The sequence below is a fragment of the Clostridium sartagoforme AAU1 genome (assembly GCF_000401215.1).
Taxonomy (GTDB): Bacteria; Bacillota; Clostridia; order Clostridiales; family Clostridiaceae; genus Clostridium; species Clostridium sartagoforme.
On sequence record NZ_ASRV01000037.1, the window covers coordinates 1 to 42251 of the forward strand.

A 42251-nucleotide genomic window follows, 5' to 3' on the forward strand; every position below is an offset into this window, starting at 1 on the left:
TTTAATAGCTGTTTTTAATATTTCTTTATCAGTATCTATATTCATTTCTTTAAAGCTATTAAATAGTTCTAAAAACTTTCCCCATAAGCCTTCATCATATGGAACCTTAGATCCTAATTCTTCAATTTCTTTTACTATTAAATCTTTATTTTTTTGAACTGTTATCAATACCTTATCTAGAAGTTCTATAACTTTATAATCAACAGCTTTTTCTTTTAATTTTGCTATTTCATTTTCTCCCATTATAATTCCTTCTAATTCTTTATTAAGCACTTTTATATTTTCATCATGCATAATATCACTCTCCTTTATATTAGTTTAATAATATAAAGATTTATTATACATTAAAATCTATGCTACATTTCTATTCTTTGTTATTTTCTTCAGCTCTATTTTTAAGTTTATTATTTATAATCAAATGAATTTTATCTATTCTTCTATCATCTAATTTAACTAGCTTTAAAGTTATATTATCAAATTTTACTTCGCAATTTTTTGTGTTAGTTGGAATTTCTCCAAGTTTTTCAATAAAAAGTCCTGCTATTGTATCAGCTACCTCTGATTCTAATTCTATATCCAAATAATCACTTATATCTGATAATGTCATTAATCCACTAACTATATAATTTTCATCATCTATTTTTTCTATATCTAAATTATCATCATACTCATCTAGGATTTCACCCATTACTTCTTCTATAATGTCTTCCATTGTTACTATTCCTGAAAAACCACCATATTCATCTATTAAAATAGCTATATAAGCTTTCTTATCTTTTAATTCTTTAAATAAATCGTCTATGCTTTTTGTTTCTATAAAGAAACATGGATCTTTTATTAGCTCTCTTATTTTTACATTATCTATTCCCTTTTCAACTATATTTGCAAATAAATCTTTCATATGCAATATACCTATAATATTATCTACTTCATCTTCATAAACAGGTATTCTTGAAAAATTTTCATCTAAAATTTCTTTTATACAATCTCTAATATTTTCATTAACATCTAACAAAAATGTTTCTGTTCTTGGGGTCATTATTTTTTTAGCTGCTGTATCATCAAATTCTATTATTCCATCAATCATTTCTCTTTCTGCTTGATTTATTGCACCATTTTCCTCTCCTATTTCTATAAGACTTCTAATTTCTTCTCTTGATATTTGTTCTTCTATTCCTTCTGTTTTAAATCCAAATATCTTAAGTATTAGGTTTGTTGAAAATGATAAAAACCATACAAATGGTTTAGTTACTTTTGATATAAATAATATTATTTTTATAGAAAACATTGCAACCTTTTCTGAATTTTGAAGTGCTATTCTTTTAGGCACTAATTCTCCAAGAACTAGTGTTAAATATGAAATAGCTAAAGTGGTTAAAACTAATGCAATACTTTCACTATAAGGAATATTAATATTTTTTAATACATTTGCAAATCCACCTGAAATTGATGTTGCTGCTGATGCTGATGCAAAGAAACCTGCAAATGTAATTCCTACCTGTATTGTAGATAAGAAATTATTGGGTTCTTTAAGTATATCTCTTAATAATATCGCTTTTTTATTTCCTTCTTCTGCTAATATGTTTATTTTTGTTTTATTTAATGATACTATTGCCATTTCCGCTGATGCAAAAAACGCATTAACCATTACCAATATTAAAATTAAAATAAAACTACTCCCGGGACTTCCTTCCATTTATTCATTCTCCTTAAATTAAAATATAGTGAACTAATTTTACCATATATATGTTTGTTCTATCAAATACTTATTTATAACACAAAAGATTAAATAGTCTCAATTTTTCAAATTATTATGAAATACTTGTATATATTAAGCTATATCTTTTAAAAACTAATAATTATTATTTATATCTATATTAAAAAGTGGACATATGTAAATGTGCTTATTGCTCGCTTCGCTCCAAGTCAATATAAACTTACATACGTCCACTAAAAACTGAAGGAAGTAAATTATAAATAGTTATCAACATGATAAACTTTTTATAATTTCTTAAAGAGTTAAAAGAGGCGTATTAAAACGCCCCTTACTTAATAATCTAAAATTAATTTTCTTCACCTATAGCTTCTTTTAATGTATGCCATGCAAGAACAGCACATTTTACCCTAGCTGGCATATTTGATATATTTTTTAAAACTATAGCATCTTCTAATGCTTCAAGCTCTTCTTCATCACTTATTTCTCGCTTTATCATTCCAATAAATGTTTCTACAAGTTTTAAAGCTTCTTCTTTGTTCTTACCTTTAATAAGATCTATCATCATTGAAGTTGATGCTTGAGATATCGCACAGCCTTGACCAGTAAAAGCCAAGTCTTCTATTATATCTTTATTCATTTTTAATTCTAATGTTATTTCATCCCCACAACTTGGATTATGACCCTTTTCAGATAAATCTGGATTGTCTAGCTTTCTTCTATTATGTCTTGAAGTACTGTGCTCCATTATAAGCTCTGTATATATAGCATTTAAATCCATTAACATTACCTCCATTTTGAAAACATATCATATGTTTGTTTTACTGCTTCTATTAATCTGTCAACATCTTCTCTTGTATTATAGAAATATATACTTGCTCTAGATGTTGCATTTATTCCCATATATCTCATTAGAGGTTGTGCACAGTGATTACCTGCTCTTATACAAACTCCAAAAGTGTCAAATATTGAAGCTACATCATGTGGGTGAACCCCTTCTATTTCAAAAGATAAAACTCCACCTCTTTTTTCAATATCTTTAGGTCCATATATTTTCACATATTCAAGTTTACTCATTTCTTTATATGCATAAGTCATTAGTTCTTTTTCAATTTTTTCTATGTTCTCCATACCTATTCCATTTAAGTAATCTATTGCTTTTGATAACCCTACTGCAGCCTCGACATTTTGAGTTCCTGCTTCAAATTTATATGGTAATACATTAAAAGTAGTTTCTTGTTCATATACATACTCTACCATATCCCCACCAAACATTAAAGGTGGCATTTTTTCTAGTAATTCTTTCTTGCCATATAGTATCCCTATGCCCATAGGTGCTAATAGCTTATGTCCTGCAATTACTAAAAAGTCTGCATTTATATCTCTAACATCTACTTTTATATGTGGAACGCTTTGTGCTCCATCAACTATAACTACAGCTCCTTTTGAATGAGCATATTCCGCTATTTCTTTTACAGGGTTTATTGTTCCTAAAGCATTAGATACATGTGTTATACTTACAATCTTTGTTTTTTCAGTAATTTTACTTTTTACCTCTTCTTCTGTAAGTTCACCATTTTCATCAGTATACATATATTTAAGAATTGCACCTTTAGCCTTTGCTACTTGTTGCCATGGAATTAAATTTGAGTGATGTTCTGCAATTGAAATTACTATTTCATCACCTTCATTTATATAAGTCATTCCATATGACATTGCTAAAAGATTAAATGATTCAGTTGCATTTTTAGTGAAAATTATTTCCTCTCTATATTTTGCATTTATAAACTTTTTAACCTTTTCTCTTGCTTCATCATAAGCTTCCGTTGCGAGTACACTCAATTCATAAGCTCCTCTATGAGGATTTGCATTAGATTGTTCATAATAATCTTTTATAGAATTTATAACAGAATTAGGTTTTTGTGTTGTTGCAGCGCTATCTAAATAAACTATTCTTTTCCCATTTTTTTCTTTATTTAATGTAGGAAAATCCTTCAAAAAATCTATATTATTCATTATCTAAACATTCCTTTATGGAAGCTAAAATTGCTTCTCTTATATTTTCATTATCTATTTTATCTATTATTGGATTAAAAGCTCCTTCTATAATTATTCTTCTAGCATCATTATAGTTTAAGCCTCTGCTCATTAAATAGAATAGTTTTGCTTCATCTATTTTACCTGAAGCTGCTGCGTGTTCTCCAGATACATCATCTTCTTCACAAAGTAGTAATGGAAGTGCTTTTGCTCTTACTTTAGGAGATAGTATCATACAATATTCATCTTCTACTCCAACACTTCTTGTAGTTCCTCTTTTGAAATCAAGAGTTCCTCTAAATATTTTGCTTGCTTCTCCCTTTAGTGCTCCTTTAGTTGTTATCTCTGACTTACTTCTTCTTCCCTTATGAGTCATAACATAATTCATATCTATGACTTTTTTATCTCCACCTAAGTATATTGAACTAAGTGTTGACTGTGAATTATCTTCAAGTAAATCACCATGATAATTTGTTATACTGTTTTTCCCACCTAAATCTATTGAAACAAAATCAACCTTACCATTATATCCAACATCAGAAAGGTTTGAATCTAAATTCATGGTATTTTTATTTAATAAATTCACTTTAACAACTTGAATGTTACTATTGTCTTTACTAAATATCTTACAGACACCATTATGATATCCTTCACTATCATCTAATGAATTATATTTTATAATTACTTTTGCATTTGAATTTTCTCCTGCCACTATTAAAATATTATCTACTAAAGTGCTATTTTCCTTATCCATATTGAATTCTATAAGTATTGGCTCTTCTACATTAGCATTTTTATCTATATTTATTATATATCCCTTATTAAAATGAAGTTCTCCTTGCTTAACTATTTCATCTGAAACTCCATAAATAAATTTCTTATTTAATGGAAATACATTCCCCTTATTAAGTCTTTCTATTGTAACTCCTTGTAAATCATTACCAGTTATTTCATCATTATTAAAGTTTCCTATTTCAGGAGCTTTATAATCTTTCAATGTTACATCATTAACATTTAACCAGCTTTTAGTTCTTACAGGAGTCTTATTTAAATTATTGAAATTTAAATTACTATTCATTATCCAATGCTCCCTTCTAGTTCAAGCTTAATTAAATTATTCATTTCTACTGCATATTCTAGTGGTAATTCCTTTGATATAGGTTCAACGAATCCTCTTACTATCATTGATTTAGCTTCTTCTTCACTTATTCCTCTACTCATTAGATAGAATATAGCTTCATCACTAATTTTACCTATTTTAGCTTCATGTCCTATTTCAACATCATCATTCATTAAATCTATAACTGGTATAGTATCAGATTTAGATAAATTATCTAGCATCAATGATTCACAAGATACTACTGATTTAGAGTTATAAGCATTTGAGCTTACCTTTACAACACCTCTATAAGTAGCAGCCCCTCCATTTTTAGATATTGATTTTGAATTTATTGTTGAAGAAGTATTTGGTGCTGCATGTATTACTTTTGCTCCAGTATCTAAGTTTTGGCCTTTTCCAGCAAAAGATACTCCTGTAAATTCTGCTCTTGCACCTTCTCCTTTTAAAATACTCATAGGATAAAGCATTGATATATGTGATCCAAATGATCCTGATATCCACTCTATTCTTGCATTTTTTTCAACTATTGCTCTTTTTGTATTTAAGTTAAGCATATTCTTTGACCAGTTTTCTATTGTACTGTATCTAAGTGTTGCTCCCTCTTTTACAAATAATTCAACACAGCCTGCATGTAAATTTGTCATATTGTGCTTAGGGGCTGAACAGCCTTCTATAAAATGAAGCTTAGCTCCCTCTTCAACAATTATTAATGTATGTTCAAATTGTCCTGCACCTGGTGAGTTTAATCTAAAGTAAGATTGTAGTGGAATATCTACATTTACTCCTTTTGGTACATATACAAATGATCCGCCAGACCAAACAGCTCCATGTAATGCTGCAAATTTGTGGTCACTTGGTGTAACACATTTCATAAAGTATTCTCTAACTATATCTTCATGTTCCTTAATTGCTGTCTCCATATCTGTATAAATTACGCCTTGTTTAACAAGATCTTCTCTTATACTATGATAAACAACCTCTGAATCATATTGTGCTCCAACACCCGCTAATGATTTCTTTTCTGCTTCTGGTATTCCTAATAAATCAAAAGTTTTTTTAATATCTTCAGGAACTTCATCCCAACTTTCATGAAGTTTTGATTTTGGCTTAACATAAGTAACTATATTATCCATATCTAGTTCATCTAATGACGGTCCCCATGTTGGAAGTTTAATTTTATTATATACCTCAAGAGATTTTAATCTAAATTCTTTCATCCATTCTGGTTCATTTTTTTCTTTTGAAATGGTTTCTACGATTTCCTTTGTTAAACCCTTATCTGCTTTAAAATCAAATGTATCTTCATTTTTAACATCGTAGATTCCTCTATCCATATCTTCTACGTAGGTCTTATTCTTTATTTCCAAAGTGCTCACCTCCACACTATACTGATGCTTCTATCTTAAAAGCTTCATATCCATCTTTTTCAATTTCTTTAGCTAAAGATGCATCTCCAGTTTTAACTATTTTCCCATTAACTAAAACATGAACATAATCAGCTTCTAAATTTTCAAGTATCTTAGTATTGTGAGTTATTATTAAAACTCCGTTATTTTCATTTGCAAACATCTTTATACCTTGAGAAACTACTCTTATTGCATCTACATCTAGTCCTGAGTCAGTTTCATCTAATATTGCAAGCTTAGGGCTTAACATAAGCATTTGTAATATTTCGTTCTTTTTCTTTTCTCCACCAGAAAAACCCACATTTAAATATCTCTTTGAATATTCATTATCAATTTTTAATTCTTTCATATTATTCTTTAAATCTTTATCAAACTTTAAGAACTTAATTAATTGACCATCCTTAGCTATTTTTGCGCTTCTTATAAAATTTTCTACAGTTATACCTGGTACTTCTTCTGGATGTTGGAAGGATAAGAATAAGCCTTTTTTTGCTCTTTCATCAGTTTTTAATTCTGTTATATCTTCACCTTCAAATGTAATCTCACCTTCAACTTGTTTATATTTTGGATGAGCCATTAATGTATTAGCTAATGTTGACTTTCCTGCACCATTTGGTCCCATTATTACGTGAATTTCACCTTTATTTATTTTTAAGTTCAATCCCTTTAAAATTTCTTTGCCTTCTACTGCTGTTTTTAACCCATCTATATTTAATAAAACATCACTCATATTTACATCTCCTTAACGTGTTTTATGTGAATTTAAATCAATTCCTATTATTTCAGTCTGAATTAATTATATCATACTAAATAGCTCTGATTTAATCAAATTATATTTTTTTTAATTTTACCTATATGACATGATTATTTGCCAATAACTTTTATTAGCTTTACATTTCTACTTTTATTTTATTTTTATGCAAAAAATAAGGCTATTCAAAGGAATAAGCCTTTTTTTACATAATTTAACATATATTTTATAATTCTTTTGCTAATACATATCTTCTTAAGCCACCATATTTGATTTTTTCTTTTTCGATTTTATAGCCTAATTTTTCAAAAGTATTAACACTATATTTATTATATGGGGAAGCTGTTGAAGTTAATAGTTTAACTTTTTCATTTTTAGCTATATCCTCTATTTTTTCGCAAAGTATTCGTTGAAGTCCATTTCCTCTATAATCACTTCTAACTACCGTTGACTCAACTTGACCAACTTTAAGTAAGTTCTCACCTTCTAAATCTAAATCATACCCATAATTACCTTTATCATATCCCTTTTTTATATAAACGGCCATAGCAATTAATTCTTCTTCTTCATTTAAATAACCAATTATTTTTGCACCTTTTTGAAAATATTCTATAAATTCCTCTCTCTCTGTAGGGGCATATAATTGTTTGTCATCTAAATCTTGCATTATAATTTCTTGTAACTCTATTATTTGATCTATATAGCTTAAATCAAGCTCTTTGTATTTAGCATTAACTATATTTCCATTTTTATTTTTTAACCTTAGTATATCTATCATTTTACATCCCTCCTTATGTTTTATATAATATCATATTTCATTTACAATATTATTGTTAATAATAAAAGGAGATTAGTTTTATTTTTAACCTATTAATAAATACTATTTTTAATTCTTTAATTATTTTTTTAATTAATCACTTAAAAATTTAAATATTTTTTCTAAGTAAGGTATTAATATATCATCATTTTCTAAATAGAGTTCGTGCTTTCCATTTTCAAATCTAACAAGCTCACAACTTTTACACTTTCTTGAAAATTTATTTTCTCCTCTTGCACCTACTAAAGAATCTTTTCCTGCTTGAAAAATCAAAACTGGTATATCAATTTTTTCTAAATTTTCTCTTTTAAATATATATTTAAAAGATTTTAATGATTCATAAAGCCACCTAAATGAACCTCCACCTCTTTGTATCTTCTCATTGCTTATTATTTCTCTATAATATACGTTATATCTAAATTCATTTGATGTTGAAGCTAAAATAAAATCGTAAGTACTTTCAAATGGCATATTTCCAAATATAAATTCATCACCTTTACCTAATAATATGCTTACTTTAGCTATAATTCTCGCTATAAAATTAGGGATGTTTCCTATTGCTATTTCTAACATCGGACAAGATAAAATAGCTTTTTTGAAGCTTCCTGGATACTTTTCTAAAAACATCACCCCTATTGTACCTCCCATAGAGTGAGAATATAAATATATCTTATCAGTATTTTTAATTACTATCTTATCTATAAATACTTTAAAATCATTTACATAATAATTGAAATCTTCTATGTTTATTTGGCTTTCATGTTTTTTGCCTAATCTACCTGAACGTCCATGACCTCTATGTTCCATTATAAATACTGAATAACCTTCTTTTATAAAATAATATATTATCTCTCTATACTTTTCTATACACTCTGTAAAGCCGTGGGATATAACTATTTTTCCTATTTGATTTTTAGCTTTATACTTTTCATAATATATTTTTATATCATTTTCTCCCTTAAAATATCCTGACTCTTTTATATAAGAAAGTCTTTTTTTTACTTCATCTACTATATCTTCATCCATTCCAAAATTATAGAAATATTCTCTATTACTCTTTATACTTTTGTATTTCATATTAAGCACTCCTATACACAGTTAGTCCTTAATATTTTGTCTCTTTTATGAAATTTTATTTAAAAAGTAGAGATATGTATGTTTCCTTATTGAATAAATTCAATTCAGATCAACGTAACTTTACGCATATCAACTATAAATCTTAATAAAGTAATTAGGGAATGCCACAGACATCCCCTTAATTTAGATTATAAAAATTGTACGTCATCATCTATTAGTTAGCTTAATATAAAGCTTTGTATTGCCAGAAGTGCTTTAACATCTATATTTTCATTTGACTTTAAAAGTTCTTTTGCCTCTTCTTTAGAAATCAGTATAGCTTCTATATCCTCATCTGCTTCTAGATTTTCCTTGGAAATAATACCATCGCAAGTACATGAAACAAGTGCTACAGATTCATCCGTCATCCCTACTGAAACATATACTTTTTCTTTTGTTCTATTATAATCTATATTTACTAAATCTAGTCCTGTTTCTTCTTTTAATTCTCTTTTAGTTGCTTCTTCAAATCCCTCATTATTATCAACAAGTCCAGCTGGTAATTCTATTACATAATCATTTATAGGAACTCTAAATTGCCTTATTATTACTAATTTATCTTCTTTAATATGCTTAGCTATTATTACTACTGCATCAATTTTATCTTCTGTACCATGAAAAAACTTATTATTTATAGTATCTAAATCTTTTCTAGATGCTATAGTCCAATTTCTTAAAACTCCGTATTTGTTTGTATACTCTGCATTGTATAATTTTAAATATTTAGTATCTGCTAATAATTTTATATTCTCTAACTTTACTTTGCTCATTTTCTCAACTTCCTTACCTTTATATATATGTTTCAATTAATAATCTGAATTATTACAGTGTTATAATTCATTATATATATTTTTCTTTTATTTTACAAATAATTTAACCTTTATCACTAGTATTCTTATTCTTATTCATTTAAAATTATAATATAACTTTAAACAATGGAGGATTTTAAAATTTGAAAAATATAAGTAACAAGCTTAAACAGAATATTCTACTTGGAACATATTTAATAGCTCTTTATTTCATTCTTTTAAATATTAAATCTGTACTTAGTACTTTTGGGAGCATTATAGGTATACTTAAGCCATTTATTATTGCCTTTTGTATGGCTTTTATTTTAAACTTACCTATGACTTTCTTTGAAAATAAAGTGTTCAACTTATTAGATAATCAAAAATCAGGTTACGCAAGAAAATTAAAGAGACCATTATCTATTCTAGCAACCTTTATTACTGTTATAGGCCTTGTAATAGCACTAGCTTTATTTGTTATTCCTGAGCTTATATCAAGCATTTCTACACTTTTAAATGCTGTACCTGATTATGTAAGATCTTTTGAGAAACTAATAAATCAATATATATCATCAACAGAAATATTACAAAATGCATACGATACTTTAATGACAACTTGGAAGGAATTATTAAAAATAGTTGGTGGTTTATTAACAACTTCTCTAACAAGTATCTTAACTACAACTATCTCTATTACCAGTGGTGTTGTAAATTTTGTTCTTTCAATAGTTTTAACTATTTATATGCTTGCTAGTAAAGAAACCTTATTATATCACTCAAAAAAAATATTATATGCATTTGTATTTAAGCCATTAGCTGATAAGATAATTAGAGTTATTAGACTTTCTAATACTACTTTTTCTAAATTTATAACAGGCCAATGCATTGAAGCTGTTATACTTGGAATTCTATGCTTTATAGGTATGAATATTTTTTCTATGCCTTACTCCTTATTAGTTAGTGTTCTTATTGGAGTTACAGCATTAATTCCTGTTTTTGGTGCATTTATTGGCACAATTCCTTCTGTATTTCTAATTCTTCTAATAAATCCAATGCAAGCATTATGGTTTATCGTGTTCATATTATGTTTGCAACAATTTGAGGGAAATGTTATATATCCTAAAGTTGTGGGAAATTCTGTTGGACTTCCAGCAATTTGGGTTATGTTAGCCATGTTAGTTGGTGGTAGTACCCTTGGCTTAATTGGTATGCTAATTGGAATACCAGTATTTAGTGTGGCTTACCAACTTATAAGAGAGTACACAAATAAACGATTAGATTCAAAACAAATCAATTTATAATAAAAAAAATTAGACATATATAATGTTTCTTATAACTTACTTTCGATACAAGTAACTTAAACTTATATATGTCCAATTTAAAACTTAAGGAACAATAATAATAACTTATTTTACAAAATATTATATATTGTTCCTTGCCTTTTTTATATATTATCTATTTCATTTAATATTTCATCACATATTTTATGAGTCTTTATAGCATCTTCTATTGTTGGATTAGGCTGAATTCCTAGTCTCGCCGCATTAATAAATTCGTTTATTATACTTTCAAATCCTCTTCTATATAATATACTATCCCAATCTTTAAACGTTTTATTTTCTTCCATATTATTTATAAGTATCTTTGAATTCATTAAATTTCTAACTATTACCTTTTTTCCACATGAAGTGTACTCTAATTCTTCTTCATTTGCTCCACCATCTCTATTCATCATTGCTATACATGTAGTATTTTTATTTGTCATTGTAACAACAAGATTATAAATCAATTCATTTTTCTTTAATCCATTTACAATTATATTTTCTATATCGTCATCCATTAAAAATCTTAAAGTATCTATAACATGGATAAAATCATCTAAAACAAATACTTCAGGTGACTTGGGACTATTTACTCTATTTTTTTCTAATTTAATAACTGAAGGAGTTCCATAATTTTTAAGATCAGAATACATTGGTGCAAATCTTCTATTAAAACCTACCATTAATATCTTATTAACATCTTTAGCTAATTTACATATCCTTAAACTCTCTTCATAATTATAGCTTATTGGCTTATCAACATAAACATGAATATTATTATTTAATAACTTTTCTATTATCTCTACATGGCTTTCTGTAGCTGTATGAACGAAAGCTGCATCAATGTTCATATTAATTAAATCATCAACTGAAGATACAGATTCATTAATTCTATATTTTTTTGATAAACTATCTAATTTTTCTTTATTACGAGTACAAAATACTAGTTCTACTCCTTCTTTAGCTGTAATGACAGGTAAATATGCTTTTTCGCATATATTGCCTAAACCAATTATTCCTATTTTCATTGATTTCACCCCTCTATAAAATGCTTATTATGAATTATGAAGCAATTTTTTAGTGAAAAGTTAATAATGAAAGAGTGAAAAGTTAAGAGTGTTTTTCTCCATAAAACTTAAATTCAGCTTGTGCAAAGCACTCTTTATTCGAAAATCCCTTAAGGATTTTTTCCTTAACTTTTTTCACTCTTTCACTCTTTCCTTCTTCACTATTTTGCTTCCCAAAATTAAACAAGGCTATCTAATCTATCTTTATTTTCTTCTATTACTTCTATAAATTTTTCTGCAATAATAGGATCAAATTGAATTCCACTAAACTTTCTTAACTCTATAATAGCTTCTTCATAAGTTTTTCTTTTATTATAGGGTCTATTTGAAGTCATAGCATCAAAACTATCCACTACAGTTAAAACTCTTGCTAAATAAGGTATTTCTTCTCCTTTTAGACTTCCAGGATAACCTGTTCCATTATATTTTTCATGATGATGTAATATTATTGGAATCATATTTTGCAATGATTTTACAGGCTTTATTATTTCTACACCATTTTCCGGATGTTGTTTTAGCATATTCCATTCCTCAGGCAATAGTGGCATTTTTTTCATTAATACATCTTGAGCTATATTAATTTTACCAATATCATGCATATAAGCTCCATATATTAATGTATCTTCTTCTTCTTTGCTTAAATTTAACTTTTGAGCTAATAATCTACTATACAATACTACTCTTTCTGAATGTCCATATGTATATCTATCTTTAGCATTAATTACACTTATAAGTGTTTTGATTGATGTAACTAATTCCACATCTCTTTCATCAATATCATTTTTTAAATCATCTAATATAGATGTATATGTTTCAACTCGATTTTTATTAAAGAATTTTGCTCTATATAATGCATCATCTGCACTTTTTATAAGTTCTATATCACTTTTAGCTTTAACTGGAAAAACTGAAACCCCCATAGATGCTGTCAAAACTCCACTTGGCTGATTTTCCTCACCATAAAACTTAGTTTTCTCTATTACAGATCTTATTCTATCAGCTATTAATAATGCTTGCTCTTCTGTAGTATTTGGTAATATTAAAGCAAATTCCTCCCCACCATATCTGGCTGCGATATCTGTACTTCTTATATTTTTCTTTAATATATTTCCTATAGTTCTTAATACTTCATCTCCTCTTTGGTGTCCATATAAATCGTTATAATGTTTAAAATAATCTATATCAATAAATATCAAAGAAATATTTTCATTATATTTCCCTGATAATGAAACTTTCTCTTTTAATGTATCATGAAAATATCTATGGTTATATACTTCAGTTAAGCCATCTTTATTTACTAGTCCTTCTAATTGGTTAATATGCTCACCTTCAATTTTCACATAAAAACCTAATGGCCATGCTGTTAAAACAAAAATTCCTGATAGTATTATGTCATTTTGAAAAAACTTATTAACTCCTCCTGAATTAGTCAAACAAAAAATATCCATAGCCAGTATTAAAATTGAAGAAATTAATGAAACTGCTATCCCACTCTTTAAACCTAGTTGTATTGTTGAGCTAGTTATTATAAATAGAAATATGTATTTGTATTCACTTTCATTTCCTCCAGATATAATTACCGATATAAAGAAAATTGCAATAAAAACTAAATTTTCTATAAATATTACTTTTCTATATTTATCCTTATTTATTTTTTCTTCTAGCGAAAGTGCCCATAATAAGTACATAGCCAATAAAAATAGTAATATTCCTCCTACTGCTATAAGCATAAGCTGACGATATACCCAGTTATTTAAAACTTCCTCACCATTTAATAAATATTGAAAAAATATAATAGCTGTAAACAATAACGATGCTAATTTTACTATTGTTACTATATCATTAATCTCTTTTAATCTATTAGTTCTTATCCTCTTCATAGTCATCTTCTCTTTCTATATTAAATAAAGATCGGAAAATCCGACCTTTATTTAATTATTCATCTCTTAATGCCTTTGGCTCTTCTGGTTGGTACATTGACCATAAGCATGCAGAAGTAGATACTACAGATGCAATTACTGTAGCAAAAGCAGCTACTGCCATTAGTATTTTATTGTTTAATCTTTTCATTATTTTCCCCCTTATCATATTAAATATTATTATAAAAAGGAGTCTATTTTATCAACTATAATATGACCATATTTTGTTAAGGTAAATACCTGCCATAATGTTCCTATATAAATACCGGTAGAATAAACTAAAGATAAATTATTATTATTAACATAATAAATACTTATGTTAATAATTACAAAAATCATATAAATAGATAATATAATAATAGATCCTCTTTTTAACCTTTTTATTTTTTCTTCTTTTTTAATTGGCTTATTGGGACTGTCTACTGGTGCTAACTTATAAATAAGTATAAATGAAATAAAATATATTAAAATTCCTATAAAAATTATATAATTACTATTTAAGCTTATATTTTTAACTATATAAGCAGGAATTACAGAAATTAACACTCCTACAATAGCACAGTTAGTTGGAGTACTAGCATGTGCCCCTCCAGAAAACTTTCTTAATATAGCTCCACTAAAGGATATTATTAATGCTTCAATCATTACATTAAATATTGCTCCAGTTACAGCTACTAGTAATATAGATATTAGCATATGAAAGAAAGCAAATATTCCATACTCAATAATACTTCTTGTATCTTCATCTAAGTTTAATTCTCTTTTTAACTTATTAGATATATTCTTACTTATAACTTCTAAATTCATAATTATTTAAACAGCCCTTTTTTTCTTTTTACTTAACATATAAAACATCAACACTATAATCCCAGTAATTATTAAAGAAGGTATACCTAAAATAGTTTTGTAAACTGGATCTATCAATAAAACATCTAAATTGAATTTAAAAATATTAAGAATTAAAACATTTAATAATTCTGAAATTAATTGTATTAAGTATATAAGTATAATACTCTTTATTCCAGCAACAACTTCTATCTTGTTATAATAAATTATTATAAATAATAATATTAAAACAGATAAAATCATATGAACTCCATAATTTATTGGTAGCATTCTAGTAAAATATACTATTAAAGAAAATGCTGTACTTGTAATTAAATACTTTATCTTATTCATATTTGTTCTAGAAAAAATATAAATTGCAAATATAACTAAAAAACCTTCTGGTAGCGTTCTTAATATAAATTCTATTGGTTGTAACTTTAACATATTTATTCTCCTCTTTTATTATCTTTTATTTATTAAATAACTTTTTCATTAGTTAAATTTAAATACCTTACACTGTTGTATATTATAATAAATACAAATACTCTAATAAATATATCTCCTAAACTAAAAATACTATATCCAACATCGAATATATCAGTTAAGAATTTTAATTTTGTGGAAGAATCCCCTAATATATGTATATCGTTTATTTTATCAAAAGCATCATACTTCATATATCCTGTTAAATACGATAAGCTCGGAAATACAGGCATATAACCATTATTTACCGAAATTGCTATATCATTTAATATTCCTCCAATTATGACAAATATGGAGCCTACAACAGCAGAAACATACTGCCTGTACATAAATATTAATGGTAAGTATGAACATAGGTATAATGTTTTCAATATTTTCACATAATTAATTACATTATAATTTTCTGCGAAAATATTAGCTTGTACAATTAAACAGATTATTTCCATAAGAATAATAGGGTAAAATGCCCAAGCTTTAAATAAGGGTTTTATTTTCATTTTTTTTATTTGACAAAATATTAGTGAGATAATTACAGTTTCTAGCATAGTGAATATTCCTTTACTCCTAATAAAATATAAGACCATATTATCTGTTTTTTCATAAAGTAATTATACTATTTACTGCCATTGCTTACCATACATTTTTTGTAATTTTTTAAAATTTAACATATTATTTATGTATACTACTTAAAAATAGGTAAAAAATAGGGAATTTAATCCCTATTTCCACTTAATACCTTTTATTATATTTTACATGTAGAATCTTATGAGCTATATCACTATTAGGATTAATTAGGTAGTCCCTATACAACTCTTTTATCATAGGATTTTCATGAGATTTTCTAATTGTTTTTTCTTTGTCTTCCATATAAATAGAATCCATTCTTTTTTTCAATATTTCTCTATTAGATTTAATATAGGGTTGCCCTCCACCGTTAATACATCCGCCTAGACATGCCATAACCTCAATAAATTGATATTTTGAATTTCCTGCTTCAATATCTTCCATTATTTTTTTAGCATTTCCAAGGGAACTAACTACAGCTATATTAACTTCTACACCATCAAAATCTATCTTAGCTTCTTTAATACCCTCTAAGCCTCTAACAGCTTCAAAATCAACTTTATCTAGAGTATTACCTGTTATCCATTCATATGAAGTTCTTAGAGCTGCCTCCATAACTCCACCGCTTGTGCCAAATATAGCACCTGCTCCACTTGATGTTCCTAATGGGTTATCAAAGCTCATATCCTTTAGATTTACTATATCTATTCCAGCTTCTCTTATTAGCTTAGAAAGCTCCCTTGATGTTATTACTAAGTCTACATCCTTTATTCCCATTGAATCCTTCATTTCTTCTCTATTAGCTTCATACTTTTTAGCTATACATGGCATAATAGATACAACTGCTATATCATCTTTATTTACTCCTAATTTATTTGGTAAATAGTTTTTGGCAATTGCTCCAAACATCTGTTGTGGAGATTTACAGCTTGAAATAAGTTCAATATTATCACTATAATTATTTTCTGCAAATCTTATCCATGCTGGACAACAGCTTGTAATAAGAGGTAAATTTTCACCTGAAATAAATCTTTTTAAAAACTCATTTGCTTCTTCCATAATAGTTAAATCAGCTGCAAAATCTGTATCAAATACTAAATCAAAGCCTAATAGCTTTAATGCAGCTACTATTTTACCTGTAGATAATTTTCCAGACTCAACTCCAAATTCTTCTGCTAATGCATATCTAACTGCTGGCGCTATTTGAACCATAGAATACTTATTGCCATCTAGTATTTCCCAAACCTTATTATGATCAATTTTTTCCCTCAACGCTCCTGTAGGACAAACGGCTACGCATTGTCCACAATAAGTGCAATTAGTATTTTCTATTCCTTCATTCCAAAAGGTAGAAATATTACTTTCAAAGCCTCTGTTAGCTACTGTTATGACATTTACTTTTTGAACCTCGTTACATGCAGTAACACATCTTCTACATAATATACATTTTTCTCTATCTCTTACGAAGCTATCAGAAATATCTAAGTCATATTTATTTCTTTCACCTTCATAATAATTTTCAAATATACCAAGTTCAGAAGCTAAGCTTTGTAATTCACATTTGTTATTTTTTTCACATTTAAGACAATCCATAGGGTGATTCGATAATAAAAGTTCAGTTATAGTTCTTCTTGCTTTAATTGCCTTTAAAGAATTAGTCTTAACAGACATTCCTTCTCTAATTTCTGTAGCACAAGCAGGTACTAACCCCTCTTTTCCTTCTATTTCAACAAGACATACTCTACAAGTTCCTTTACAGTTTCTTGTTTTTCCATCTACCATATACATATGACATAAGGTTGGTATATTTATATTTATCTTTTTTGCTGCATCTAAAATACTTGTCCCTTTTTCTACTTCTATATTAATATTGTTTACCTTTGCATTCACCATTAATTCTCACCTCCCAAGCTAGTTTTAATTATAGCTTTAGTTGGGCATGCTTCAAAGCATAGTCCACATCTTATACATTTATCAATTTCTATAAAATGCTTTTCTCTAAGCTTTCCTTTAATAGCTAATACAGGACAAGCTCTTAAGCACTTAGTACATCCAATGCAATCATCTGTAATATCAAATTTTACTAGCTGTTTACAGACACCAGCCTTGCATTTTTTATTTAAAATATGCTCCTCATATTCTTCTCTAAAAAACTTAATAGTGCTTAATACTGGATTTGGTGCGGCTTCGCCTAGTCCACATAAAGATGCATCCTTTACAACTTCGCAAAGTTCTTGTAACTTATTTAAATCTTCTTTTTTTGCTTTTCCATTAGTTATATTTTCTATTATTTCTAATATTCTTTTATTGCCAATTCTACATGGAGTACATTTTCCACATGACTCATCAACACTAAATTCCAAATAAAACTTTGCTATATCTACCATACAATTATCTTCATCCATTACTATCATTCCTCCAGAACCCATCATCGATCCGATAGCTGTTAATGTATCATATTCTATTGGAAGATATAAATACTCTATAGGAATACAGCCTCCTGAAGGTCCTCCAGTTTGTATTGCCTTTAACTCCTTATCATCTATTAAGCCACCACCAATTTCATAAATAATATCTCTTATTGGAATTCCCATAGGTACTTCAACTAACCCTACATTATTTATATTTCCTGCTAAGGCAAATACCTTTGTACCAGTTGATTTTTCTGCACCAATATTGCTATACCAACTAGCAGTATTGTTAATTATTTGACTAATATTCGCAAAGGTTTCCACATTATTAACACAAGTAGGCTTTTGCCATAATCCCTTTTCTGAAGTTCTTGGAGGCTTCATAGTTGGTTCTCCTCTTTGGCCTTCAATTGAATGTATTAAAGCAGTTGCTTCTCCACATACAAAAGCTCCAGCACCATACTTAATTTCAATATCAAAATTAAATCCTGTATTTAATATATTTTCTCCTAATAAACCAATTTCCCTAGCTTGGCCAATTGCTATTTTCAATCTATGAACTGCTAATGGATATTCTGCTCTAATATAAATATATCCCTTACTTGCCCCTATAGCATATCCACAAATAGCCATTGCTTCTAATACACAATTTGGATTTCCTTCTAATATAGCTCTATCCATAAAAGCTCCTGGATCGCCTTCATCAGCATTACAAATTACATATTTTACATCACCTTTTGCTCTTCTTGCAGCTTCCCACTTTCTACCTGTTGGAAATCCTCCGCCTCCTCGGCCTCTAAGTCCTGATTCACTAATTTCCTTTATAACATCTTCTTGTGTCATAGTTGTTAATACTTTTCCTAACGCTGTATAAGCTCCTATCCCTAAAGCTTCTTCCATATTTTCTGGATCTATAACTCCACAGTTTTTTAGTGCTATTTTTACTTGCTTTTTATAAAAAGGAATATCTTCTTTTACTTTTATTCTTTCTTTTGTTTCTTTATCTTCATAAAGTAATCTCTCAACTACTCTTCCCTCTAAAATATGACTTTCTATTATTTCTTTAACGTCCTCTTCTGTTACCTTTATATAAAATACCTTATCTGGCATAATTTCTATTACTGGGCCTTTTGCACAAAATCCAAAGCATCCAGTCATTATTACTTTAATTTCATCTTTTAAATTTAGCCTATCTATTTCTTCATTGAAAGCTCTGCTAATATTATCAGCATTTGAAGCTTTACATCCTGGTCCTCCACAAATTAATATATGTCTTTCTTTTATTTCACCATTATTATATTTTTCAGGATTCTCTCTAACCTCTATATTCTTTTTAAATTCTTGAACTCTTTCTAATAAATCATTGTAATTATTTATTCTCTCCATATTAACCTTGCTCCCTTAGATTATTTATTAATTCATTTACTTGAGGTTTAGTAAAATATCCATAAACTTTATCATTTACAAGCACTACTGGTGCAATAGCACATGATCCGACACATCTTAAAGTATCTAAAGTAAATAATCCATCTTTGGTAGTTTCGCCTTCTTTTATGCCTAATATCTTTTTAAAATCCTCTAATATATCACAAGCTCCTCTTACAAAACAAGCAGTTCCTGTACATATACTTATTACATATTTGCCCTTTGGTTCAGTTGAAAAGTAGGAATAAAATGTTACTACACCATATACTTTAGATGCTGGTATATTTAACATTGAAGCAATATACTCCTGGACTTCTCTTCCTAAATATCCATATAAACCTTGTGCATGATGAAGTACCGCAATCAAAGAACTTTCATCATCATTCCCATTCTGGATAAATAATTCTAACTCCTTAAATTTACCACATGTATTTCTCAAACTATCTCCCCGTATCTTTTTCTTAATATTATAAATTTTCAAAATATTTTAATAATTAAATGGTATCATATTTCTATTTATTTTGAAATATGTAAAAATTTATATATTCACTTTATTTATTTAATATTATGTTTGATCATTATTTCTACATAAAATAAAAGAGTTATATTCTATATAATATTTATTAGAATGTAACTCTTTTATGTATAATTTTTATTTTTGTTATTAAAATTTAATTATTAATTTTCTTTTATTCTTCGCCATAAATATTTAATGAAAAACCAGATTTCAATGCTTCTTTAGTATATTCTTTTGCTCCAAATAATGATAAATCCTTATAGTTTCCACATTGAATTTCATTAGCTGCTGGTATTTCTTTTGCATTCAAAATTTCTTTTAATGAAAATTCCAATTCACTCTTTATTTCATAAGGTTCTATATCTCCCCAAATAGTCAAATAAAATCCTGTTCTACATCCCATTGGTGATAAATCTATTATTCCTTCTAATCTTCCTCTTAATTCATGAGCTAGAAGATGTTCTAATCCATGCATTGCTGCTGTACCAAAAGCTTCTTTGTTAGGTTGTAAAAATCTAATATCAAATTTAGTTACCTTATCTCCTTTTTCCCCTGTTAATAAACAACACTTTCTAATATAAGGAGCTTTAACTATTCTATGATCTAATTCAAAACTTTCTACCTTTTCCATATTTCATCCTCCATATAGATATTTAACTTTTTTATTTAGTATCATATATATATTAACTAATTTATTACTTTTTCACAATTATTAATAGTATCCAATATAGAAAATATATTTGTACTTATTCTCTTAGCAACATATGCATTATTCATTGTATATAAATGGACTCCATCAACACCACTTGATATTAAATCTATTATTTGCTCAATAGCATATGCGATTCCTGCATCTCTTAAGGCTTCTGGATTATATTCGTATTTATTCATTATTTTGATGAACTTTTTAGGTAGTTTAGCTCCACATAACGATACAATCCTTTTTATTTGTTTAGTATTAATAACAGGCATTATTCCTGCTTGTATTGGAATATCTATATTGTACTCATTAGTTTTATCTAAGAAATTATAAAAATACTCGTTATCAAAAAACAGTTGAGATATTAAATGCGTTGCTCCTGAATCTTGCTTTTTCTTCAAAATTTTAAATTCTGTATCTAAATCTACAGTATTTAAATGCCCTTCTGGATAACAAGCTCCCACTATATTAAAATCATTTCTTTTCTTAATGTGACTTATAAGATCACTTGCATAATTAAATTCACTAATTCCATCATAATTACTTGGAATATCTCCCCTTAATGCCAATATATTTTCTATTCCTGATTCCTTTAAATTATTTAGTATATAATCAACTTGAGTTTTAGTTGAATTTATACAAGTTAAATGCGCTAAAGCCTCTATACCATATTTCTTTTTTACTACTGAAGAAATTTCACATGTCATATTCTTTGATAAACTCCCACCTGCCCCATAAGTTACACTAATAAAATCTGGCTTTAGATCTTTTAATTCCTCTAAGGTATTGTAAATTATATCGATTTTTGATTCTTGCTTTGGTGGAAATATCTCAAAAGAAAAAACCACCTCTTTTTCATTAAATAAATTCTTAATATTCATATTTTCCCCCCATTTTATTGCTTAAATATTTTAACAAAAGCGCAAAACACTTTTTAAGTTCACAGTTTACAAGGCATAATTCACAGTTGTTTATTTAGTGAATACTTGATAAGAAGTAGTGAAAATTATAGGAATAATTCACCAAAATTAAGTTTTAAAAACTATTATAATTTTTTAGACAATAAAAAATACCCAAAGATAACACTTGGGTATTAATATATTGCCTATAAATTACCCTTATCTAACAGGAATTAGCACCACACAATAGAAATATATAAATTAAAATCACTTATTACATTTCACCTTTGTAGGTTGCCGGGTTTCTCAGGGCCAGTCCCTCCACCACTCTTGATAAAGTCTTAGTATATTCTTTTTATAATTATAAAGTATTTTATATCTTGTGTAAATAATACTATTAATTAAATATGGCTAATCTTTAGTTATCATCTTTAAACATAGCCATAATTATTTCATCATAATATCTTCCATTTCTATATATCTCTTTTTTTAATATTCCTTCTTCTTTAAATCCAACCTTCTTATAACATGCTATTGCTCTATTATTAAATGAAAATACATTAAGTTTTATTTTATTCATGTTAACTTCTTCAAAAATAAACTTGATTAGTACTTTTAGTGCATCACTTCCATATCCCTTGCCCCAATATTCTTTATCTCCAATCATTATTCCCACTACACAAGTTCTATTTTTTACATCACATTCATTAATACTGCATCCGCCTATATATTTTCCAGTTTTTAAATCCTCAATTGCAAAATCATAAGTAAAATCCGTATTTGCTTTTCTACTTCTTACCCACTCTTCTTCTTGCCATTTAGTCATAGGAAATGGGATTGCAGAGTCCATAAGTTTTTTTACTTCTTCATCATTTATATATACTGTTGCCTTTTCTATATCTTCTTCCTTATATGCTCTTAGTTTTACTAACTGACCACTGTACATAATAACCCCCCTTTATATTAATTAGTTCAGAATGCACAATTCGATGTTCACAGTTTTTTGGTAAAGTACACAGGTATCAAGAAACAAGTTGTGATGTAAATTGAGAAGCAATCTATATAACAACTTGTATCCGTTAACTGTTACCTGTCCTATTACTGTTACCTATAACATAGAAACATCCGTGCACTGAAATAAATATTAATTCTTAATTAAAAGTAATACTATCGAAATTATACTAAAAGCTAAGCTAACCATATTTATATATGTTACAACTTGCTTTGGAGTAAATCCCTTTGCTTCTAATCTATAATGTATTTGACTTCTATCTGCTTGATACACAGGTTTTCCATCTAAAAACCTTTTTATTATAACAAATATATTATCAAAAATAGGTATTGCAAGAGCTAAAATAGGTATAAATAAACTCATTAGAGTAGCTTGTTTAAAAGCTCCATCTAAAGCTATTATACTTAAGATAAACCCTAAAAAATTAGCTCCTGAATCTCCCATAAAAACCTTTGCTGGATATTTATTGTACATTAAAAAGCCCAGTGTTACTCCTGATACTATTAATGACATACTAATTGATTCACTTTGCTTTAATATTATGGCTGCTCCTGCAAAAGTTATAGATGATATCAAAGACAATCCCCCTGCTAAGCCATCCATACCATCAGACCAATTTATAACCGTTGTTACGCCAAAGATCCATGTCATAGTTAGTATAAATTGTAGTACTCCTGATAATTGTATGTAAATTCCTGTAAATGGATTTGTAAATCCTCTAAACACTATTCCAGATTTAAAAACTATAAATGCCGCTAATAATTGAATTATTAACCTTGGGTATATAGGGAACTCTTTTCCTCTAGTCTTAAAAGTATCATCTATTAAACCTATTGCTAATATTAATAAAGCACCTGCAAATATCCATAACTTTTCATCTATTGCTGTATATCTATTAATAAAAAAATATACTATAAAGAAGCTTATAAACATAGATAAGCCACCACAAAGTGGAATTTCTCTTCCATGCTTTTTTCTTTTAGTTGGTTTATCTGTAAAACTATATTTAAAAGATACTTTAATTAAAATTGGTGTTATTAAATATACTATCAAAAAAGATAATATAAAGGATATTGCATATATCATAATTTTCTCCTTGATTTCTCACGTCTATCATTCATTAAGTTACTAAAATTCATTACTTTATTATACTATTAATAGGCATATTTATCAATTACAAAACTGTTACGTTTATTATGTAATTAAACAACATATAATGTAGCTTATATATGTAAACAAAATTAAGGAGATGTTTTCACATCTCCTTAATTTCTTGCTTCTATCATATCTTTAACTTTCATAAGTCTAGTTAAAGCTCCTCTTTCATTTTCATCCAGCTTCATTCTTATATATTTTATAGTTTCTTGTAATGAAGGAATGGTCATATATTCAAGAGCATTAACCCTTCTTCTTGTCTTTTCTATTTCATCTGCCATAAGCTGAGTTGATTTTTCTACTTCTGCAAGTTCTAATAACTTTGGTAATATTTTATATAGCTTAGCTATTGAATCATCTAATTCAGATGATGTACTTGCAAAACCGTATGGAAATATACTTCCTTCATCTCCCTCAAGCTGTCTATGGAATTTCATCTCTGGAACATTAACACTCATTATATTTTTAGTTCCTACTTCAACAGATATACTCTCTTTTGGATAAGCTACTGCTTCTTCTAAAAATTCTGAGCTCATAACAGCTCTAGCCATAACAAAATCTTTAAGAGAACCTTGTAATTCTTCTTCTACAGATTTTCTTAATTCATTATTGTATTTGACAAGATTAACGAATTGCCTCATAAGCTCATCTTGTTTATCCTTTAAAAGTTTATGTCCTCTTGTAGCTGTAGCTAATCTTTTTTTCAGCTTAGACATCTCCATTCTAGTAGGATTTACATTTAATCTTGCCATGGCTATTCTTCATCTCCCTTTGGCATATACTTTTCTAAGTATTCATCTCTTATTCTCTTAAGTTCTGTTCTTGGAAGTATTTTTAGAAGCTTCCATCCTAATTGTAAAGTTTCTTCTATACTTCTATTCGTTGTAAAGCCTTGAGATACATATTGCTCCTCAAATGCTTCTGCAAACTTAGCATATTGCTTATCTACATCTGATAAAGCTGATTCACCTAAAATTGCTGATAACTCTTTTGCCTGCTTACCTTGTGCATAAGCTGAGAATAATTGGTTCATTGTATCAGCATGATCTTCTCTAGTTTTGTTCTTACCAATACCTTTATCTTTAAGTCTTGAAAGTGATGGTAATACATCTATAGGAGGCATAATTCCTTTCTTGTATAACTCTCTTGAAAGAATTATTTGTCCTTCTGTAATATATCCAGTTAAGTCTGGAATTGGATGAGTTTTATCTTCTTCCGGCATTGTTAAAATAGGAATTTGAGTTATGGAACCCTCTTTTCCTCTAAGTCTACCTGCTCTTTCATATAAAGTTGAAAGGTCAGTATATAAATATCCTGGATATCCTCTTCTACCTGGAACTTCTTTTCTAGCAGCTGAAACTTCTCTTAATGCTTCTGCGTAATTTGTTATATCAGTCATAATAACTAATACGTGCATTCCTTTTTCATAAGCTAAGAATTCAGCTGTAGTAAGTGCCATTCTTGGAGTTGCTATTCTTTCTATAGCTGGATCTGATGCAAGATTCATAAATAATACAGAATTATCTATAGCGCCTGTTTTATTAAATTCATCTACGAAGAACTGAGATTCTTCAAAAGTAATACCAATAGCAGCAAATACAACTGCAAAGTTAGAATCTGAATTTAAAACTTTCGCTTGTCTTGCTATTTGTGCAGCCAATTGTGCATGAGGAAGTCCTGAAGCTGAGAACACAGGTAACTTTTGTCCTCTAACTAAAGTATTAAGTCCATCAATAGCTGAAATCCCAGTTTGAATAAATTCTGATGGATAATCTCTTGATACTGGATTTATAGCTTCACCATTAATATCAACTCTTTTTTCAGCTATTATTCTTGGCCCATTGTCAATTGGATTTCCCATTCCATCAAATATTCTTCCAAGCATATCTTTAGAAACTCCTAATTCTAGAGGTTTACCTAAAAATCGTGCCTTTGTTTCCTTTAAATTAATCCCTGTAGATCCTTCAAATAATTGAACCATAGCCTTGGTTCCATTTATTTCAAGAACTTTTCCTCTTCTCTTTTCTCCTGTTTGAAGTTCTACTTCAACTAATTCATCATATTTAACACCTTCAACACCTTCAACAACCATTAAAGGTCCCACAACTTCTGTAACTGTTTTATATTCCTTAAGCATTTAGAACCCCTCCTTCTTCGTTGATTAAAGTATCTATTGTAGTTTTTAAATCTTCTTCTATTTTATCTATCTTATTTATTTCATTCTCAGATATATACTTACTTCTTGCTATTCTATCTCTAATTTCATCAAGATTTAATATCTTATTTAAATATACTCCAGCTTTTAAAGCTCTTTCAGCTTCTTTTCTAAATAATAAGATTAATTTAAGCATTTTATATTGCTTATCTAATGAAGTATATGTATCTGTCTCATGAAATGCATTTTGTTGTAAATAGTCTTCTCTTATTGATTTTGAAATTTCCAATTTCAATCTATCATTTTCTGACAAGGCATCTATACCAACTAAACTAACTATTTCTTGAAGAGCTGATTCTTCTTGAAGTAAAGTCATAGCTTCTATTCTTAAAGATGACCAATCTTGTGATACTTCATTGTTCATCCATTTATCAACTGAATCTTCATATAATGAATAAGAGTTTAACCAATTTATTGATGGGAAATGTCTCTTATATGCAAGGTTTGCATCTAATCCCCAGAAAACTTTAACTATTCTTAATGTAGCTTGAGAAACCGGTTCTGAAATATCTCCCCCAGGAGGTGATACTGCACCAATTGCTGTAACTGCACCTTCTCTTCCATCACTACCTAAACATACAACTTTACCTGCTCTTTCATAGTAATCAGCAAGTCTTGATCCAAGGTATGCCGGATATCCTTCATCTCCTGGCATTTCTTCTAGTCTTCCAGACATTTCTCTTAAGGCTTCTGCCCATCTTGAGGTTGAATCTGCCATTATTGATACTGAATATCCCATATCTCTAAAGTATTCAGCTATAGTTATTCCTGTATAAATGGAGGCCTCTCTAGCTGCAACTGGCATATTTGAAGTATTCGCTATAAGAACTGTTCTCTTCATTAAGCTTTCACCAGTCTTTGGATCTTTAAGTTCTGGGAATTCATTAAGAACGTCTGTCATTTCATTCCCACGTTCTCCACAACCAACATAAACAACTATTTCAGTATCTCCCCATTTTGCTATTTGGTGTTGTACAACTGTTTTACCTGCTCCAAATGGTCCTGGTACTGAAGCAGCCCCACCTTTTGCTACTGGGAAAAATGTATCTATAACTCTTTGGCCTGTAATCATTGGTGATTCTGGTTTTAACTTTTTGCTATATGGTCTTCCTTTTCTTGAAGGCCATTTTTGCATTAAAGTTAATTCTTTATCTCCATTTTCAGTTTCTACTATAGCTACTGTATCAACTATAGTAAAATCTCCAGCTTTAATTTCTTTAATAGTTCCCTTAATGCCATAAGGTACCATTATCTTATGAAGTATAACTGACGTTTCTTGTACAGTACCTATTATATCTCCAGCTTCTACATGTTCACCATTTTTAATTGTAGGATTAAATGTCCAAACTTTTTCTCTATCTAATGATTTAACTGATACTCCTCTTTTTAAAAATGGTGAGTTTGATGCGCTTTCTAAAGCATTTAAAGGTCTTTGTATTCCATCAAACATAGCTTCTATAAGACCTGGTCCTAATTCTATGCTAAGAGGCTCTCCTGTTGTAATAACTGGGTCGCCAGGGCCTATTCCTGTAGTTTCTTCATAAACTTGGATTGATGCCTTATCATTTCTCATTTCAATGATTTCTCCAATAAGACCCTTTTCTCCAACTTTAACCATATCATAAATGTTTGCTTCTTCCATTCCTTCAGCAACAACCAAAGGACCAGCAACCTTAATAATTCTTCCGGTCTTCAACTTACTAACCTACCTTCCTATAAAATATTAACGCCAACAGCTTTTTCCACACTATTACTAATTCTCTTTAGTCCAATATTTAATGAACCTTGATTACTTGGAATTAATATTACAGCTGGAAGTATTTCTTCATTGTAACGTGCTATAGTTTCTTCAATATGTTGTGCTATCTGCTCAGTTACAAAAATTACTGCATAGTTACTTCTTGCACAGTTATCAACTGCTCTTCTTGCTTCATCAGCTTCAACTACTGGAAATACATCTATTCCTAAAGCTTTGAAAGCTAAAACTGAATCCTTATCGCCAACAACACCTATTTTCTTATTCATATATATCACGCAACCTTTCTCTTATTACTTCCTCAGCAATATTATTAAGCTTGCCAACCATTATAATTCTTATTACTTTTATTTCTGTTTCTTTTGCATAAATATAAGATAATATCTTTTCTGGTCCAAAAGTAACTAACTTAGAATCTTTCATCAATCTCATAATATAATTATCACTCAATTTTTCTAAAAGACTTGCAGATTCTGTAGATATATAGCCCTCAAAACCTTGCTTTATTAAATCTGAATATATAGTGCTTTGTAATTTAGTCATTATATTTTCTGGTGATTCATTTAATAAAGATATAAGTTTGCTACTATCTATTGCTCCACCATTAACTATAACTTCTCCAGCAAAGTCTCTTCCTTTATTTTGCTTCTTTATTCTAAGTAATGTTCTTATATTAGTAGAATCTATCATAGCTTTAACTAAATTATCTATGAACTTATAATTTAATGAATTTTTTATATCTACTAATTCTTTATACATATATTTATCTATTATTATATCTATCTTTTGAGGATCCTTAGTTTCTTCAAAAGATTTCATTGCTTCTTGAACTCCTTTTCCAATGTTTCCATTTAAACTCTTGAAATTTTCTCCATCTATTTTACGTTTAACTTCTTGTAAATCTAGATTTCCTAATTGTATAAGCATTGAAGATAAATCTTTACTTAATACTTTTCCTTTTAGAAGCACCTTTATATTATGATAGTCATATTTTAAACTCATTAACTTTACAACATCTTTTATAGGGCTTATTTCATAAACTAAATTATATATTCTTTTAAGTTCTGCACTTAATATTTCTTCATAATCTTCTGCTCTTTTTATATTAGTTGAAACATTTGAATACTCTGTTTCATTTAATATTCTTAGTACTTCATTTGCTGATGGAGCTTCTATCATTCTTTCAATTTTAGGCTTATCAAGAAGTTTAGTTTCTAAAACCCATATTCTTGATACAGCTTGGGTAAATTTCATTACATCCATATCTTACCCTCCTTAATTAAACAACACTCTTGCTACTTCAAACTCCAATTCATCTTTTAATGAACTTACTAAAGCTTCATATGTGTTATTGATTTCTATACCATTACTTTCAAGAATAAATCCACCCTTAAAGTTCCCAGTATTAGGACTTAGTTTAATATTTCCTTTATCTCCTAATGATTGATTTAAATCATAGATAAAAGTAAGATCTACTAATTCCATTCCTTCTTTATTTAAAATTAATGTCTGTTCTCCTATTTCACCTAGAGAAAGTATTGAGTTTTTTATAAATCTTAAAAAATCATCTCCAGATATAGTTGCTAACATATCTATACTATTTTCAAATACTTCTTTTATAACTTCCTGCTTTGCAGATAATTTATTATTTCTAACCTTAAGAGAAGCAGAAGATAAAATTCTTTCTTTTTTAGTTTTAGCTTCAAGCTCAGCCTTTTGTATAATCTCTTTTTCAAGTTCTTTGGCTTTAGCTATTTTCTTAGAAAGAATCTTATTTTTATCTTCTTCTGCAGAAGCTAAAATACTTTCCTTTCTCTCTTCAGCATCCCTAAGGATTTTAGAAGTTAGATTATTTACGTTTGCCATAGCCTATTCTCTCCAATCCTAGAATCCCTTATTTACTAGCATGAATGAAATAACGAATCCTAATAATGCGTATGTTTCAACCATTGCTGCTAATATTATACCTTTTGTATTATGTTCTGGGTTTTTAGCTAATATTTGAATACCAGATGCTGCAACTTTACCTTGAGCTATTCCTGACCAAAGACCTGCAAATGCTATTGGTAAACAAGCTCCTAATAAATATAAACCTTGATCTAATGGCATTCCTGAAGCCATTTTTGTAAATACTAAGAATCCTATAACAAATCCATATAATCCTTGTGTACCTGGTAATAATTGAAGAACTAACGCCTTACCAAATTTTTCTGGTTCTTCTGTAACTAATCCACTTGCTGCTTCACCAACTATACCAACTCCTTTAGCTGAACCTATACCTGATAAACCAACTGCTAAGGCTACTCCCATAGCTGCAAATATTAATCCACCGTTATTTTCCATAAAAAATTGAATCCATGACATTTCCATTTTATAATTCCTCCTAATTTCTTTTGATCTTTATATACTTTTCTGAAACTTTAAATGCTCTAAAAGGTCTTCCTCCACCTTCGTAGAATTTACCAAAATACTCAACGTATTGAAGTCTTGCTGTATGAACATAAGCTCCAAGTAATGATAAACCTAAATTAAATATATGAAATAAAACAAATAAAATAGGACCTACTACTATTGCTGCTACACCTGGTAAAGTGTTAATTAATAGATTTAAAGCTCCTGCGATTGAACCGCCAGCTAATCCTAAAGCCATAAGCCTTGTGTAAGAAACTAAGTCTCCTACATATCCAGTTATACCATATAATGAATATAACCCTTGACCTGCTTTAGCTCCAAAGGATTTTTCTTCTCTTCCTCCACCAATAACTACTAGTATCATACCAATAACCATTGTAATTATAAAAATATTTCCAACTATACTTGGGAATTTTAATGCCTTAGCAGCTACTAATCCACCTATAGATAATAATGTTATTATCCATGAGCCAGCATCTAATAATGCATCTTTTGCTTTACCAATCCTAACCAGACTATAAACCTTTATGAATAATCCAAAGAATATTTGAATAACTCCTAATCCCAAAGATAGAACTACTATAGTCATAACATCTTTATTTGTATCAATTATTTGGGTTGGTAACTTTATAGCATCTCCAAAGAAAGATCCATAAATTGCTCCAAAGAATATTGTTGGTATACTTAAATATAAAAAGAATTTTGCAAAATCCTTTTTACCTTCATCTAGCTTTAAAAGCTTAAGTGCTAATGCTGCTCCTATTAAAACTAACAATCCATATCCTACGTCGGCTACCATCATTCCAAAAAATATTAAATAAAATGGTGCAAGTAGGGGTGTTGGATCTATTTGATTATATTTAGGATAACTATACATTCCAGTTACACTTTCAAATGCTGAAACAAGTTCACCATTTTTAAGCTTAATTGGAACTTCATCTATTTCATCTTCTTTAACATCTTCAAATTCTATATAATAGTCATCTTTAAGAATATTATTGCATATAGACTTTAATGTCTCACTATCTTCTTGTGCTACCCATCCCTGAATTGCACATATATTTTTTGTCTTTAAAAAATTGGTTGAAACTTTAACACGTTCAACTTTACTTACAAAATAATCATAAGCTAATTCTAAGTTTTTTAGATCTTCTTCAAAGTTTGCAATTTCCTCTTGAATGAAAAATTTCTTTGATTGAAGTTCTTCTATTTGATGCTTAAATTCTAAAATAAGCTTCATTGGGACATCTTTGTGCTCAGTTTTAAATGCACTAAATCCAACACCCCTTAAAACCTCTGATACATTTTCGCTTTCCTCTTTATTAGATAAAATTAGAAGGTTTATATCATTATTACTTCTTGATATTATTTCAACATATGTATTTGATAATTCTCCTAATAAATCATCTTCATAAGATTTTGCTATAGTTCCTAAGAAATATGATGTCTTTTTCAAATTTTTTATTTTATCAAAAGCTACATCCAAATCCTGCCAAGGAATTAAAGTATCTATCTCAGCTTGTAACTTTGTTATCTTTGAATCTAAATTAGACAGTTCAGCCTCTTTTTCTTTTGCTTTATTATAGCTTGCTTCCCAATTATAGGCTTTAACTTTCTCTTCTAATTCATCTAAAGTTAATATTAGCTTTTCTTCTTTTAATGCCTTTAATGCTGACTTTTTAGGAACATATTTTTTTAGAAATTCTAAAGCAAATTTAGCTTTTGATAAATTTTCTTCATACTTTGAATACTCTAAATCTATATCATCTTTAGCTAAGCTTTTTAATTCTTCATATTTTTCAAGGAAATCATCATCTTGTAAATTAATAAACTCTACATTAGATAATCCTTGTATTTCCCTTAAAAGCTTTTGCTTTTTAGATTCAAAGGTAAGCAAAGTGAACTTGTTCATCTTAACTATTGCCATGAATCTTCACTATCCTCTCAACGATTAAATTAATAGCATTATTCTTTTTTTCGTCAGAAATATTTTTTATATTTTCTATTTCTTTTGCGCCTTTTTCTAATATAGGCGTTGCTTCTGAATTTCCTTCTTCTTCTGCCTTGGTAATAATCTGTGCTTTCTTAAAATTTGCTTCATTTAGAATTTTATTGTACTCTTCTTCAGCTTGAATGCTAGCATTCTTTACTATTTCCTTAGAAGTTATCGTAGCTTCTTGAATCAGCTCTTCAGCTTTTTCTTCAGCTTTCTTAATTTCATTTATTGCTTCTAATGCCAAAATCTCACCACCTTATCATTCTGATAATATAGTAATTAATACTTAATATAGTATTAATTACTCTTTTTACTTTCTATTATACATGTTTTCAGGTTTTTTTCAACACTTTATTTTTTATTTAACTAACCTTTCATATTTTGTTAATAATTTAACCCTATTATTAATACTATATAATATTTTCGGTTATTCGTATTATATCACCTTCATGCCCAAATAAATAATAATCTTTTTCTTTAACTATAATTGAATTTTCTATGAACTTATAAATATTTATATCAAATACTTCTATATAATAATTTTTAAAAGAATATACTCCTTTGAATGTTTCCTTAATTTTTGTCTCTTCTTCTTTATCTAAATTAGATTTTATAAATTCAGGCATTCCTCTCCTTTTATTGAAGGTTAAGTAATCAAATTTCAAAAGATTTTTTAATATAAAATCTTCTTCTTTTAATATATCTTTATTAAAATCTAAAAATAATTTATAGTATTCACTATTGCCTATATTCTTATTAAAATAACCCTTGTAATCAAAATAATTTCCCAAGGTATAATAAAAATCAAAAGGAGTATCAAACTTATTTACTAAATATTTTATTATGTTATTAAATTTTTGCGAGTTATAATATTTATCGACCATTTCTTCTATTTTCTTAAGCTTTATTATTTCATTATAACTAATGTCCTTTGTTTTTAATATTTCATATGGTGGATATGGTGAATATTTCATTCCATATTCTTCTGCTTCTTCTCTCATAGATGATCCTCTTAAGAGTTTTAAAAACCCTAATTGTATTTCCTCTGGTCTTATACTATAAACATCATTAAAGGATTTTTTGAAAGAATTATAATCTTCGCCTGGTAATCCTGCTATTAAATCTAGATGTTGTTTTATATTTCTGATTTCAAGAAGTTCCTCAACTTTTTCTTTTATATCACTAAAATTTACAAACCTATTTATTCTACTTAAAACATCATCATTTGTTGTTTGAACTCCAACTTCAAATTGAAATCTGTCCTTTGGAGCATTTTTTAGAAGTTCAAGCTCTGATTTCTTTAAAATATCTGCTGATATTTCAAAGTGGAATTGAGTTTTTGTATCTTGATTAATTAAGAACTCCCAAATTTCCATAGTAAATTTATGATTACAATTGAAGGTTCTATCTACGAATTTCACTAATCTTACTTCTTTATTTATAAAGTATTTCAACTCTTTTTTCACTCTATCTATATCTATAAATCTTACTCCATGAGTGGTTGATGATAAACAATATTTACAATTAAAAGGACATCCTCTTGAAGCTTCATAATATACAATCTTATTGTCTAAATTTTCATTTTCTTCATAAGGAAATATTAATTCATTCATATTCATCAATGGTCTCTTCCCATTAAGAACTACTTCATCATTAACTTTGTAATAAAGACCTCTTATTGAGTTTATATCTCTTTCTCCTATTTTATACTCTACAAACTCTCTATATGTTTTTTCTCCTTCTCCTTCAATTATATATTCTCCATTTAATTCTTTTAATATGTTTTGACTATCATAAGATACTTCTGGCCCTCCATATAATATTTCTATATTTTCATCTACAAGTTTTATAAGATTAGAGAGTCTCTTTATCATTTCTATATTCCAAATATAAGTTGAGAAGGCAACTACATTAGGTTTTTCTTTTATAATCTCTTCAAGCACCTTCTCATCTCTATCATTAATTGAAAATTCTCTAATCTTACATTCATAGTCCATGTCTTTAGTAAATGCTTTTAAATATCTAACAGCCAAATTACTGTGAACAAATTTAGAGTTTACAGCTGTAAGTAAAATCTTCATAAGTATTTTCTTCCTTTCAATATTTAAAGTTTTATACCTTTTATAAAGTGTATATCTTCCCATAACTTAGTTTCTTCTATTTTATAATATTTTTCAAGTAATTTCTCATTTTCTTCTATATTAGATTTTATTATAGGATTTAAATTTCTGAACTCAAATTCTTTTATTTTCCCTGAAGGTAGTACTGCCATTATTTTATTATTTATAATATCCTTAACTTCTTTATTTATGTCCCATATATATATTTTCCCGCCTACTTTAACATATTTACTTACTTCTTCTATTAACTTTAGTCTTCCATAATTGTTCCATAATTTACTTAGATGAAAAAACATTGTGCATGTATCATATTCTTCTTCCTTAATCTCATTTGAATTTTCTCCTCCTACATAGTCTACTGATATTTCATCCTCAATACCTTTAGATATGTTATATATTACCCCAAAACTTTCTCCAACATCTAATATGTCTCCTTCTAACTTTACGTCTGATAAATTAAGTACTATTGTTTTTCCCATACCACTTTACCTCCTAATTATATAAGTTATATATTCCAATTAACAATTTACAATTAACAATTTAAAATAATATATATAAATTGTTTTAGTAAGTGTAATAATTTAATTAGACCTTCTATGTTATATTTATATTTTCTATTTACATATTTTATTAATAATTTTTCTAAAAAGTTAAAAAGACTATTACACAATTTTTTTCATTGCGTAATAACCTTTTTAGTCTACATTTTTTTATTAAGTTTTGTATCTCTATTTTTTATTAGTATAGATACAATTATTACTAATATGAATACTATTGAAAAAACCCAAAATATTTTTGGCAATTTAAATATTGTATTTGTATCATTCAATTTAAGGTTATATAAGCACCCAGCTTTGCTATCTAAAATAAAAATCCATCTTTATAAAATATTATTTTTCCACTTTGCTTCTTTCATCTAAGGATATTAATTCTCTTGCAACTCCTTCTTTACTTAGTGCATATATAAATCCTTTTTTATTATTCCCAAATATAACCGTGTTTTTATCAAAACACTTTCCATCTTTATCTATAGCTAAACCTTGTAACGATGATACATCGCTATCTTGATATATAGGTGCTGCCGGATTTTTATCAACATGATTTTTTATCAAAAATTCTTGTTTTATAGAATCTGTGAATCTTGGGGATGTTATTGGATCTCCTCCACTATAATCAGGCCAACCATACCAATTGTCTTTTTGTAAATTATATATATAATCTTTATCATCTTTTATATTTCTAGGAGGTATGTCTTCCATGCCTCCAATTATAGCTTTAATCTCACCTTCACTATCAATATCCCATCCATTTATATTTCTGATTCCATGTGCAAATAAGTTTATTTCTTGATTTTTTATATTGTATGAGAGTACAGCTGCATTACCTATTTTCTGTGATTCTACACCTTCCCCAACTTCAGTGCTTACAGAATATTGGGAAAAGGCTCCTGTCTTTCCTTCTCCATAATTGTTTCCAGTTAATATCCATGGACTTGTAGCTATGTCAAAAGCCTCACTTTTGGAGTTTACTACTCCAGCGTTTGTATTGCTTCCTATTGAAAAATAAAGTTTATCTTCATTTAGTAATAAATTTATTTTTTTATTAATTCCATTATTAGGTATGCTTGTTACAATTTCTTTATAAGTTTTTGTATCAATGCTATATTCTAATATTCTGTTATCTGTAGCTATGTATAATACATTGTTATGATATAGTATATCTAGTATATTAAATTTGCTCTCCTTTATAATTAATTCATCATTTCCTTCTTTATTTACTACCCTAATTGTATCTTCAAAAGCTAAATATAAATTTCCATCTTCATCAAAGTCAAAACTTTTGGCTCCCTCACATCCTTTAAGGCTTATTGACCAATTTACATTATTATTTAAAATATCTAAATTATATTTATTTTTAACCTTAAAAATTCCAAAAGCTAAAGTTACTACTATAATCGAAACAAGTAAAAATTTAATAAACCTCTTCATGTGCTCCCCCTAATTTTCTATTTATGTTTAATTTATATTTCCAAATAGATAAATTATTACTTTTATAATGATTTATTTTCCTTCACTTATTTATTTTCTTAATATTTAGTTGTGGCATATTTTAATTTCTTTAGGAATAGATATAAGTGTATTAAGGCACAATCAAATAAATAATAGACCAGTATGCTAGCCTATTATTTATTTTCATGTGGCTAATTGGGGGTGATAGAATTTGGAAAAAGATAGTTTTGTAAGAAACTCATTTCTTCTTACAATATCCAATATAACAACTGGGGTTTTAGGTTTTATATTTTCAATTTACTTATCAAAACTTATAGGACCTGTGGGAATAGGGCTTTATGGTTTAGTAATGCCTATATACAACCTTTTTATTTGCCTTATGACCGCTGGAATAATAGCTGCTATATCTCAAGTATCCGCTATCTATAAAGCTAAAAATCAATATAACAATATAAATAAAACTATAAAAACGGTTGCAAGTTTTAATGTAATATGGGCAGCTGCCATAGGAGTAATGGTATTTTTCTTAGCTCCTTACATAAGTAAATATGGTATACATGATATGAGAACTGTTAATGCTATTAGAGTAACTTGTCCTGCAATGGTTTTTATAGCTATATCTAATATATTAAAAGGTTATTTTTATGGAGTTTCTAAAATAGTAGTTCCTTCATTTATAGATATTCTAGAAAAGGCAATGCGTATAGTTACTATCGCCTTACTAATTTATATGTTTAAAGCTACTTCAATTACTTCTTTAGTTACATTAGCTTATATATCCTTAGCAATAGGTGAGCTGCAAAGTTTAATTCTTTTATTTTGTTATTATAAAAATATATCAAGAAAAGCTCCTTTATCAACTGCAAAACCAGAGAGGGCATCGCAATTATTATTTAATGTATTTATAATTGCTTTTCCTTTATGCATTAACGGTTTTCTTGGAAATTTATTTGGAACAGCATCAACTTTATTAGTTCCTAGAAGATTAGTTGCTATTGGATTTGATCCTGTAGTAGCTTTAGGAATGATAGGAAAGTTTACTGGAATGGCTTTAACAATAGTAACTTTTCCTATGATAGTTATTATGTCTATAAATTCTCTTATTGTCCCTGATTTATCAGAGACATTAAGTAGAGGTGATTATTATAATGCTACAGTTAGAATAAAAAAAATAATGAAAATTGCCTTTTTGCTTGGACTTGCTACAACAATAATTTGTAATATAATTCCTGATTCCTTAGGACAAATGTTTTATAGTAGAGGTGACTTAGGTGAGTATATAAGAATTGCTTCATTAAGTGCTCCTATTTTCTTTACTTCCAGCACCATGTTTGGAATTCTAAATGGATTAAATAAACAAGGAGTAATACTTAGAAATTCATTAATAGTTTCAATTCTAGAGCTTGTATGTTTATTTATATTTATAGGTATTCCAGGTGTTAATATAATGGGTTATGGTATAACTATATTCATAACATCTAGTGTAAGTTTATTTATAAATCTTAGAGAAGTTCAAAAACATATATATTTAGATTTATCTAAAAGTAATATAAGTATATTTTTACTGTTATCAGTACTAATATTTATGGTTCTTAGATTATTTACAAATAATTTTTTAAATGATTTATTTATTATTAAAAATCTAGTTATAATTTCATTAACTTTTCTTATATTTACTGGACTTAGTTTCTTTGGAATTGATGAAGAGTAGTTATATTTTGCGAAGCAAAATAGTGAAAAGGGAAAGAGTGAAAAAGTGAATAGTTATGGAAAAAATCCTTACAGGATTTTGGAATAAAGAGTGCTTCGCACCTATATATTTCAAGTTTTGCGTAGCAAAACATCCTCAACTTTTCACTCTTTCCCTCTTAACTTTTCATTTATAAATTGCTTCGCAATTTAAATCAAATAGTTACATATAAAATAAGGGAATCACTAAACGCGATTCCCTTATTTTATTACTAATTAATTTGAATTGAAAATTCTTCACCTATTTGTAGTAAATTATTATCATTTATTTCTTCTATATCATTATTACTTTTATTACTTTCTACAGGAAATTGTATTAAATAAGGTGTAAGAGTAATAGATGTAGCTGTTTCACTAATTTTTGATTCTTTATTATCTAGTTTTAATACTCCTCCACCACTAGTCCCATTATTAAGTCTAAAAATCATTTCATTTCCTTCATTATCCTTCCCTTTTAACTCTATATAATACGGTACTTCCTCATTATTCTTACGATCTATAGAATAGTAAATCTTCTTACTAATTGCATTTGAAGTATATTTATTTAACTTTAGCTCCGCACCATTTTCTAATATAAATCTGTTATTAAGTTCAATTTTCTTAGTATTTTTTGATAATTCTTCACTACTTGTAGTAAACTCAAAAGTAATAGGTTCAGTACGTTTAAATTCTTGATCTATAAACATATCTCTATAAATAATTTTTATATCCAAATCTCCATTAAATTCCTCTTCTTTAAAAGAACATTCTATTGCTGCAGAATATCCAGATTCATCTACAACTTCTCCTAAGCCACCTACTCTAGTTACTCCCAATGGATCCCCATTTACAATTATCTCTGGTAAAAGAGAAATTGACTTACCCTCTAATTTTGTATCTTTGGGTTTAAATGTTGAAGAGATTATTAATTCATCGTTATCTAAGATAACTTCATTTAATTGAATTTCTAATTCATAATTACTTAAAGTTTTATTTACAACCGTTTTATAAGGCGATAAATCCTTTTTTATTCCTAAGAATGTTGCTATATCATAACTTGCCTTCTTTATATTATCAACTACCGTAGCTCCAACATCAGTTCTTATAAGTCCAATAGAGATAATCCCTACCAATGTTGCTGCTATAATAATTTTTTTCCTCATACTACTTTTTTCACTATTTTTATTAATAGATTTTTTAATATTACATTTTATTTTCTTTTTCTCTATATCATTAAATCCTTCTTCTTTAAGTTCATCAAAATTAATATTATAATCATTTAAAATATCATAGATATTTTTACTCATAATTTACACCTACTTTCATTTAATCTAAATAAGTTTCTAATTTTGTTCTTTCCTCTAGATATCCGATTATAAATTACTTCTCTCTTTAACCCTGTTTCAATACTTATATCATCAATATTTTTTTCCTCAACATAAAGTTTCATAAATAAACTCTTATCATCAGCTTTAAGGTTATTTAACATATTCTCAACTTCTTCATTCAATTCATTTTTTATGATTTCTTTATTAGCTGTATCTTCAACACTTATATCTAAGTCATCAATATTTTGATATAATAATTCTTGTAAGTATTTTCTCTTATAATCTAAACATTTAAATTTTGTTACTCCTGCAAGCCAGTTCTTAAACTGTCCTCTACCCTCATCAAAACTTTCTACGTTATACCAAACAGCTAATAATACATCATTTATACACTCATCTTGAAAACTTTCTAGATTATATAAATGCTTCTTTACAATAGACTTAATTATCCAGCCATAATTATCCAAAATATAATCTAAAGATTTTTCATTCTTCATTTTCAGCTGACTAATGAAGTTATCCTCTGTAATCCTCATTATTTACCTCCCTTTTCCATACAGGCCTGTCTTTTTAAATTTCTCTTACACTTAATATTTCGTATATAAAACATACATATCTATCAACAAATAGTTTTTTTATTATATTTTAAGTATATTTATTAAAAACTTTATATCTAGCTACAAGAATAACTAATCATTGAATTAATCAAAAAACTTTATTACTACCTGACTCCTCTAAATTTTCTATTATTGATAAAAAAATCCTTTATAGCTTTTTTTCACTATAAAGGACTTTTTAATTTATATATACTAATTAAGATACTTATATAATTTGTATTTTCTTTAACTAATCCAAGTCATACTGCACTTTTTTATTTTCCAAATACCATTAACTTTTTCTGCCTTAGTAGTAAAGCCAATAGCGCCCAGGCCTGAAGCCCACTTTGTTCCCTCAAAAGAAATTTCATTTTCTGTATTTTTTATATATTCATTAACTTTAAAGTTTATACCGTCTATAAAAGTTAAGTTTTTAATATATCCTTCACCTTCTAATTCTTGAAAATTTTTGTCCATTATAGCTGCATTGTATTTCTTAGCTAGATAATCAAATAATTGTACTTTATCTTCTTCACTGAAATTTTCAAATGTACTTGTATCTACATTTATATATTTAACGTTACTATTTAATCCTTTATCAGTTTCCCATACTATATCAAAAATTTCTGCATATACTCTTGATTTTTCTGATTTCAATATTTCATCCTGAAGATCTTCTGCTTTTGAAGCCTTAACAAAGTATACTCCTGCTCTATTTATAATAGTTAACTCATCTTTACCTATAATATTATTAGTATCTTTTTCTTCTATTTGCAATATTACTTTTATTTCGCTATAAGCATCATCTACATAACTTACTTCTGCATATTGTGCAAATTTAACAGCTTCTCCTGAATTAATAATATTATAACTAAGCCCTTCAGTACTTACAAAACCATATATATCTTTGTCTCCTGAATCATCCTGAAGAATCCAGTGATACTGTACTTCTTTATCTAAATCACCATCTATTATAGGAGTAAAAGTTACTTCTTCATTGTAAAATAATATAGTATCACTTTCTATACTTACCTTAATATTTTCGTCTTGTGTCATTGGGTTATTATTATTTATATATTGGTCTTTCCCCTCTGAATTACACCCAGACATTAAAGTCAGCATTAACAACGATATAATTAAAAATATTTTTCTCATAACACACCTCATACCTTCTAATTTTCTAAAGAATCTAATGATTTTACATATTCTTTAATAAGCTTATTACCGTTTTCATAATCATATTTATATTCAAACACTTCTCTTGTATTTGGATCAACATATAGTTGCTTTAGAGGATAGTATTCATAGCTTATGCCTTCATCTAGATTTTTTTTATAATATTCATCATTAATAATAGAGTTAGCATAAATAAGTACGTATTCTCCTACTCTATAGACCGGAAGCCCATCCCAAGTTTCTATGAATTTTTTAGTTTTATCTTCAATATTATTGTATCCTCTTTTATCAATTAATTGTGGATCAGCTTGTGCTATAAAATCATAATAGCTTAACTCTCCGCCCTGAACCCCAATAGTAATAGTATTTTCTTTAGAAATATTATTTTTATAGTCATTTATAACTTTAATAATTATATCACTAAAAATCATATGGCCAAATTTAACATAACCTTTTACATCAATAACTTTTCCATAAACTATGGCTTCTGCTTCAGTTTCATAATTTATAAATCTTGAATCATCTGCATAACTATTTTCTAAAGATGAACCTAATACCATTTTATCTTTTAAAGTTTTTTCTAGATCTAAATCTTCTAAAACTTCAATTTTATTTGCAATTTCAAATTTAGAAGTAGTACTATCACTTATATTTTCATTACTTATATTATTATTCATAAAAATACTTTTACAAGCCATCCCTATAGTAAAAACAAAGCTTATACTTGCTACTATAATTAATAATTTTTTATTTATCTTCTTTTTTTATAATATAGTTTACTTTCTATCTTATCCCACAAATCAGGCATATTATTTTTAGAATAATCCTTTAATAAATTTTTTATATCCTTATCCATAAATATTC

At 27.8% G+C, this 42251-nt stretch carries 41 protein-coding genes and 1 riboswitch; of the genes, 2 read left to right on the forward strand and 39 right to left on the reverse strand.

All coding sequences use genetic code 11. The features are described from left to right. The 10 genes from A500_RS03255 to A500_RS03300 form a co-directional block, all read right to left on the reverse strand. A partial coding sequence (locus A500_RS03255; protein ID WP_016206160.1) for a hypothetical protein occupies positions 1-294 on the reverse strand: 294 nt, incomplete at its 3' end. Between the two features lie 70 nt (positions 295-364). Continuing rightward, complete coding sequence (locus tag A500_RS03260) at positions 365-1696, reverse strand: hemolysin family protein (RefSeq protein WP_016206161.1); 1332 nt, start codon at positions 1694-1696, stop codon at positions 365-367. A gap of 367 nt (positions 1697-2063) precedes the next feature. After that, positions 2064-2495, reverse strand: a complete 432-nt coding sequence (gene sufU / locus A500_RS03265; protein WP_016206162.1) for a Fe-S cluster assembly sulfur transfer protein SufU — start codon at positions 2493-2495, stop codon at positions 2064-2066. Positions 2496-2500: 5 nt separating this feature from the next. Then, positions 2501-3730 (reverse strand): cysteine desulfurase, encoded by a 1230-nt coding sequence (locus tag A500_RS03270; RefSeq protein WP_016206163.1) that lies wholly within the window; start codon positions 3728-3730, stop codon positions 2501-2503. Beyond that, positions 3723-4829: a Fe-S cluster assembly protein SufD gene (sufD, locus tag A500_RS03275; protein WP_016206164.1), complete on the reverse strand. Its 1107-nt coding sequence runs from the start codon at positions 4827-4829 to the stop codon at positions 3723-3725. Before sufD ends, A500_RS03270 begins: the two co-directional genes overlap by 8 nt. After that, entirely contained in the window at positions 4829-6238 is a 1410-nt protein-coding gene (sufB, locus tag A500_RS03280) for a Fe-S cluster assembly protein SufB (protein WP_016206165.1), read from the reverse strand. Before sufB ends, sufD begins: the two co-directional genes overlap by 1 nt. A gap of 16 nt (positions 6239-6254) precedes the next feature. Then, positions 6255-7007: a Fe-S cluster assembly ATPase SufC gene (sufC, locus tag A500_RS03285; protein WP_016206166.1), complete on the reverse strand. Its 753-nt coding sequence runs from the start codon at positions 7005-7007 to the stop codon at positions 6255-6257. Positions 7008-7254: 247 nt separating this feature from the next. Further along, a complete protein-coding gene (locus A500_RS03290) occupies positions 7255-7806 on the reverse strand; it encodes a GNAT family N-acetyltransferase (protein ID WP_016206167.1) in 552 nt (183 codons plus the stop codon). Between the two features lie 132 nt (positions 7807-7938). Beyond that, a complete protein-coding gene (locus A500_RS03295; protein ID WP_016206168.1) occupies positions 7939-8922 on the reverse strand; it encodes an alpha/beta fold hydrolase in 984 nt (327 codons plus the stop codon). A 218-nt stretch (positions 8923-9140) separates the two neighbouring features. Further along, on the reverse strand, positions 9141-9731 hold the full coding sequence (locus A500_RS03300) for an NUDIX hydrolase (protein ID WP_016206169.1): 591 nt from the start codon (positions 9729-9731) through the stop codon (positions 9141-9143). Between the two features lie 182 nt (positions 9732-9913). Here A500_RS03300 and A500_RS03305 point away from each other — a divergent pair, with 182 nt between their 5' ends. Next, positions 9914-11050, forward strand: coding sequence for an AI-2E family transporter (locus A500_RS03305; RefSeq protein WP_016206170.1), 1137 nt, complete (start codon positions 9914-9916; stop codon positions 11048-11050). 143 nt (positions 11051-11193) lie between these two features. On the opposite strand, the gene A500_RS03310 is transcribed toward A500_RS03305, so the two are convergent. From A500_RS03310 to A500_RS03430, 25 genes are all read right to left on the reverse strand, one after another. Next, the gene (locus A500_RS03310; RefSeq protein WP_016206171.1) at positions 11194-12099 is read right to left on the reverse strand and encodes a Gfo/Idh/MocA family protein; all 906 of its coding nucleotides are present in this window, start codon (positions 12097-12099) and stop codon (positions 11194-11196) included. Positions 12100-12317: 218 nt separating this feature from the next. Further along, positions 12318-14018 (reverse strand): HD-GYP domain-containing protein, encoded by a 1701-nt coding sequence (locus A500_RS03315; RefSeq protein ID WP_016206172.1) that lies wholly within the window; start codon positions 14016-14018, stop codon positions 12318-12320. 55 nt (positions 14019-14073) lie between these two features. Then, entirely contained in the window at positions 14074-14208 is a 135-nt protein-coding gene (locus A500_RS03320; RefSeq protein WP_016206173.1) for a cyclic lactone autoinducer peptide, read from the reverse strand. A 29-nt stretch (positions 14209-14237) separates the two neighbouring features. Then, positions 14238-14867 carry an accessory gene regulator ArgB-like protein gene (locus A500_RS03325; protein ID WP_040436475.1) on the reverse strand — a complete coding sequence of 210 codons (630 nt, stop codon included), beginning with the start codon at positions 14865-14867 and terminating at the stop codon, positions 14238-14240. Between the two features lie 3 nt (positions 14868-14870). Continuing rightward, positions 14871-15329 (reverse strand): hypothetical protein, encoded by a 459-nt coding sequence (locus A500_RS03330; RefSeq protein ID WP_016206175.1) that lies wholly within the window; start codon positions 15327-15329, stop codon positions 14871-14873. 32 nt (positions 15330-15361) lie between these two features. After that, complete coding sequence (locus tag A500_RS03335; protein WP_016206176.1) at positions 15362-15913, reverse strand: DUF5317 family protein; 552 nt, start codon at positions 15911-15913, stop codon at positions 15362-15364. Between the two features lie 184 nt (positions 15914-16097). Then, complete coding sequence (locus A500_RS03340) at positions 16098-17825, reverse strand: NADH-dependent [FeFe] hydrogenase, group A6 (RefSeq protein ID WP_016206177.1); 1728 nt, start codon at positions 17823-17825, stop codon at positions 16098-16100. Next, on the reverse strand, positions 17825-19729 hold the full coding sequence (locus A500_RS03345) for an NADH-ubiquinone oxidoreductase-F iron-sulfur binding region domain-containing protein (protein ID WP_016206178.1): 1905 nt from the start codon (positions 19727-19729) through the stop codon (positions 17825-17827). Before A500_RS03345 ends, A500_RS03340 begins: the two co-directional genes overlap by 1 nt. Position 19730: 1 nt before the next feature. Continuing rightward, positions 19731-20207, reverse strand: a complete 477-nt coding sequence (locus A500_RS03350; protein ID WP_016206179.1) for an NADH-quinone oxidoreductase subunit NuoE family protein — start codon at positions 20205-20207, stop codon at positions 19731-19733. A 250-nt stretch (positions 20208-20457) separates the two neighbouring features. Next, entirely contained in the window at positions 20458-20916 is a 459-nt protein-coding gene (locus tag A500_RS03355; protein ID WP_016206180.1) for an S-ribosylhomocysteine lyase, read from the reverse strand. 56 nt (positions 20917-20972) lie between these two features. Further along, the gene (gene metF, locus A500_RS03360; protein ID WP_016206181.1) at positions 20973-21866 is read right to left on the reverse strand and encodes a methylenetetrahydrofolate reductase [NAD(P)H]; all 894 of its coding nucleotides are present in this window, start codon (positions 21864-21866) and stop codon (positions 20973-20975) included. A 234-nt stretch (positions 21867-22100) separates the two neighbouring features. After that, a riboswitch (SAM riboswitch) is annotated at positions 22101-22224 on the reverse strand. Between the two features lie 78 nt (positions 22225-22302). Then, on the reverse strand, positions 22303-22830 hold the full coding sequence (locus tag A500_RS03365; RefSeq protein ID WP_016206182.1) for a GNAT family N-acetyltransferase: 528 nt from the start codon (positions 22828-22830) through the stop codon (positions 22303-22305). Positions 22831-23028: 198 nt separating this feature from the next. Beyond that, the gene (locus A500_RS03370) at positions 23029-23982 is read right to left on the reverse strand and encodes an MraY family glycosyltransferase (RefSeq protein ID WP_016206183.1); all 954 of its coding nucleotides are present in this window, start codon (positions 23980-23982) and stop codon (positions 23029-23031) included. A 179-nt stretch (positions 23983-24161) separates the two neighbouring features. Then, positions 24162-24803 carry a V-type ATP synthase subunit D gene (locus A500_RS03375; RefSeq protein WP_016206184.1) on the reverse strand — a complete coding sequence of 214 codons (642 nt, stop codon included), beginning with the start codon at positions 24801-24803 and terminating at the stop codon, positions 24162-24164. 2 nt (positions 24804-24805) lie between these two features. Further along, the gene (locus A500_RS03380) at positions 24806-26188 is read right to left on the reverse strand and encodes a V-type ATP synthase subunit B (RefSeq protein WP_016206185.1); all 1383 of its coding nucleotides are present in this window, start codon (positions 26186-26188) and stop codon (positions 24806-24808) included. After that, entirely contained in the window at positions 26181-27962 is a 1782-nt protein-coding gene (locus A500_RS03385) for a V-type ATP synthase subunit A (protein WP_016206186.1), read from the reverse strand. The genes A500_RS03380 and A500_RS03385 overlap by 8 nt, the downstream gene beginning before the upstream one ends. 17 nt (positions 27963-27979) lie before the next feature. Next, a complete protein-coding gene (locus A500_RS03390; protein ID WP_172655011.1) occupies positions 27980-28291 on the reverse strand; it encodes a V-type ATP synthase subunit F in 312 nt (103 codons plus the stop codon). Next, on the reverse strand, positions 28284-29285 hold the full coding sequence (locus A500_RS03395; protein ID WP_016206188.1) for a V-type ATP synthase subunit C: 1002 nt from the start codon (positions 29283-29285) through the stop codon (positions 28284-28286). Before A500_RS03395 ends, A500_RS03390 begins: the two co-directional genes overlap by 8 nt. Before the next feature lie 12 nt (positions 29286-29297). Next, complete coding sequence (locus tag A500_RS03400) at positions 29298-29888, reverse strand: V-type ATP synthase subunit E (protein WP_016206189.1); 591 nt, start codon at positions 29886-29888, stop codon at positions 29298-29300. A gap of 18 nt (positions 29889-29906) precedes the next feature. Beyond that, positions 29907-30392 (reverse strand): V-type ATP synthase subunit K, encoded by a 486-nt coding sequence (locus tag A500_RS03405; RefSeq protein WP_016206190.1) that lies wholly within the window; start codon positions 30390-30392, stop codon positions 29907-29909. Between the two features lie 13 nt (positions 30393-30405). Beyond that, positions 30406-32361: a V-type ATP synthase subunit I gene (locus A500_RS03410; RefSeq protein ID WP_016206191.1), complete on the reverse strand. Its 1956-nt coding sequence runs from the start codon at positions 32359-32361 to the stop codon at positions 30406-30408. Then, entirely contained in the window at positions 32348-32674 is a 327-nt protein-coding gene (locus tag A500_RS03415; protein WP_016206192.1) for a V-type sodium ATP synthase subunit G, read from the reverse strand. The genes A500_RS03410 and A500_RS03415 overlap by 14 nt, the downstream gene beginning before the upstream one ends. A gap of 166 nt (positions 32675-32840) precedes the next feature. Continuing rightward, on the reverse strand, positions 32841-34511 hold the full coding sequence (locus A500_RS03420; RefSeq protein ID WP_040436477.1) for a B12-binding domain-containing radical SAM protein: 1671 nt from the start codon (positions 34509-34511) through the stop codon (positions 32841-32843). Between the two features lie 23 nt (positions 34512-34534). Continuing rightward, positions 34535-35029 (reverse strand): hypothetical protein, encoded by a 495-nt coding sequence (locus tag A500_RS03425; RefSeq protein ID WP_016206194.1) that lies wholly within the window; start codon positions 35027-35029, stop codon positions 34535-34537. 411 nt (positions 35030-35440) lie between these two features. Then, positions 35441-36538 carry a PQQ-dependent sugar dehydrogenase family protein gene (locus A500_RS03430; RefSeq protein ID WP_016206195.1) on the reverse strand — a complete coding sequence of 366 codons (1098 nt, stop codon included), beginning with the start codon at positions 36536-36538 and terminating at the stop codon, positions 35441-35443. Positions 36539-36770: 232 nt separating this feature from the next. On the opposite strand from A500_RS03430, the gene spoVB reads away from it, so the two are divergent. Then, a complete protein-coding gene (gene spoVB, locus A500_RS03435) occupies positions 36771-38270 on the forward strand; it encodes a stage V sporulation protein B (RefSeq protein ID WP_016206196.1) in 1500 nt (499 codons plus the stop codon). A 250-nt stretch (positions 38271-38520) separates the two neighbouring features. On the opposite strand, the gene A500_RS03440 is transcribed toward spoVB, so the two are convergent. The 4 genes from A500_RS03440 to A500_RS03455 form a co-directional block, all read right to left on the reverse strand. Further along, the gene (locus tag A500_RS03440; RefSeq protein WP_016206197.1) at positions 38521-39594 is read right to left on the reverse strand and encodes a DUF4179 domain-containing protein; all 1074 of its coding nucleotides are present in this window, start codon (positions 39592-39594) and stop codon (positions 38521-38523) included. Beyond that, on the reverse strand, positions 39591-40151 hold the full coding sequence (locus A500_RS03445) for a sigma-70 family RNA polymerase sigma factor (protein WP_016206198.1): 561 nt from the start codon (positions 40149-40151) through the stop codon (positions 39591-39593). The genes A500_RS03440 and A500_RS03445 overlap by 4 nt, the downstream gene beginning before the upstream one ends. Before the next feature lie 306 nt (positions 40152-40457). After that, on the reverse strand, positions 40458-41366 hold the full coding sequence (locus tag A500_RS19335; protein WP_016206199.1) for a hypothetical protein: 909 nt from the start codon (positions 41364-41366) through the stop codon (positions 40458-40460). A gap of 17 nt (positions 41367-41383) precedes the next feature. Then, positions 41384-42064, reverse strand: coding sequence for a hypothetical protein (locus A500_RS03455; RefSeq protein WP_016206200.1), 681 nt, complete (start codon positions 42062-42064; stop codon positions 41384-41386). Positions 42065-42251: the final 187 nt, after the last annotated feature.

What these genes read in the sequence shown, in the direction of transcription:
- A500_RS03260 (WP_016206161.1), bottom strand. Translation starts at nt 1,696, where the DNA reads ATGGAAGGAAGTCCCGGGAGTAGTTTTATTTTAATTTTAATATTGGTA.
- sufU (WP_016206162.1), bottom strand. Translation starts at nt 2,495, where the DNA reads ATGGATTTAAATGCTATATATACAGAGCTTATAATGGAGCACAGTACT.
- A500_RS03270 (WP_016206163.1), bottom strand. Translation starts at nt 3,730, where the DNA reads ATGAATAATATAGATTTTTTGAAGGATTTTCCTACATTAAATAAAGAA.
- sufD (WP_016206164.1), bottom strand. Translation starts at nt 4,829, where the DNA reads ATGAATAGTAATTTAAATTTCAATAATTTAAATAAGACTCCTGTAAGA.
- sufC (WP_016206166.1), bottom strand. Translation starts at nt 7,007, where the DNA reads ATGAGTGATGTTTTATTAAATATAGATGGGTTAAAAACAGCAGTAGAA.
- A500_RS03290 (WP_016206167.1), bottom strand. Translation starts at nt 7,806, where the DNA reads ATGATAGATATACTAAGGTTAAAAAATAAAAATGGAAATATAGTTAAT.
- A500_RS03295 (WP_016206168.1), bottom strand. Translation starts at nt 8,922, where the DNA reads ATGAAATACAAAAGTATAAAGAGTAATAGAGAATATTTCTATAATTTT.
- A500_RS03300 (WP_016206169.1), bottom strand. Translation starts at nt 9,731, where the DNA reads ATGAGCAAAGTAAAGTTAGAGAATATAAAATTATTAGCAGATACTAAA.
- A500_RS03310 (WP_016206171.1), bottom strand. Translation starts at nt 12,099, where the DNA reads ATGAAAATAGGAATAATTGGTTTAGGCAATATATGCGAAAAAGCATAT.
- A500_RS03315 (WP_016206172.1), bottom strand. Translation starts at nt 14,018, where the DNA reads ATGAAGAGGATAAGAACTAATAGATTAAAAGAGATTAATGATATAGTA.
- A500_RS03320 (WP_016206173.1), bottom strand. Translation starts at nt 14,208, where the DNA reads ATGAAAAGATTAAACAATAAAATACTAATGGCAGTAGCTGCTTTTGCT.
- A500_RS03330 (WP_016206175.1), bottom strand. Translation starts at nt 15,329, where the DNA reads ATGTTAAAGTTACAACCAATAGAATTTATATTAAGAACGCTACCAGAA.
- A500_RS03335 (WP_016206176.1), bottom strand. Translation starts at nt 15,913, where the DNA reads ATGCTAGAAACTGTAATTATCTCACTAATATTTTGTCAAATAAAAAAA.
- A500_RS03340 (WP_016206177.1), bottom strand. Translation starts at nt 17,825, where the DNA reads ATGGTGAATGCAAAGGTAAACAATATTAATATAGAAGTAGAAAAAGGG.
- A500_RS03345 (WP_016206178.1), bottom strand. Translation starts at nt 19,729, where the DNA reads ATGGAGAGAATAAATAATTACAATGATTTATTAGAAAGAGTTCAAGAA.
- A500_RS03355 (WP_016206180.1), bottom strand. Translation starts at nt 20,916, where the DNA reads ATGGAAAAGGTAGAAAGTTTTGAATTAGATCATAGAATAGTTAAAGCT.
- metF (WP_016206181.1), bottom strand. Translation starts at nt 21,866, where the DNA reads ATGAATATTAAGAATTTATTTAATGAAAAAGAGGTGGTTTTTTCTTTT.
- A500_RS03365 (WP_016206182.1), bottom strand. Translation starts at nt 22,830, where the DNA reads ATGTACAGTGGTCAGTTAGTAAAACTAAGAGCATATAAGGAAGAAGAT.
- A500_RS03370 (WP_016206183.1), bottom strand. Translation starts at nt 23,982, where the DNA reads ATGATATATGCAATATCCTTTATATTATCTTTTTTGATAGTATATTTA.
- A500_RS03375 (WP_016206184.1), bottom strand. Translation starts at nt 24,803, where the DNA reads ATGGCAAGATTAAATGTAAATCCTACTAGAATGGAGATGTCTAAGCTG.
- A500_RS03380 (WP_016206185.1), bottom strand. Translation starts at nt 26,188, where the DNA reads ATGCTTAAGGAATATAAAACAGTTACAGAAGTTGTGGGACCTTTAATG.
- A500_RS03390 (WP_172655011.1), bottom strand. Translation starts at nt 28,291, where the DNA reads ATGAATAAGAAAATAGGTGTTGTTGGCGATAAGGATTCAGTTTTAGCT.
- A500_RS03395 (WP_016206188.1), bottom strand. Translation starts at nt 29,285, where the DNA reads ATGGATGTAATGAAATTTACCCAAGCTGTATCAAGAATATGGGTTTTA.
- A500_RS03400 (WP_016206189.1), bottom strand. Translation starts at nt 29,888, where the DNA reads ATGGCAAACGTAAATAATCTAACTTCTAAAATCCTTAGGGATGCTGAA.
- A500_RS03405 (WP_016206190.1), bottom strand. Translation starts at nt 30,392, where the DNA reads ATGGAAATGTCATGGATTCAATTTTTTATGGAAAATAACGGTGGATTA.
- A500_RS03410 (WP_016206191.1), bottom strand. Translation starts at nt 32,361, where the DNA reads ATGGCAATAGTTAAGATGAACAAGTTCACTTTGCTTACCTTTGAATCT.
- A500_RS03420 (WP_040436477.1), bottom strand. Translation starts at nt 34,511, where the DNA reads ATGAAGATTTTACTTACAGCTGTAAACTCTAAATTTGTTCACAGTAAT.
- A500_RS03425 (WP_016206194.1), bottom strand. Translation starts at nt 35,029, where the DNA reads ATGGGAAAAACAATAGTACTTAATTTATCAGACGTAAAGTTAGAAGGA.
- A500_RS03430 (WP_016206195.1), bottom strand. Translation starts at nt 36,538, where the DNA reads ATGAAGAGGTTTATTAAATTTTTACTTGTTTCGATTATAGTAGTAACT.
- A500_RS03440 (WP_016206197.1), bottom strand. Translation starts at nt 39,594, where the DNA reads ATGAGTAAAAATATCTATGATATTTTAAATGATTATAATATTAATTTT.
- A500_RS03445 (WP_016206198.1), bottom strand. Translation starts at nt 40,151, where the DNA reads ATGAGGATTACAGAGGATAACTTCATTAGTCAGCTGAAAATGAAGAAT.
- A500_RS19335 (WP_016206199.1), bottom strand. Translation starts at nt 41,366, where the DNA reads ATGAGAAAAATATTTTTAATTATATCGTTGTTAATGCTGACTTTAATG.
- A500_RS03455 (WP_016206200.1), bottom strand. Translation starts at nt 42,064, where the DNA reads ATGAATAATAATATAAGTAATGAAAATATAAGTGATAGTACTACTTCT.